The sequence below is a fragment of the Streptomyces sp. KM273126 genome, from assembly GCF_004337435.2.
GTDB classification, from domain to species: Bacteria; Actinomycetota; Actinomycetes; order Streptomycetales; family Streptomycetaceae; genus Streptomyces; species Streptomyces acidicola.
This window is the reverse complement of record NZ_SJXB02000001.1, coordinates 6,892,765-6,950,435: the sequence shown is the minus strand read 5'-3', so window position 1 is coordinate 6,950,435 and position 57,671 is coordinate 6,892,765. Positions and strand designations below refer to the sequence as shown.

Below are 57,671 nucleotides of genomic sequence, written 5' to 3'. Positions count from 1 at the left end.
CCGGTCGTTGATTACGCGACTGACGGTCACCGCCGACTGCGCTGGCGGCTCGGCCAGCAGGAACCGTCTCTCCCGCTCGACACGTGCGTACTTGCCGGGGTGAACCGCCTGACCTTCAACCCCACCTCTTTTGTCCTCATGAGGACAGCCTCTCAGCGGCGAGGGCGCGGAACCTCAAGGTCAACAGTGGTTCGTCGCCGTGAGCGGATGGCGTCGGCTTGTTTGGTCCGCAGGAACGTCAAAGGGTGCGTCTCACTTCTTCCGGCCCGCAGCCTTCCCCGTAGCGGGTCCCGCCGCTCGGTCCGCGTCCACGTCCTGGTCCGCTGTCGGCAACTCGTTGTGCCCTTCCGACCAGTGATTAGCCCAGCCACAGATCCCACAGGCATAGCGCCCATTCACACCCGAGACCTCCGTGCCGCACCTCCGGCATTCCGTCGTCGTGATCTCCTGCGAGTCCAGAAACGCCACCGGCGGCGTGTGCTGTTCATCGGGCGTCATGACCAGCACCCTATCGACCCGGTCGGCCCGGGGGCGCTCCCGGAGATGGGCCCGCATTGGGGGCAGTACCAGGAGCCGTCCGGAGCTTGCCGTGCTTGGCCTCCGCAGTTCGGGCAGTTCACCGTTGGGCCCCTTTCCCATGGTGCGTTGTCGGCAGGGTTCCAGGATGGCCGAGTTTTTGGGCCGGTAGAAGTGCTTGGGCCCCGCACAGGCCGCCGACCAGTTGGCGGCTGAGATGACGTGGGCCTGCTCCAGTCGGACCTTCGTCGCCAAGCTGCCCACTCCGGACACACCGTGAGTCAGCCGGAATCGGCGTCGTAGCCGAAGGCGACGACGCCCCCGGCCAGTTCGGAGGCGATGGCCGCCCAGAGCTCCCCGCAGCGTGGCGCCGGGGGCCGGGAGCTCGCAGGCCCGCTCGGTCACCAGCGCCCCGATCGCCAACGCGACAGCTCAGCATGCGCGCCGACCACTCCGAGGCCGGACGGGAGCGCTACCCAGGCGTGCCCATCACGGACGCCATCTCCCGCTGACATGCGTTGACGAACTCCTTGTGCATCTCCTCCAGGTCGGCCAGCGTGTCGGCGACCGGCACACCGGAGCGCGCTCGGCGGATGGTGACGCGCGTGGCGGTGAAGTCCACCGGTTCGAGGATCAGGTCAAAGAACTCGCCCTGGTCGCGGGCGAAGGTCGCCCCGAGACTTCGCCCACGCTGGCTTGGTCCGCGAGCAGCGCCCGCATCACCGGCAGCGCGTTCAGCCTCGCCCCTCCTGCCGCCCGGCATTCGACGGCTTCCTCAAGGGCGGTCAGGATTCGTGGACCGTCTGCTCTGCTTTCGTCCGCAAGCACGTGCGCGAGCCCGGTCGCGGCAGCCGCCACGCCGCCAGCGAGCAGGAAGATGTGGTCGACGCCGTTCAGGTCCGCATCGGTGCGCGGCCGCCGACACCACGCGGCCGGCAGGCGAGTCGCGACGGGCCGAGTCCGGCTACTCCGGCAGCCGCAGCCGCTTCTCTGGGGGCTGCGCCTGTACCTGGCGTGCGCGCTCCAGGGACTGCCTGTCGGCTTCGCCCTGACCGAAGCGAAGGCCGACGAGCGTGAGACGCTGCTGAACCTGCTCGACGCCGAACCGGAACTCGTTCCCACCCAGCCGGGACAGATCTTGATTGGCTACAAGAATCACTTCGGCCGCGACTTCGAGTACCAACTGGCCGTGTACGGTCCCGTCTGCTGCGGCCGACCCGCAAGGGTGAACCGGAGCGGGCCGGAGCCGAGCTGTTCAAACCGCTGCGGCAGGTTATCGAGTCGGTCAACGAGACCTTCAAGGGCCGACTCGACCTGCAACGGCACCACGGCCGCACACCCGCCGGCGTCGTCGCCCGCATCATGCAGCGCATGCTCACGCTGACCACCGTCATCCGGCACAACGACCAGCGAGGACAGCCCGTCCTGCGCTCACTGACCGCCTACGACCACTACCCCTTGGGCCCGATCATGTGGTTGGACGGTGCCAGGGTGCGCAGGACGTCGAACTCGTTGCCCTCGGGGTCGGCCATGACCACCCAGCTCCGGCCGGAGCCCTGTCCCACGTCCACTTTGGCGGCGCCGAGGCCGAGCAGCCTGGCCACCTCGTCGTCGGTACTGCCGTCGATCGGGCTGACGTCGAGGTGGAGCCGGTTCTTCACGGTCTTGCCCTCGGGTACCCGGATGAACATCAGGGTGGGCGGCATCTGGCGGGCCCGGACCTCCTCGACGCTCGGCTCCCAGGAGCCGATCTCGACCTTGTCCTCGCTCCCGTCGATCACCTTGAAGTCCAGGACCGCGCACCAGAAGGCCGCGAGCCGCTCCGGATCGTGGCAGTCGACAACCAACTCGGTGAACCTACTCGTCATGGCTCCTCCAGACAGTGCGGACGAGGGCTCAGCCTATGAGGCCGCGCCACCCCGTCCGGCAGACCGCGATTGCCCGGGCTCGTTCTGATTCAGAGGTCCGCCGGCGGGCGTAGAGGAGTTCCTCGGCGAGGATGCGCTGGTATCGCTCGACCTTGCCGTTGTGCCGGGGCGTGTAGGGCTTGGTCCGCTGGTGGCGGGAGGCCCGCGAGATCAGGGAGTACACGAAGGCTGCGGCCCGGTAGTTGGCGCCGTTGTCCGTAACTACGCGAACGGTCCAGTGGATGCCTTGGGCGGTGGAGAACGCGCGGGCGCGGTTGAAGAGGGCCACGGTGGTGGCGGCTTTTCTCGTCGGGGATGTGTTCGCGTAGGCCAGGTGGGAGAACCCCTCGACGGCGGAGTGCAGGTAGACGTACCCGTCCTTGGCCGCCACCCGCCGCCGTCGGGGATGCGTCCGACCTTCTTGACGTCCAGGTGGACCATGTGACCCGGGAAGCGGGCCACGATCCGTTTCGACGGGGGCGGTCGGTGGCCCCATTCGGGTCGAGGAAACGGCGGTGGTTGATGCCCAGGGGCGTCAGCCACCGGCCTGCGGTGCGTTCGCTGATCTGCGCGCCCTGGTCCGCGAGTTCGAGCGCGATCCTGCGGGCGGACCACTTGTTGTCCCGCCGCAGTTGCTCGATCCGTTCGACGAACTCGGGCGGGGTCCGGGTCGGTGAGGAGTACGGGACGCTGGAGCGGTCCCGCAGCCCGACCTCGCCGTACGTGCCAGACCGGTTTTTCCACTTGGACTTGGACAGGCAGGCGCGGGAGACGCCGACCTCGGCGGCGACGTGTGCGATCGGGCGGCTGCGGCAGCGTTCGACGAGCCTTCGGCGTTCCTCGATGTTCAAGGGGGCGTTCGCATGCGTCACTGGAGCACCTCGGTGCTTCGGCCGGCCGCGACCACAGTGCGGAGGGGGAACGCGATGGACAGCGCGACAGCGACCAAGAGCGCGCTCGTCCACAGTGGCCCGAGGTTCCCGACCGCGGTGCTGAGGGTGGTCGCGGCGATAAGGGGGCCGACGGCGGCACCGACGTTGAGCGCGGCGGTCGCATACGAGCCGGCCATTGTGGGGGCTCCTGCCGCCGCATAGAGAACCCGCGTGATCAGCGTGCTGCCCAGCGCGAACGACAGCGTGCCTTGGACGAACACGAGGGCAAACAGAGCGATCGGCTGGTCGGCCAGCACGGCCAGGGCGGGCCAGCCGATGAGCAGCAGCGGACCGCCGACTGCGAGGACCAGGCCGGGGCGCTGGTCGGACAGCCGTCCGGCGACGGTGACACCGGCGAAGGAACCGAAGCCGAAGAGCACCAGCGCGACAGAGATCCACAGCTCGCCCAGCCCGGCGGTGCCGGTCACGACGGGGGCGAGGAAGGTGAAGCTTGCGAAGGTCGCCGCGTTCACCAGCGCGCCGAGCACCATGGCGAGGATCAACCGCGGACTTTTGAGCTGTGCGAGTTCCGCTCGCAAGCTCGGCCCGTCGGCCTCCTCTGCCTTCACCGGACGCACTGGGATTCCCGTGAGGATGCCGATGGCGGCGGGCAGGCAGAGAGCGGCGACGGCCCAGAACGTGGCCCGCCAGCCGAGGAGTGCGCCGAGTACTGATCCGCCTGGGACGCCGGCGATCGTCGCCACGGTGGTGCCTGACAGCAGCACGGCGAGCGCCCGTCCCTTCTTGTCGGCAGGGACCAGCCTGGCGGCAGTCGTCAGAGCGACAGCGAGGAACCCGGCGTTCGCCAGCGCGGCAACTACCCGGGTCGCGAACAGGACCGGGAAGCTCGAAGTGGCAGCGCCCGCGGTGTGGGCTGCCAAGAACACGAGGACGAACCCAAGCAGACTCGACCGTCCAGGCCAGTTGCGGGCAAGTACTGCCATGAGCGGGGCCCCAATGATCATGCCGATCGCGAAGGCCGAGGTGAGTACGCCTGCTGTCCCGACGGTGACGTCGAGGTCTGAGGCGATGTCCGGCAGGAGGCCGGCGAGCATGAACTCCGAGGTGCCCATGGCGAAGACCGCCATGGCAAGCAGGTACAGCGGGAAAGGCATCGAGTGGCTCCGAGGTGAGGAGAGGCACGAGAAGGTCATCTCGTCACCGCGGCCAGCCCCAGGGGCACATTCGTCCGACCGCAGAATGCGGCGCGACGACGGGGCTACGAACTCAGGGGTTCAGGGGGCTGACGGCGTGACCGAAAGCCCCCGCCCTGTCTGACTCAGGACTCGACATGGCCCGCACGCTACCCGACCGATGCTCATCGACGCACCTCGGATTCACCGACGTTGGTCTGTGTCACTAACGTCATGTAGCGCAGCATCTAGTTCGATTTTCGACTCATCGATAGCCTGCGTCACCATGACGCGCGCCTGGATCTTGCCTGTGCTGCTTGTGCTCGTCGGCTCAGCCGTCGCGACTGGGCTGATCTTCGGAGGGAACTCCGGCGCAGCCACAGCACTCCTGCTGATGTTCGTGCTGCTCGCAGGGATGAACTCGCCTCTGATCTTCCCGAGGTCGATCAGTGCGCTGGAGGCACAACGTCGCAGCGCGGTCGACGGCCGGCCGGTCATCTTCTGGCGACCGGGCTGCAAGTACTGCCTGCGACTACGCCTCCGGCTGGGCCGTAGCGCCCGCCAGTTGCATTGGGTGGACATCTGGCGTGACCCGGCTGGAGCCGCAGCGGTGAGGGCAGCCAACGATGGCAACGAGACCGTGCCGACAGTCATCGTGGCGGGCCTACCGCACACCAACCCCGGTCCTGAATGGGTGCGCGAACATCTCTCCCCTTCCCCGTGATCAGAAGCGGGGCCCTATCGGACAGGCGCCCGAAGGCCCCAAAGATCGTCAATCGGTTTGAATGCAGCCAGCGGCCAGACGGAGTACATGGCCCGGTTCAACGGGCTTCCGCGTGACCGCCGGGACCCTGGCGATCGTCGCGATCGTGATTCGGCTCATTCAGCCAGTCGGCGGCTGAAGGGTTTGCAACTGCAGGGCAGAAGGCAAGAGCCGAACTGCACACTGCATCTCTTTCAACCTGAGGAAACAGCTTGGCAGTTGGCCTGACAACTTGGTGAAGTCCCTGGTAGATGGTCCCGCCACAGAACTACTTCGTCCACGACGCCGTCCGACCTATGGGCGCCTGACCAGCTCCTGTTGTGGGGGGACGGAAACCGGCGCGCTGGCCGGCCGCGAACTCAGATCATGCGTCGTAGCGCGGTCTCAACGGCATCGATCAGCGGATCGCCTTCGCTCCGTGGGTGCCGTGCGAGGCCGAGTTCGACGTCCGGCAGGGTGGGCAGGGCGTCCGCGTCGTGGCAGGCCATGGCCGGTTCGAGGTTCGTGGGCAGGAGCGCCGCGACGCCGAGTCCGGCCCGTACCGCGGCGAGCACACCGACCAGGCTGTTGCTTTCGAATGCCACTCGCCAGGGCCGATCGGCACGCTCCAGCGTTTCCAGCACCGACGTGCGCCAGGAGCACGTGTTCGAGAACAACACCACCGGCAGCGGATCGGCAGCCACGTCCACACCCTGGCCGATTGCCCAGACCAGCGGGCGGCGTACCGTCCAGCGCGGCGGTCCGGGAACAGCCGGCACCTCATTGAGCACCAGTTGGACGCGGCCCGCGTCGTAGGCCTCCCGCATCGCGGTGTTGGACATGCTGAGCACCTCCAGGGTTGCGCCTGGGTGCAGCCGGGCAAGGTCGGCGAGGGCCTGCGGAAGCTGGGACGCGGCGAGGTCTTCGAGCAACCCGACGCCGCAGCGGCCGGTAAGCGTCCGCCCGGTTTCGGTGAGTGCCTGTGCGGAGAGCGAGAGGATGCGTTCGGCGTACGGCAGGAGTTCCTCGCCCGCCCGGGTCAGCGAAACACCGGACGGTGATCGGTAAAGCAGCAGACGGCCGATGGCCCTCTCGAGCTTGCGTACCTGCTGGCTGAGCGCGGGCTGGGTTTGTCCGAGCGTGGTCGCGGCGCGGCTGATGCTGCCCGCCTGCACGATGGTGACGAAGGACCGTAGCAATGCGGTTTCAAGATCCCTGGCCATAACGGTTCATTATGTCAGCCCCATCAAATGAACCACTACCTATGGCATGACGGGGGATCTAGCGTCATGCGAGTGACCGGATACCGACAGATACTCGCCGTGCCAGGGATGGCATCGCTGTTGGGTATTTCCTTTCTCGCCCGTACCACGATCACGGCTGTCGTGATGGCGCTGACGATGTATGTCGTGCTGGGCCTGGATATGAGCTACGTGGCAGCCGGCAGTGTCGCGGCGGCTCTGACCGCCGGTCTGGCGCTGGGCGGGCCGTTGCTTGGCCGCATGATCGATCGGCGGGGCCTGCGTACGGTGCTGCTGGTGACTGTCGTAGCGCAGATCGTGTTCTGGCTGAGCGTGCCGATGCTGCCGTACAGGGCCCTACTGGGTGCCGCCTTTGCGGCGGGTCTGCTGATGGTGCCGGCCCAACCGGTGACCAGGCAGGCGATCGCTGCGATGACGACGGCGGAACAGCGCCGGGCCGCGTTCGCGCTGGAGTCGGTGCAGGGCGAGCTGTCGTACATGGTGGGCCCGGCGGTCGTGATCCTCTGCGCCGCGAAGGTGGCCCCCGGTGTGATGGCGTGGGGGCTCGGCGCCGCGATCGTCGCTGGCGGAACCGCGATCGCCTTGCTCAACCCGCCGCTGCGTGCCGAGGACGAGGCCGGTGCGGGCGCGGCCGGACGGCCCCCGCGCCAGGAGTGGCTGGGCGTCGGCATGATTGCCGTACTGACGATGGCGTTCGGTACCACGACGCTGCTCAGCGGCGTCGACCTCGCCATCGTCGCCACGCTCGAAGAGGCAGGTCAGGTGTCCTGGGCCGCCGTGGTCCTAGCCGTGTTCGGCCTGGCCTCCGTCGTCGGCGGGCTGATCTACGGCGCGCTGCCCCGGCCACTGCCCGCGTGGCTGCTGCTCGGCTTTCTCGGGCTCGTGACGATTCCCGCAGGGCTTGCCCACGACTGGCCCTGGTTGTGCGTGGCCGTTGTCGGCACCGGGCTTTTCACCGCACCGACCCTTTCCTCGGTGGCCGACGCGGTGAGCCGACTGGCGCCGGCCAGCGTGCGGGGTGAGGCGACAGGTCTACAATCCTCGGCGCAGAGCGCGGGTTTCGCGCTCGGATCCCCGATCGTCGGGGTGACAATCGACGCCTCCGTGCCTGCGGGCGGCTTCACGGCCGCCGGGCTGGCCGGCCTCACCGCCGCGCTGACTGGATGCCTGCTGTCCCGGCGCCGTCCGTTGCCTCGGCCGCCCACTCCGGTTCGTCGCGAGTCCGCGAGAAGAACAGATGTAACTCATGTTCAGGATACTCGGCGGCAACGACGAAATCACAGCCCTGCTCGCCGAAGAGGCCGGAGGAACCTGGCGTGACTATGCCTCAGGTGACACGGTGACCACGGGCCGTCAGAAGCTGACGGAGTCGCAACTCCCAAATGCGCGAGGTCGCCAGTTTCACACCCCGTCCCCGGCCGCCGGTGGGGCAAGCGCCACGATGGCGCATCGTTCGGCCGGCTCGGGGGGGTTCCGCCTGTCCGGGAACGTACGCAGGGTGGCGGCGCATGCCAGCCGGTGAACGATGTCGGTAAGCCGTGTGCGCGAGAAGCGCCTGCACGGTTTGACGGGCGGTAGCTGGAAACGGAGCCCTCACGGGCCACTGCGCCAGTCCCCGACCCTGCTCAGGGGAACTCGCGGGATGTCGCACATCCGTCAAGGCCACCACTGACCAGTGCGCCCGAAGCGTTCAGGAAACTGAACGCCGTAGCGGTGATCCGTGCTCGGATACTCCTCGGCCCCCCTGCCGTTCAGCCCCGCGCGGCCTGTTCAACGCGACATCCGCGTCGGCCGCATGTCGAGGGACACGCATACCGTCGGATAGGTCTACACCTGCGGGTAGGGTCCTTCGGCATGAGCACAACACCGCCTGACATACGCCGGGCTAGCCCCCGCGCCGCCCTCGGAATCGGGGAGGCCTGCACCGCCGCCGCAGTCGGCGCCGGGTTCACCCCTGCCGCCGGCCAGCGCGGCAGCGCGGACCCGGACAACATCGTCGTCGAGCACTCGGTCGGCCCCCGCCACAGCACCAGGAACCAATCCAGGACCGGAGAGCCATTGCCCCGCGTGTGCACCGGCTGTTCCGCGACCATGGGGAATGAGGCCGCCATGCGGGAGGACTCGCTCTCGACCGCCTGCCCGTTCATCCGCGACAGCCGGGCCAAGCACGCCGCAGCCGCTGTCCAGGCGCTACGGGACGCCGCCCGTGTTCTGGAACGGGGCCGCCGGTGAACACCCCCCGCTGGGTCACCCCGCGCCGCCTCGGCGCCGCCGCCGCGTTCTACAGCGTGTTCGTTGCGGGCTGGTACCTGGGTCAGCCCGTCACCCTCGAATGCCACGTCGACCAGGCCGCCCTCGACCGGATCGCCGAGGAGTACGAAACCGAATCATTCCCCACACCCACTCCGACGCCGACGGCGTACCCGTCACGGTACGACTCGATGTCCCCCCTCCCGCTCGACCCGACACCGGACCCGGCCTACGACCCGCGTGGGGGCGCCACCGCCAGGCTGTCCCAGACGTTCCACTCCTACGCCGTCGACTGCACCAACGACACGAGCGAGCGCCCCCGCATTCGAGCGTGGCTCGAGGGCCACTGGCGGTAGAGAGGTGGTGTGGCGTGGTGTGTCAGCCGACGCGGGCGCCGGCCTCGTGCCGTGCGACACTCCCCGGATGCCTGCCTGGATAACCCTGCGCCGCCTCGGCACCGCCACCACTCTGTACGCCGTGTTCCTGGCCGGGTGGTGGCTGGGCCAGCCCGTGCGCTCCGACGGCTGCCTCGAAGACCGGCTCACCGCCGGGGCGGACGGTCGTCCCGCACCGGTCGAACCGGCCGACCCCAACCGGTACCTCGAAAACCTCAACCTCGACTTCGGTCTCCTCGACTGGGCCGACGACATGGACGGCTACCGCGACGGCGAATACGGCCCCAGCGACTACGGGTACGACCTGCAGGGCGGGTCCGAAACGTACGTCACGTCCGGCGCCGTCTACGCTCCTTGCTCCTACAAGAAGCGCGCCCGCCTGCTCGCGTGGATCAACGGCGACTGGGGCTGACTACACCGTTGCCTGCCTGGGGTATCGAGCTGGCGACCTCGCGTATTTGGGAGTCGCGCCTTCGTCAGCTTGCGACGAAGGCGCGAGGTCGCCAGTTTCATGCCCGTACCACAGCCTGCGGCCACAGGCGTCGAGCTCCTGCACACGGGCCAGCAGAGCAGATCCAGGACAGTTGCGGCTGACAACTGCCAGCGCGCCCCGCTGCGAGGCGTGGACGGCTCAACCTCGACAGGCCGCGTCGTGGAGCCGGTGCAGCAGGCAGAAACGGGCACGGCGGTCGGCGTCGCCGGCCATGGCCGTGCCGAGTCGGCCGAACTGATCGCCGTCGCCGACGACATAGTCCGCCAGCACCCAGAACACGATCGCTTGCTGGAAAGCCACCTGTGAGCGGCGCTCCCACTCAGGCCCGTCGACCGTCGGCCGGACCGTCGACGCCGACGGACAGGGCGGGAACGGCCAGCGGATCCTCTGTGAGGCCTGCCTGGGTGACGGCGAGCGTCATGGCGTACTGCTGCATCTCCGGGAGCAGGTGCGGGCCGAGCCCGGCCAGATAGCGGTCGAATGGCGCCTGCGCCAGCAGCGGCGAGCTTCAAGGCCCTGCGGGGGCACGGCCTGGGGCACCGGTTCAATCTCGAGGACGAGGTGCGGGCCAGCCGCCCAGCTTGCGTCGAGCCTTGCGGTGGTCGCCCGCTCGAGGGCGGTGAGGCCAGCGCCCCAGGTGCGCTCGGGACCGAAACTCAGCCCGTCGAGGTACGGTCGCCACGCGTGGGGAGCGGCACCGTGCGGCTGGTCGGGGCGATACAGGGCGAAGGTGGACTGGACCAGACCGTCCTCGGCCAGGCTGAGTTGCGAATTGGCGTTGACGTTCCAGGAGACGCTCGCGGCCCGACCGAGCCGGGACAGCGGGCGCAGCACTTCCTCGCGCGAGCCCTGGAACTGGTTGCCTTCCACGACCACCACGGTGGTGCCACTGCGCGAGACCGCGATGCGCTGCTTCTCGCCGTCCCAGCCGTCGTTGGTGTCCGACAAGGTGCCGGGGCGGGCCTGGGCGGGATCGCCGCCGAAACATCGGATCACGTCATCTTCGTCGGCCGTGCAGATGGCCGTGAAGGTCGCGGCGATGGACAGGCCGAGGTCGGCGAGGAGGCGGTCATGGCGTGCGGCGGAGTTCATGCCGCCCACTATGACCGTCGGCACTGACACGCCGAGGGAGCCCTGGGCGCCTGCTGCCACGAGGCCCCGGCGGTGTACGCGGCGCGGTTGAGCTTCTTTCGAGAAACCAGCTCAGCGACAGCGGCGCATGCAGCAACATCAGCAAGTACGGCGGCGAGCGTGTGGAGGGCTCGGTCGCGGCCACCATCCGTAGTGATGACGGCCTGCAGCGCATGAAAGGGGACCGCGCGGGGCTGGACCTTCGGAGCGGGAAGGTGCCCTGTTTGCAGCGGCGGCGCTGGGCGCCGATCGCGCGTCACCCCGTACGATCACTCACGATAACCACGAGCCCTCGCCAACCCCGGAATACCCGACTTCGGTGCGGGGGACGGTCAGGACTGCGTCGGCCAGATGGCCTGTCGCATCTGCTCCTCGGTCATCGCCTCGGTCCGCTTTGCAGGGCTGGTCTGGAGGCCGAACGCGGTGAGCAGCACCTTGGCGTAGCGGCGCCAGTTGCCGGGGGCGATCTGCTCGGTGTGGTCGGAAAGACGGTCCCAAGCATGTAGAGGAGGTTGTACGCGTCGGAGCTGGTGAAGTCCGCGCGCACGGCCCCGGCCGCCACCGACCGGTCCACGAGTCCGTCCACGCGGCGGCCGAGCTCGTCCGCCCTCTCCCTGATCTCCGGCTGGTCGAGGCTCGCATGCTCGAGGATCACCTCGAGCGCCGGTCCTCGGCCCGCCGTGCGGCCGCCGCCAGCAGGTAGTGCCACAGCGCCCGGCCGGGATCCTCCTGCTGCGCCGCGTCCGCCCCGAGCGCCGGAAGGGAGTGGACCGCTCGCCGTAGGGGCCGGCGGCCTTCCGGCTGCACCGCGCGAAGGGGCGTCCCGCGCCCGCTGAACGGTGTCGTCAGACGATGGTGAGTCAAGTGGGCAGCGCATCACCGCTGTTCAGGAGGCCAAGCCTTGGACCTTGCGGGGACGGTGGTTGAGCTCGTGGGCGATGTCGTCGAGGTCGGCCCGGCTGAACGTGCGGAGGCCCGCGCCTTTGGGATCTTCCACGGCCGCGCCGGGCAGCTCAACCAGCACTACCAGGACGGCATGGAGGACCGGATCGGCGCGCTCGGCCTGGTGCTGAACGCGCTGGTGTTGTTCAACACCCACTGCATGGACACCGCCGTATCCCAGTTCCGCGAGGACGGCTTCGACGTCCGCGACGAGGACGTCGCCCGCCTCTTCCCGTTCGTCCGCCACCACATCAACATGCTCGGCCAGTACTCCTTCCAGCTCCCCGACCTGCCCGGCGCAATGCGGCCCCTGCGCGACAAGAGCGCACCCGAAGACAAGTAAGGCGGCCCGCTGCCTACTGAGCTGGGGCCCGAGTGCTGTGGGTCAATGCGCCAGAGTGCGGGTCAGGGTTCGATACGAAGGCCCTCGATGAGGCCGTTACTGAGGGTGAAGCGGTAGTGCAGGTCCACGACCCCACCCGGGAAGTTGCCCTCCAGGTGGTGGGTGGCGACGTAGCGGTCCGTGTCGATTCTCTGCGCGCCGGTGAGTTCGATCGTGTACGTGTATTCGCTGGCGGAGTGGGTCAGCCAGGTCTCGATCGTCAGGGCTCCCCGGTGGGTCTTGCCGTCGTCGGTCACGGTGGCGTCCGGGTGGAAGGCGCTGAGTGCCGTGGCGGTGTCATGGGCGCGGTGGGAGTTCAGGAAGCGGGTGATCACCTCGGGCAGAGCTTCGGGAGCGATGTTCTGGGGCTGGTCGGTGTGCATGGCGGTTCCTGAGGGTGGAGGGTTCACACGGTGGGGATGGTGCCGCCGTCGATGACGTGTTCGGCGCCGACGATGGCGGAGGCGCGGTCGGAGGCGAGGAAGGCGACGAGTTCGGCGACTTCTTCGGGGCGGTTGGGGCGGCCCAGCGGGATACCGCCGAGCGAGTCCATGAGCTGTTTCAGTGCCGCTTCGTGGGTGGTGCCGGAGGTCTCGGCGATTCGGGCGACGAGGTGGTCGGCAGCGGTGGTCTGGACGAAGCCGGGAGCGACGGTGTTGACGCGGACGCCGTGTGGGGCAACCTCGTTGGCCAGGCCCTTGCTGTAGGTGGTCAGCGCGGCTTTGGCGGCGGCGTAGGCGAGGGTGCCGTTCCACAGCGGCATGCGGCGCTGGATTGAGGAGACGTGGATGATGACGCCACGTCCGGACTTGATCATGGCGGGGAGCAGGCCGCGGTCCAGGCGGACTGCGGCGAGGAGGTTGACGTTGAGTTCTCTGGCCCAGTCGTCCTCGTCGAGGACCGCGTATCCGCCTGAGGGGGCTTCCGAGCCGCCCAGGTTGTCGACAAGGATGTCGACGCCGTCGAGGCGGCGGAGGGCTTCGTCGACCACGGTGGCGGCCCCCTCAGGGGTGGCCAGGTCCGCGGTGATGATGTCCGAGGCTGCTACGTCGTCGGGTCGGCTGCGCGCGGTGACCAGCACGGTGGCGCCGGCCTGGGCCAGGCGTCGGGCGACGGCCGCACCGACGCCTTTCGTGCCGCCGGTGACCAGGGCGCGTCGGCCCTTCAGGGAGTCGTTGGTTTCGCTGATGGGGGTGGCCATGGCGAGTTCCGTTCCCGGGTGCGGGCAGGAGGGGCACCACACCCGCCGTTACTGCTAAAATAGAAGCTAGTAACTTCGACTTTAGCAGCAACTCCCCGGAGGTGGTCAACCTTGGCAAGCCGCATCAGGGCGGAAGACCTCGAATGCCCGCTGTCCACGACCGTGCAGCACGTCGGCGAATGGTGGACGCTGCTAATCCTCCACGACGCTTTCGACGGCTACACCCGCTTCGACCAGTTCCAGGAGAACCTCAGCATCTCCACCAGCATGCTCACCGCACGCCTCAAGACGCTGGTCGCAGACGGCCTGCTGGAGCGCCGCCCCTACCAGACCAACCCCGTCCGCAACGAGTACGTCCTGACCGACCTGGGCCGCTCCCTGCGCCCCGTCATCATTACTCTGGCGGCCTGGGGCAACTCGCGCCTCACCTCTGAGCAGCGCAGCATGATCCTGATCGACTCCGGAAGCGGCGAAGAAGTCGAACCTGTGGTTGTCGATGCCCAGACTGGCCGCCGCCTCGACGACAGCCATGCATACGTGTTCACCGCCGGCCCCGCCGCCAGCCCCGCCATGCGGGCCCGCTACGCCCGCACCAGGGCGACCACAGCTGATGCCGCCCGCACCGCCTGACGCTCATCTCGCCAACAGGCGTTGGAGAACATCCTGCGCGGGTGGAGCCGTTGCCCGGCTGCCGGTTCCGAAGCAGACCGGCAGAACCGGCCCACGGAGAAGTAGTTGAATAAGGGAGGCGCCGCCACATCGGGGCCTCCCTTGCTCATGCAGACACACAAACGCACAGACCAGGCTTTCGGCTCATCCTCAGTTCGCCACACCAAGGACGTGACCCGGCGCCCCGTCAGCCCCGCTTCTCCCTCACCACCCTCACCCCCAGTTCCGGCCGTGGGGACCATCGGTAAAGCCAATACCTTGGAGTGAAAGGCCGAGCGGAGTGTGAAGCCGCTCCTCAACGTCATCACCGCTTGGGGTCCTCGTGGGCCCGCCATTCCCGGCGGACCTATTCGCGTACAGCGTCACGCTCCGCCTCCGTACAGCCCTCCCGAAGCAGCGGCCGTATGCCGACGGTCCGGCTCGTGCCGTGACGCCGGTCGTGCTCCGCCAGACGGGCGGCGAACGCCGTTCGGAAGTCACCGGCCGCCTGCCCGCGCCGGGGGCAGGCGGCCCTGCTCGGATGCCTGCAGCAGAGGCGTTGTCAGTGGTGGCGTGCAGGATGACCGGTATGACAACAGCTGCTGCAGTGATCGTGGATGCCGACTCCTACGCGCAGGCGGTCGAGGACGCGGTGAAGGCGTCGGCCGCCACTACGCGGGCGGAACGTCGGCGCTGGACGACGACGCCTATGACCGGCTGGTGCGCGGCATCGCGGCGTGGGAGGGCGAGCATCCCGACCAGGTGCTGCCGCACTCCCTCACCGGGAAGGTCGCCGGTGGTGCCGTGGAGGGCGATGTCCCGCACACGGTGGCGATGCTGAGCCTGGACAACGTGTTCTCGCCGGAGGATTCACCGCGTGGACCGCGTCGCTGGCCCGGCGGATCGGCCACGAGGTGGAGCGGTTCAGTGTCGAGCCGAAGCTGGATGGCCTGGCGATAGCGGCCCGCTACACCCGCGGCCGCCTGATCCGGTTGATCACGCGCGGCGACGGGACGGCCGGGGAGGACGTCACGCACGCCATCGGCACGATCGAGGTCTGCCGCAGGAGCTGGCGGAGCCGGTCACCGTGGAGGTGCGCGGTGAAGTCCTGATGACCACCGCCCAGTTCGAGCACGCCAACGTACGTACCGCGCACGGAGGGCAGCCGTTCGCCAACCCGCGCAACGTCGCGGCGGGCACCCTGCGGGCAAAGGACCGCGCCTACACCGTGCCGATGACGTTCTTCGGCTACGGCATGCTGCCGCTCCCGGACACCGAGTCCGTCCTGGCCGAGCGGCTGGGCGAACTTGCCCACAGCGACCTCATGGCGCAGGTCGCCGCGTACGGGGTGAACACCACCGCCACGACCGCCGTGGCCGGCATCACTGCCGATACGGCCGAGCAGGTCCTGGCGCGGGTGAAGGAGATCGCCGCGCTGCGGGCCGAATTGCCGTTCGGGATCGACGGGATCGTTATCAAGGCCGACCTGGCCGCCGACCAGCAGGCCGCCGGATCGGGATCGCGCGCGCCGCGCTGGGCGATCGCCTACAAGCTGCCGGTTCTGCCGCAAATTCAGAGCTGATGCGCTCCGTCGAGCTCACCATGATGACCCAGGTCAGGAGGGCATCAGCTCCGCAGGTGGCAGCAACAGTCCTGTTGCACTTCTCGGGCAGTGGGGGCAATCCACGAAATGCTGATGGCGCTCGTTGAAAGCGGTTCTGGCTGCAGTTCCGGATGCTGTTGGTGATCTCTCACTAAGGCTTGTCCCGCAACGCTGAGCCCGGATCCACCGGCTTGATGCCCGTGGATGGCTCACCCAGAAACGAAGAAGTGCCTTGCGGCCTGCGATGATGGGGTTTCTCTAGGACCGCATCAGGCACGATCGGCAAGGCACTTCCGAGATGCAATCTTCCCATGCCGCGGCGGCGGTCTCATTCGCGTTCGATGATCCGAACCTTATGGTGTACGGCGGCCTGGAGCCGGTGGTGCGGCTGGCCGAGCGGTGCGGTCTGCCCGCGCTGGTCGGGGAGACGGACCCTAGTACGGCTGATGGGGTTGGACTATCCGTTGTGTGCTTCGAGCTCGGTCGCCAGCGTCTGTTGGGTGGCCGCCCACGACGCCAGGAGCGCCAAATTGTCAGCGGTCGGCGTGCCCGCGGGTGCGGTGTAGACGTTGAGGTGCAGGCCGGGTTCGGCGGGCAGTTCCAGGGACTCGACGTCCAAGTCGAGCCGGCCCACGATCGGATGGTGCACCCGCTTGCGTCCGGACCGGTGCAGCCGCACGTCCTGAGATGCCCACCGCTGCCGGAATAGCTCACTGCACGTTGACAGTTCGCCGACCAGGGCGATCAGCTCCTCGTCGTGCGGATTGCGGCCGGCTTCCATGCGTAGCTTCGCGGCCGCGTCACCGGCAACTTGGTCGTAGTCGACAAAGAAATCTCTGGCTGCCGCGGAGTTTAGATAGACGAACCGCGCTGTGTTCGCTGGCCGTCGCGGGGCGGCCAGCACCGGTGAAAACAGCGCGCGGGCGAGTTGATTCATGGCGAGCACGTCATAACGGCCGTTACAGATCCAGGCCGGCGCATCGGAGATCGCGTCGAGCACCTGTTGCAGTGTCGAGCGCACCGTCACGGCAGGCCTACGCCGACGTGGGCCGCTGGGCGCCCTGGATTGGCGCGCGAGGTGGAACAGGTGGTCGCGCTCGGCCTCGTCGAGTTGCAAGGCAGAGGCCAACGCGTCGAGCACGCCGTCGGAGGCACCGCCGAGGCTGCCGCGCTCCATGCGCACGTAGTAGTCGACTGACACCCCCGCCAGTAGCGCTACCTCCTCGCGGCGCAGACCTTTGACCCGACGGTTGCCGCCGTATGCGGGCAGGCCCGCCTGCTCGGGTGCGATGCGGGCGCGACGCGAGCTGAGAAACTCCCGGATCTCGGTGCGTAGATCCATCGTGGCCATCCCCTCACCGTATGCCCGTTCCGCAGTCTAAGGGGTACCCGTTGCGGTCGTCGCGATGCCGCCGTCTACCGGGATAATGGTGCCCGTGAGGTAGGACCCGGCCCGGCTGGCGAGGAACACGGCGATACCCGCCATGTCGTCGTCGCGGCCGAGCCGGCGCAGAGGGGCCGCCGCCGCGATCGTGTCGCCGATGGCATCGAGCGTGGACGCCATCATCTGTGACGGGAACACTCCCGGTGCTACCGCGTTCACCGTGACGTGCTGTGGGCCCAGCTCTCTGGCAAGCACTCGGGTGAGTTGATGGAGTGCCGCTTTGCTGCTGGCGTACGAGTAGTTGGGCGACTGGGCGACGTGGATGGCGGCGATACTGCCGATGTTGATGATCCGCGCGGGATCATCGGCGGTGCCCGCCCTGCGAAGTTCGGGAAGCAGCGCCTGCACCAGCCAGAACGGCGACTTGAGGTTGAGGTCGATCACTGCGTCCCATGCCTCGTCCGGGAACGTCGCCAGCGGCTCGCGCCACATCGCTCCCGCGTTGTTGACAAGGATGTCCAGGCGTTCCGAGTCGACCTTGACAAGATCAGCGAGGCGCTGACACTCGTCGCGCCTGGACAGGTCGGCGGGAATTGCTTGAACGTCGCCGAATTCGGACAGTAGATGCTGTGCCTCCGCGCACGCGTCTGCCTTGCGTGAGCTGATGACAACGCGGGCGCCCGCCTGGAGAAGGCCGCGCGCTATCATCATCCCAATGCCCTTGGTGCCGCCAGTGACAAGGGCATACTTCCCACTCAGATCGAAAAGTTCTGTACGAGTGGTGAATTGGGCGTCCGCCATTGATCTCCGTCCCTTCTGCCGTGGAACAATGCGCCGACACGGTCGCGCATTCGGGGCAGCTGAATTGAACTGATGAGGGTAAAGCCGCAGTGCGTGTCCATGAAGTGTTGTCGGCACTTTCGACTCAACCAGGTTGACAGGCGTTTGGGACGTCTGGGAGACCCGGGTGATACAGGTACTGTCAGAACCCCCTTGCCTGGTGCGCTGAGTCCGGATCACCCGGCTTGATGCCGGTGGATGGTTCTTCCAGAAACGAAGAAGTGCCTTGCGACCTGCGATGATGGGGTCTCTCTAGGACCACATCAGGCACGATCGGCAAGGCACTTCCGAGATGCAATCCTCCCATGCCGCGGCGGCGGTCTCATCCGCGTTCGATGATCCGAACCTGATCGCGTACGGCGGCCTGGAGCCGGTGGTGCGGCTGGCCGAGCGGTGCGGTCTGCCCGCGCTGGTCGGGGAGCACGTCCGGCTGCCCGCCTCGAAGGACGGCACCGGCGCCTTCCCTGCGGCGAAGCTGATGTCGCTGGTGGGCGGCATGGCCGCGGGCGCCGACAGCATCGACGACATGGACCGGCTGCAGCATGGTGCGATGGGCCGCCTGTTCTCCGGAGTGCGGGCCCCGTCCACGCTGGGGTCGTTCCTGCGCTCCTTCACCCACGGGCATATGAAGCAACTGGACGCCGTGGCCCGCCGGTTCCTGCCCGAACTGGCCGGTCACACCCCGCTGCTGCCCGGCGCGGACCAGGCAGCATACGTGGACATCGACGACACCATCCGCCGCACCCACGGCTACGCCAAACAGGGCGCTGGCTACGGATACAGCAAGGTCAAGGGTCTGAATGCGCTGCTCGGCGTCGTCTCCACGCCCCTGTCCGCCCCGTGATCGCCGCCACCAGGCTGCGCAAGGGACCCTCGAACTCCGCGCGCGGGGCGGCAGCGTTCGTCGCTGAGACCATTCGCACCGCACGCGCCTGCGGCGCCAGCGGCCTGCTGGTGCTGCGGGCGGACTCCGCGTTCTACGGCGCCGACGTCATCAACGCCTGCCGGGCCCTGGGTGCCCGCTTCTCCATCACCATGCGGATGAACGCCTCCGTCAAGGCCACCATCGCCCGCATCGACGAGGACGCCTGAATACCGATCAAATATCCCCAAGCGATCTGGGACGAGGAGGGCCAGTGCTGGATCTCCGACGCCGAGATAGCCGAGATCCTCTACACCGCTTTCACTCCCAAGCCGAAGAAACAGCAAGTCACCGCCCGACTGATCGTGCGCCGCGTCAAGCGCCTGAGCGCCGGCACCGTCCCCGCCGGGCAGGGCACGCTCTTCGACACCTGGCGCTACCACGCCGCGTTCACCGACGCCCCGCTCGCCGTGAGGGATGCCGAGCGTGATCACCGCCGGCACGCTGTCGTCGAGCAGGTGATCGCCGATGTCAAGAACAGCGGCTTCGCCCACGCGCCGTCCGGTCATTTCCAGGCCAATGCCGCGTGGCTCGCCCTGGCGGCCCTGGCGCACAACCTGACCCGCGCCGCCGACGCCCTGGCCTCCGCGTTCCATGCCAGGGCGACCACCGCCACCATCCGTGACCGCCTGATCAACGTGCCCGCCCGCCTGGCCCGCTCTGCCCGCCGCCTCACCCTGCACCTGCCCGAACGCTGGCCCTGGAGTGCGGACTTCACCCAGCTGTTCAGCATGGTGCATGCATCGCCGGCCCCCTGACGCCCCCCGACCGACCTGCCCGAAAGGGCCCGAGACCTGTGGACAGAGTGGAAGAGCTGGGCAGACCAGCGGCCACCCCATGCCCGAATCCGTAACTCAGCCCCAACACGGCCTGCACGACCCCGAAACCATTAACCGGGAATCAAGCCGGTGGATCCGGGCTGAGGTGGGCGGCTGATGCGTCGAATGGCAGAGCTTCGGCGTAGTCTGCGGGCGTCCGTTTCGTGACCACTTGCGGTGAAGGGAGCGCGAGCGGACGGTTCCTGTTTCATGTCCATTGCGCGTCGGTGGCCTGCGTCTCCGCGCACCGTCGGGCGGAGCCAGCCGACGGTGCCGGGGGATGACCCCTGCGTGGCTGAAAAGACAGGTGCAGATGCGGACGACGCTCGTGCATGGGATGAGCGGCTGGGCTGGGCGTTCGGGCTGATAGCAGATGATCCGGCTGCGAGGAGTGCGGCACGCGCTGGCCGTCGTCCTCGACCTGACCGCGTGCGCGGTGGCGGACCGACAGCGCACCCCGCGCTATGGCGACCTGGCGCAACCTCGCGGTCGGCGCCCTGCGACTGAACGGCGCGAAGAACATCGCCTCCGGCCGTCGCCGCAATGCGCGTGACGCCCGCCGACCCCTCACGCTCCTCGGCCTCGCCTGAGCACGAAGTGGACGTTACTCAACTACGCCGAAGCTCTGAGGGCTGTCGCAGAATAACTTCCGGCTTTGATCTTGGTCAGGCGGGCCGTCTCGCGAGGTCATCGAGTGGAACGGCGCTTCGGCGTTCGTGAGTTATTTTCCGACGGCTCCCTGGGCCGCTCAGGGGTCGACCGGGTCCGGCGCATGCGTTCTCGGCGTTCTCTCAGGCCGAGACCGAGAGGTAACGCCGCCTCAGATGGTCGGGGTGTCGTCAACAATCGGCCTGTGAATCTCAACGACCGGCTTCCACCCCGCGGAGAACTCGATGAAGTCCGCACGGGTGGGGTAGGTGTCGATCGCGCGACGGTCACGCTTGGGGCTGTCGCTCCCCTTGCGCCCCCGGGGAATCTGCTCCTCGAAGATGTCGACCTTCACGTCGGGTACCTCCTTGAGGCCCTGGCGCCAGATCTGCACGATGTCGGCGCCGAACGCCTGCCGGGCCGCAGCGTAAAGGGCCGTGAGGGCCCCCTTGTCCCCACCAGGGATAAAAAGTGCCAGGTCCAGCACGACACCGGCGGACTGGAGGACCTCGATGATCACCGAGCCGTTCTCGTCGGCCAAGTAGATTCCAGCTTCATTCTCGTCGTCAGGAAGGCAGGAGACCTCTTCCTGGAATACGGTTCTCGCCGTTATCGAGCCGCCCTCGAAATACTCACCGGACTTGGTCAGAAAAGCAGGGACATAGCAGTCGGGAAGCTTGAGTTCTGCCGTGTCGGCGGAAACGAAGAGCCTGTCCGTCATGCCGAGCTTCGTCACCTCTTCCAGCGAGAGGCGGCGAGCAGCGATCTTCTCCGTGTTCACGATTTCCCTTTCAGGTTGCACTGTCCCTCCGAATAAGGACGCTACCACGAAACCCTGAGGTCAACTGCCCAGTAATCTTTGGGTAAATGGTCTCCGGTGACCTGCACGGGAGGATACCGAAGCGAGTGCCACTCGGTCGGGAACGCGCATCCGCCAGGTAGTGTCCCTCGTCATGGCGTTGGGGATCAACTGGCGGTTGCATTTTGGTGCGTTGGGTAGCACGGAGGAACTAAAAGAGAGTTTACGGTAGATATCACCCATATCGCCTTCGGGGAGGTGCGGCGAGGTAAGGCGATCCATTCGTCGTGCATCTCGAAGAGCGCAGCGGAAACCAACCGGACGGTCCGACAACGCAACAACGGAGACCCCCACCGGCAACATCTGGATGGAGCGCGAACCGGAAGTCGCGTACTACCGCGCCCTCCTCGGTCAGGACTTCGGCGTAGTCGGCTGACGCCCAGGCTGCTGACGTCTCGTCATATTGGGCGGGCAGCCATACGCCTTCGGCGGGAAACAGAGAGGGGACGGTTCCGACGTGTCCGCAGAGCGACACTGTGGCATGGACGGGAACCGCGGCCGCGGGGGCCGGTGTTCTGCCGCTCGGGACGTGAGCGCCGGGTCGGACCGCCTGAACTGTCAGACCCGAGGTCTATGTTGACCCCCATGACTAATGACTTGATCGGGCGGCTCAAGCCTTTTCGTGAGGAAGCGCTGCGGCGTGGCATACCTCCCGAGGACGTCGAGCGGTGGATCGCCATGGCCCGCCCGTCCGGGACGCTCACCGCACACGGGACCGGACCGTTCGTCGGCCGGTTCGGCGGCCCACTGATGCTGCCCGCCGACGTTCCCGACCCCGCGTACCCTTTGCTCGCCACCCTCGACTGCGCCGCTCTGCCGGAGGAGTTAACGGGTGTTCCGCTCCCTGTCGACGGCCGTCTGCTGCTCTTCGGATTCCCCGAGATGGCGTACTTCAGCGGTAACGACAGCGCCGGGAGCGTTCTGTACGTCCCCGCCGGGATGCCCGTCGAGAAGCGGGGGTCGAAGTTCTTCCCCGAGCATGGCGACGAGGAGGAGGTCGAGGTCGAGGTCGACGAGGAGATACTCGACATCTGCGAGCAGTACCCCCAGGATGAACTGCGTCTGTCGGCCGACATCTCCCTGCCCTACCACTTCATTGGCCCGTCACCGGAACCCGACCTGAAGATCGCTGAGTTCCCCGGCCACCCCCGCGCCTGGGATCTGGCCCAAGCCTGGTCCGACACGTGCGAGGACATCATCGTCGATGGCGCCCTGCGCATCGGTGGGTACGCCTCCCACGAGAGCACCGAGACGGATCCGATCGCAGCCGCCGCTGAGGAGGCGATTCTGCTGCGGCAGCAAGCCGCGCGCTCAGGCGAACCCTTCGACTCCGAAGAACTGCCCGCCCCCGAGAACTGGGTGCTGCTCGCGCAGTGGGACGTCGATCTCCAAGGTCGTGAGGGCGCCACGCTCCACTGGGTGATCCCGCACCAGGATCTCGCCGAGCGGCGCTTCGACCGCGTCCATGTCTCGTTCTTCTGGAACCCCTGAGCGGCCCGCCTCAACATGTCGCTCCCCGGGCGGCAGCCGGCCCGCCCTCCAACAAGCCGAGGACATTTCGGGCGAACAGTCCGCACCGCTCAGCAAACGAAACTCGATGACAAATCGAAGTCACCTGAAAGGCTGTCAGAAATCTATTGCTGAGCTGGCTGGATTCGTTTTTACTCAGCTGGGTATAGATGAAACCCGGCTATGGCCCCCGGAGCGGGAATCACGTGTTCACCCGAGTTACCGGCCAGTTTCTCGCAGATGGCTCGTCGGTGGTTGGGACAGAACCAAGTGCCCGGCCTGATCAGGCCTGCCAACAGGTCTGATCAGGCCTGTTGGCAGGCGGGAACCGCCGAGAGGCCGCCGCGGCATTCAGCCAACGCACTCTGCCAGGTGCCGCCCACTTATCAACGCGCGTTGATTCCTCAGTAACCTCAAAAAAAGCTCAGGGATCCCCCGAGTAACCTGTAATGGCGGTGTGCGGCTCGCTAATCTCCGATTCGAAGGAAGAGCAGGTCACCGGTTGTCATCAGACGAGAGGTGCGCATGCGAAACCGTCCGCGGCTCGCCGACAGACCCCCCACCGCCCCCACCAGGTGCGTGCCGCGACCCCCAGGGTCGCCCATGACCTCCACCCCCGCTTTCGTCCCCGCTCAACTCGTCGGCCGACAGGCCGTGCTCGACACCCTCGATGGGTTCGTGCGACGGCTGGAGGACGGTGTCTCGGACATCGCTGTCGTCACCGGTCCCGTGGGCTCCGGCCGCAGCGCCGTCCTCGAATGGGCCGTCGACCGGGCCCGCGCCTCAGGTCTCGCCGTCGGTGTCGCCCGCTGTTCACCCCGCGAGTCCCAGCTCCCGTACGGCGCCATCACCCAGCTGCTGGGCACGTTGTGCCGGCCCTCCCGGATCGGTGCCCTCGCCTCCGGCATCGGCCCCACCAGCAGACCCACGGACGCCGTGGCCCGCATGTGCGACACGCTCCTGACGCTGTCGGCCGGCAGACCGGTGCTACTGGCCGTGGACGACCTCCATCTCGCGGACGCCCACTCCCTGCGCCGGCTGGTCGACCTGATCCACCGCGCCCGGCAGGGCGCCGTCCTCGCCGTCGTCACCTCCCCCGTACCGGTCCGTCAGGTCCTGGACGCGGCGGGAGCCCAGCCCGCGGCGCCCTGCCCGGTGCACACCCTGCGCCTCGACGCCCTCACCACCGCCGAGGCGTGCCGCGTGGTCGAGGCCCGCGTCAGCCACCCCATGCAGTGGTCCGTACTCACGGCGGCCGGGGTCGCCGGCTGGTCCCCCGCCGTCCTGCACGCCGTCGCCGACCGGATCACCACGCTCGGGCGCCCCCTGGACACCGAGGCCGTACCGCAGCTCATCGCCGCCGCCCGCACCGCCTGGTCCACCCGCGCCCTCACCACCCTGCACGGCCTGCCCAAGAACGCCGTGGCCCTGCTGCGCGCCACGGCCGTCGGCGGGGACCAGTTGGAGCCATCCCGGCTCGCGGCCCTCGCCGGCCTCGACGCCACCGCCTTCGCCGACGCGGTGGACGCCCTGCGGGCCTGCGGGCTGCTCGCCGACACCGACATCCCCCGGCTGCGGCACCCCTGGTTCGCCGATGACGTCCTGGCGGGCATGACCGGGTCCGAGCTCGACCGGCTGCACCGTCGCGCCGCGTCGCCGCACGGCCAGGAGGCCCTGCGCGTCGGCACCGTCGCCGAACTGCTCGGCGACGTCACCTCGCTCGTGCGCTCGTGGACGGCCTCTGGCCTCGCCTCCTTCGCGCGCCCGCGGCACGCGGCCGACCTCACGACCGCGTCGCTGCGGCACTCGCCGTGCGAGCTGGTGACCGAGGCCGAGCGGGCCCGGCGTCTGATCCGCCTGGCCGCCGCCGAGGCCGTCACCGCCCCGCAGGCCGCGGACGGCCGGCTGCGCCAGGTGATGCTGCGCCACCTCAGCCGCGAGACCTGGCCGGACGTGCTCAACGCCGCCGACCTGCTGCTCAGCCGCGGCGACGCCGAGACCGCGCGCTGGGTGATCGCCGACGTGCACCAGCGGGCTCTGACCAAGATCCCCGACGAGGAGTTACGTCCGCTGCGCGCCCTCGGTCGGCTCGCTCACAAGGAGAAGGGCGGCCTACCGCTCGTGGCCCCGCCCCCCATCCACTCCGACCGGCCCGGGCACCCCGCCCAGTCCGCCGTGCTCGCCTGGACCCTCGCCACCCGCGGCGACGACCGGGCCCAGGTCCTCGAACTCGCCCGCACGGCGCTCGACGAGCCCGGATCCGTGCCGTTCATGTGCCGCATAGCCGCGGCCCGGGCCCAGCTGTGCGCGGACGACGTGCCCGCCGGCCTCGATCGCCTGGACGCCGTCGCCGCGGACGCCCGCCGCTCCGACGCCCTCGCGGCGGCCGCCCAGGCCCTGCTCAGCCGTGCCGAGACACAGATACGCCTCGGCCGCGGCGAGGAGGCGCTGCACGAACTGACCGCCGCCACGCGGGCCCTCCCGCCCGCGTCGTGGCACAGCCTCCTCGCCCCCCGGCTCGCCGCCGCCGAGATCCTCGCGCTGATCCGCTGCGGCCGCGTGGACGAGGCCAGGCGCTCCTCGGAACGCGCCCGGAGCCGGCCCGAGGGCCACAGCGTCAGCACGGCGTTCCTGCTGTACGCCCGCGCCGAACTCGCCCTCATCGACCGGGACGCCGCCCGTGCCCTGCTGCTGCTCGAGGAGTGCGGCCGCATGCTGCGGGCCAAGCGCTGGCGCAACCCCATGCTCATACCGTGGCGCAGCGCCGCGGCCGTCGCCCACCATCACCTCGGCGCCCCCGCCACCGCGGACGACCTGCTCGTCAAGGAGCGCGATGTCGCCGAGTGCTGGGGGACGTTGAGCGCCTTCACGGCGTTGCGCGCCCGCACCCACGAGGCACTGGCGCGCAACGGCGTCGAGGTCCCCTGGGCAACCGCCGAAGCCGACCGGTCCGCCCAGCCCTCACAGTCCTCCCGGTCCGCCCAGGACAGCCTTACGGCGACGCCCGACGGAACCGCCCCGGAGCCGGACCCGCTCACGCCGTCCGAGCGCGACGTGGCCGCCCTCGTGCTGGCCGGTCTGGCCAACCGTGAGATCGCCCGCCAACTGGGCCTGGCCACCCGCACGGTCGAGCTGCGGCTGACGCACACCTACCGCAAGCTCGGCGCGAACGGGCGCGCCGCCCTCGTCGCCCATCTGAGAGCCCGGCAGGAGGGGGACTGATCCATGCTGCTGGAGCGCGAGGAGGAACTGGCCGTACTCAACGAGGCGGTCGCCGAGGCCCGGGCGGGCACCGGCGTCCTCGTCGTCGTCGAGGGCGGCACCGGCACCGGCACCACGGCCCTGCTGAACCGGCTGGCCGAGCGGGCTACGGCGACCGGCGCCCTGGTCCTTCGCTCCGGCGGCATCCCCGCCGAACGCAGCGTCCCCTTCGGTGTGCTGCGACGGCTCGTGCTCCCGCTGGTCGCCGAGCGTGACCTGCCCGCTCCCCTGCTCACCGCGGTGCCGCCCATCGCCGCCGACCCGGGCCACTCCGGGCCGGACGACGAGGCGGGCGCCGCCGTGCGCGCCGACACGCTCCACTGGCTGCACATCCTGTTCGCCGGCCTCAGTGCCGAGCGGACCGTGGTGCTCGCCGTCGACGACCTGGGCTGGGTCGACGACGACTCCCTGGAGGCGCTCGCCCATCTCGCCGCGCGCCTCGACGGCCTGCACATGCTGCTGGCCGTGGTCCGCAAGGACGGCCTCGGTACCCGCGACCCGCTCGTCGGCGAGATCTCCGCGGCCGCCACCCACCGCATCCGGGCCCGCGGCCTGTCCCGCCGGGGCGCGGCGGCGCTGGCGGCCCGGCACTTCGGGGACGGCTGCCCCGACGAGTTCCTCCGGACCTGTCACGACATCACCAGGGGCCGGCCCAAGGATCTGAGGGTGCTGTGCGACCGGGCCCGGCTCCGGCGGCTCGGCGCACCTCACTGGCACACGCAGCGCCTGCGCGGGCTGGGCGAGTCGTTGCACCGCGAGCGGCTGCTGTCGCTGCTGCGGCGCGAACCCGTCCTCGACGCCTTCCTCAAGGCCACCGCCGTGCTCGCCGACCACGCCACGGACGACCTCGTCGCCCGGCTCGCGGGTCTGACCCGGCAGCAGTGCGCGTACGCCCGTGAGGTCCTCACGCACGCGTGGCCGCCCGCGGTCGGCCAGGGCAAGGCCGCCCACACGCGCGCGGCCTGCGCCGTCGTCCTCCAGGCCATGGGGGACGAGGAGAGCTCCCGCCGCCATCGGCAGGCGTCCGCCGCTCTCGACGCGTGCGGCGCCGGTCCGGAGGAGGTCGCGGTGCCGCTGCTGCAGGTCGACCGGATCGGCGACCCGTGGGAGATCCACCAGTTGCGTGCCGCGGCCGCGGCCGCCCGCCGCCGGGGCGCGCCGGAGACGGCCGTGCGCTATCTCGGCCGTGCCCTCGTCGACGTACCCGCCACCAGCCATGTCCGCGCCGAGTTGCTCTACGAACTCGGGGTCACCGAGCTGGACCTCAAGTCTCCGGCGGCGGGCCGACACTTCGTGCAGGCCGCTCGGCTCATGCCTCGGCTCCGGCGCCGTGCCGAGGTCGTCTCCAGCACCCCGATGGACATCGTGCGCAGCGATCCCGAGGTCGCCGCCCTCGTCCGGGAGACCGCCGCCGGTCTCGGGACTCCGCGGGAGGGCGACCGGCAGGGCGGGTACCTCGCGATGCGGCTGGAGGCCCGGGCCCGGTACGCCGGGCTGGAGGACCCCGGCCTGGTGACCTCGGCGACGCGCCGGCTGCTCGACCTCGGCGAGCAGCGCTACGGCGCCTCGGCGGCCGAACGCGAACTGCGCACCGTCCTCGTGTTCTCGGCCGCCGTCGGCGGGCAGGCCGACCACCGCACGGTGGCCCGGATGGCCCGGCAGGTCCTGGAGGAGGAGCCGGCGCACAGCGCTCTGACCGGTCTGGCGCTCGAACTGCTGCCTGCGGTGCTCTACTGCACGGACAGCCCGCACTTCGCCGCGTCCTGGCTGGACGCGGCGCGCCTGCACGCCTCGCAGCGAGGCGACCGTACGACGCTGTCCCTGGTCGAGGCGGTGCACGGTCTCGCGCTGCTGGCGCGGGGCGAGGTCGGTGCGGCCCGGGAGTGCGGCGTGCGTGCCCTCGCGCTGACCGAGGGCGGGACGCCCGGGGACAGGGTGCACGTCACTCTTCTCCTGGGGAGCGTCGCGCTCGAAGTGGGCGACGCCGAACTCGCCGGGCGGCTCCTTGAGCCCGCCGAACCGCCTGCCGACCTGCGGATGTTCGCCCTGTTCGGGGCGCTGAACGGGATGCTCGCGGAGAACCGCGGGAATCTGCCTGTGGCGCTCGCTCACTACCTGGACTGCGGACGCGTCCTGGAACGCGCCGGGTGGGTGAATCCGGCGTTCGCGCACTGGCAGGTGCAGGTCGCCCTGAACCACCACCGCGCGGGCCGGACCGCCGAGGCCCTCGCTGTCGCCCGGTCCCATCACGAACGCGCCATGGCCTGGGGCGCGCCGACCACGCTGAGCCGGGCGCGGCGTCTGCTCGGCTTCGTCACCGAGGGCCCGCCGGGCATCGAGTTGCTGCGACAGGCCGTCGACCTCGTCGAAACGGAGGGCAGCCGGCTGGAGTTGGCCCACGCCCTCACCGAATTGGGCAGACGTCTGCAACGGGAATCCGTCCCGGACGGCGACCGGCTCTTCCGACGCGGCCGTCGACTGGCCGCCGAATTGGTCAACGCTCCGGCCGACACCGGGACCGGCACCGCCGCACGCTCGGCGCGGGCGCTCGCGGCCGGGCTCACCCCGGCCGAGACGAGAGTGGCGGAACGCGCGGCACGCGGTCTGAGCAATAGGGAGATCGCGGAGGAACTCGAAACGAGTCTACGGGCCGTGGAAAGACACCTGACGAGCTCCTACCGCAAATTCTGCATTACTGGCCGGGAACAACTGGCCCACGCGATGGGAACAAAAGAGACCCGATAGCCTGCCCAGGACTGCATTGATCCATGCCGCCGACCTGCGCGGAATTTTGTTCTTTGTGTTCACAGCATCCGGGGAACGCAAATCCACCGATTTCCCCTCGCCTTCGCTCCCGCACACTCCGATGGATCGATCCACGTCCCGGCAATCGCGCTGACGTGCACAACTCCTCACTTTTGCGTCGCCTGTGCGTCACGTTCGCTGGTTACCGACGGTACTCAAAAGGCACCCGCATACGGGACCGCAATGCGTACCGAACCACCGCCGGAGGACACCGCAGTCTTAGTGGTGAATAGGGCCTTACGAACCCTGCACGCCTTGACATGTATTTTCAATCGATGGCAATGTCATGGGTGAAGGAACACTCCCCGCTGCGGGACGCACCACTGGTCATGAGCGCTGAGAGAGAGTGGCCCACCCCCCATGAAGAACGCCGGCCTAGACTCCGTAGAGATCCTCCCCGACGCACCGCGGAACTGGTCCCCGGAACCGTATCGCGAGAATTATTTGGCGCTTTTCGAACAGTCCCTCGTTTGCATCGCGAACCTCGATCTGGAATTCCGGATAATGGAGGCCAACCGGTCCTTCGCCCATCAATTCGACTGGAACCCCGGGCAGGGCACGGGAAGGGACTTCTGTGAACTCCTGCACCCCAGCGTGCAGGGCAAGCTGAAGAACGAATTGATCCGTCTGGCGGACGGTCAGAGCCCCCGGTTTGCCGACCACTTGGTCGCGTTGGGCGCGAAGGACGCCGTATTCCGCGGCGAGATGACCGGAATCGCCGTGCGGAGCGGTGTCGGCCGGGTGGACCGCATTCTGGTACTGGTCGACCCGGAGCAGTCCGAGAACGGTCCGCAGATCGCCAGTGCACGGCGCAAACTGTTCAGCCCGATGCACGCCCGCATTCTGGAGGGAGTGGCATCAGGAGAGTCGACGGTCCAACTCGCCACGAAACTCTTCCTCAGCCGCGGCGGAGTGGAGTATCACGTCTCCTCTCTGCTACGGAAGATGAAGGTGACCAACCGGCCGGCGCTGATATCGAAAAGCTATTCCCTCGGTGTCTTCGCCGTCGGTCAGTGGCCACCGCGGGTACGCCCGGAGTTCGTGTCCGACTGACCACGACCTCTTCATCGCTTCGAAGGCCCCGCCGTTTCCGTCGGCGGGGCCCGGGGCTTGTCAGGCCCCGGCCGCACGGGCGGCGTCGAGCTCCGTGAGGATCTCGGCGTACACCTCGTTCAGGTGACCGGTGAGGAAGAAGTGGCCGCCGGAGAAGACCCGCATACGGAAGGCACCCTCGGTATGGTCACGCCAGGCCTCGGCCTCCGCCGGCGTGGTGCGCGGGTCGGCGTCGCCGGTGAGGACCGTCAGCGCACCGCGCATGCGGCGGCCGGGCGGGCAGGTGTAGGTCTCGATGGCGCGGTAGTCGCCCCGGATCGCGGGCAGCGCCATCCGCAGCAGCTCGTCGTTGCCGAACACGGCCGCGTCGGTGCCGTTGAGGAGCCGCAGCTCGGTGACCACGCCCGCGTCGTCCTGCTGGTGCACGTGCTCGTCCCGGTGGGAGGACGGGGCGCGCCGGCCCGAGGCGACGACGGCGCGCGGCGGATTGGCGCCGAGCTCCTCCAGCCGCAGCGCCGTCTCGAAAGCCAGGACGGCGCCCATGCTGTGGCCGAAGAACACCGTGGGCTTCTCGCTGAGCTCGCGGATCTCCTCGCACAGCAGGTCCGCGAGCTTGCCGATGTCCTCGACGCACGGCTCGGTGCGCCGGTCCTGACGTCCCGGGTACTGGAGCGCGACCACGTCGGCCTCCGGGGTGAAGCGCACCGACACCGGGTGGAAGAAGCTGGCCGAACCGCCCGCGTGCGGAAAGCAGACCAGCCGTACGGCGCTGCCGGCGGAGGGGTGGTAGCGGCGGATCCACGCCGTGGTGGCGTCGTCGGCGATACGCGACATGGGCGTCCCTTTCCAGAGCTTTCGTCGGTGCGGCGGCGGCAACCTGCCCGCCGTCGCCGCCCATTGAACGCGGGCCGCCACCCGTAAAACCCTAAACTTCCGGCGCCACGGGGTTCGGTCGCGACCGGTTCGTGCACGGCCGCGGCCGGTTCCCCGGATGAGCTCTGCGCTATGGCCGCTCAGCCGACGGGTCTGCGCTCGGCGGCGAGGACGGCCGCGAGTTCGCCCCGCCCCCGGATGCCGAGCTTGCGGTAGACGCTCGTGAGATGGAACTCCACGGTGCGCTGGGTGAGGAACAGGGCCTCGGCGATCTCCCGGTTGGTGGCTCCCGCGGCGGCACGCTCGGCGACCTGCCGTTCGCTTCCGCTCAGCGCGTCGGTCGGTGACTCGGTGCCGCGCCGCAGCCGTCCGCCGGCCGCACCGAGGGCGGGCACGGCCTGGTCGAGGAGCTGCCGGTCGCCGCACAGCACGGCGATGTCGATGGCGCGGCGCAGCCGTTCGCGCGCGCCCTCGGAGTCACCGCGCTCCAGCAGCCGCCGGCCGAGCAGATACTCGGCGCGGGCGTGCTCCAGACGGCCGGGACTGCCGTCGAGGAGACGGGAGGCCTCGGTCAGTTCGTCAATGCCGGTGTCGCCGGGCGTGAGCACACCGCGCGCGACGGCGAGCATGCCCTGGACCCGGGGCGTGCCCCAGCGCCGCACCGCCGGCGCCACCCGGTCGACGACGTCCCGTCCCTCGCCGTACCGGCCGAGGTCGGCGAGGACCTGCGCGGCGTCGTACCACCAGGGAGCCAGCACGGGGTTGCCGATGCCCGCCTCGGCGAGGCTGTCGCCGCACCGCACGAGATGGCCGAGCGCTCCCTCCAGGTCACCTAGCGCGGCACGGGCGCGGGCCCGGCTCATCATGTAGGTGTGCGACTCCAGTGCGAACTGGTCCAGGCGGGGCCGGCGCACCAGGTCGAGCAGTTCCTCGGCGCGGCGGGCGTCGCCCCGCAGGACCATGACGTCCGCGAGGGTGCACTGCGGGCCCACGGCGCTCTTCACATGCAGATCGCGGTGGACGAGATCGAAGGCGAGCTGTGCGTCCGTCAGCGCTTGCGCGATGTTGCCGCCCCACAGGTGCACCTGGGCGCGGGTGGTGGAGACGATGGCGCTGTTCCATGCCTGGCCGCGTTTTTGGGCGTGTTCGAGCAGGGTCGTGAGCACGAACTCGACGGGCTTGATCTCGTCGGCGAGGTAGAGGGTGAGGCTGGCGCCCAGGGCACCCCAGCCGCCCAGGGAGACGTCCCCGACCCGCAGGACCCGCTGGGCGGCCGGGACCAGTTCGGCGGCGGGGCGGCCCTCCAGGGTGCCGAGCGCGCACAGCATGCCGAGCAGCAGACGCTCCTCGGCGGTTTCGCCGGGCGGCAGGGTGTGCTCGCGGAACCGTTCGCTGACGCGGCGCACGGTGGACTTCTCGTCGAGCCCGGAGACCAGCGCCATCGCCTCCACGAGGCTGCGCAGTGCCTGTTCGTCCGGGGTGTCGCCGAGTTCGGACTCGACCATGACGAGGGTCTCGCCGACCAACTCGAAGGCCCGCAGCGAGTTCTGCGCGCCGAGGGAGGTGATGACGTACTGAAGGACGAGACGGCACCGCAGGCGCGGGTCCGTGGCGAGGGACAGCGCGTGTTCCAGCCGGCTGAGCGCGGTGGGGTGGTCGGAGTGGGCGAGGACGCGGGCGGAGGCCGACAGCAGCTCGATGTCGTCGAGGTCGTACCGCAGGGCGCGGGAGAGGTACTGGCCCGCGGTGACGGGTGCGCCGCGCTGCTCGGCGCCGAGGGCGGCGGACCGCAGGACCGTGACCATCCAGGGCTCGGGCACCTCGGGCAGGTGCATCAGCTGGACGGCGACCTGGTCGCTGGGGCGCCCGGAGTCGTTGAGCAGGCGTGCGGCGCGTTCGCGCAGTGCGAGGCGTTCCTCGGCCGGCGTCGCGTCCAGGACGGCCTGGCGCATGAGGTCGTGGCGGTAGGCGAGGGAGTCGGGGCTCAGCAGTCCGGCGGCGCGCAGGGAGTCGACGGCGCCTGCGGCGGGGCCGGGTGTGGTGCCGGCGAGGGCGGCGACGGGTTCGATGTCGTCGGACTCCAGGACCGCGAGCGCCTTCGCCACGGCGAGCCGTTCGGGGGTGAGCCGGTCGAGGTGGAAGCGGGCCACGGTGCCGTGCCCGAGGCCGTCGCGCAACACGTCGGCGTCGAGTGCGGCGTCCGGGGCGCGGTGCCTCAGCTCACGGACGAGGAGCTGGACCAGGAACGGGTTACCGCCGGTGAGCTCCACGCAGCGTGCCACGACGGAGGCGTCGGGCGTGACGGTGAGGGACGCGGCGAGCAGGTCGCACACGGCGTCGTCGGTGAGCGGCTCGACGTCGACGGTGAGGCAGGAGGCGGCGTCGGCCATCTCGTCCAGCACGTCGGGGCGCGCGGGCTCGACCTCGGTGCGCAGGGTGAAGAGCAGGGCGACCGGCAGTCCCTCGGCCCGTCGCAGCAGGAAGCCGAGCCAGCGCAGCGACGCCTCGTCGCACCACTGGAGGTCGTCGACAGCGAGGACGAGGGGGCGCTCGGCGGCGAGCGAAGCGGTGAGCCAGTACAGGCCGTGCATGACGCCGTACATGTCGGCGGGCTGGCCGTCGAGGTCGCCGTCCGTCGTGAGGGCGGGCAGGGCGAGCGCGGCGCTGCCCGCCAGCGCGGCACTTCCGGCCAGCAACGGGGCGGACGTTGCCTGTTGGGGCACTAGAAGCGGATGCCGCGCCGGGTCGTCGGTGAGGCCGAGCGGTGCGAACAGCCCGCGCACGGCCTCGTAGGCGGCGCCGCCGCTCTCCTGGCATTTGACGGTGAGGACTCGGGCGTCCGCGTCCGGTTCGGTGAGGGCGCGCATCAGCCGGGTCTTGCCGATACCGGCGGGTCCGCGCAGCAGGACGGCGCGTCCTTCCCCCGTACCGTGAAGGTGCTCACGGATCAGGGCGAGTTCGAGGTCTCGACCGACGAGCGTGGGCTCGCCTTCCGCCTTCAGGCCGGAGGTTGAAGCCACCACGTCTCCTGTATTGCCCCGCCGCACACAGCAGTTGGCGGGATGGACGAACCGAACGACCCTTTTCTCGTCCGATCATACGCACGAGCAGGGCTGTTGCTCGCCCGCGCGCGATGCGGTCGCGCACCCCCCAAGTCGCGTTCACAGGTTCGCGGTCGCCAACGCGCGACCGGCCTCTCGCGCCCTGTCGCCGGTCAGGGGGTCGACTCGGAGTCAGCCGGTCCGGTTCAGCGGGCGACCGAGGCGCGGAAGATGAGCGGGATTCACATTTGAGTGTGGCGCACTACACATGAGTGGCATGGCGAGCCGGCGCCCCAAGTCTCGGGAAATCGTCAGTGCCGGGACGGCAGGCTCGGTCCCATGCCGCACACACCGCAGTTGCCCGTGCTCGACACCGACTCGCGCCCCGTGTTCGCCCCCAGCCCGCTGCGGGCGCTGCGGGACGAGGCACCCGTCCGCCGTGTGCGGACACCGGCCGGCGACGAGGCCTGGCTCGTCACCCGGCACGCCGAGACGAAGGCACTTCTCCACGACGAGCGGCTGGGTCGCTTCCATCCCACCCCCGCCACCGCGCCCAAGTACGTCGACAGCCCGCTCGTGGAGATGCTGATCATCGACGACGCCGACATGGCTCGGGAGATGCACCGCCGGTCCCGTGCCCTGCTCGGCCCGCAGTTCGCGGCGCGCCGTATGCAGGAGCTGAGACCGCGGGTGGCCGCCGCCGCGCAGGCGATCGCCGCGGACTTCGCGGACCGTGAGCAACCCGCCGATCTGCACCGGCACTTCGCGCTGCCGTACTCGCTGAGCATCCTGCACGAGCTGATCGGCGTGCCCGCCGAGGAGCGGGAGCGCGCCACGCAGCTCCTCGCCGACATCGGCCGGGTCGGGAAGGACGGCGAGGCCGCACCGGGCCCGGGCCCGCTGTTCGCCCTGTTCGGCGCGCTCGCCGAGGCCAAGCGGACCGCACCGCGCGACGATGTCCTGACCCGGCTCGTCACCGCCGGCGTCCCCACCGAGCAGGCCGCCGCACTCGCCGCGACACTGCTGATGGCTGGCCTGGAGAGCGTGGCGAGCTTCATCACCCTGGGCGTCGCACTGCTCACCCGCCCCCCGGAGCGGCTGCGGACGGCGCTCGACGACCCGGAGGCGATGGCCGGGCTCGTGGAGGAAGTCCTGCGCAACGGCAAGCAGTCCGGCTCCGTCCTGCCCCGCTACGCCGCCGGCGACATCAATGTCGCCGGGGTCACCATCCGGGCCGGCGACCTGGTGCTGCTGGACTTCGCGCTGGCCAACCACGACGAGCGCGTCTTCGAGCACGCCGGGGAGTTCGACCCGGGCCGTGCGCCCAACCCGCATCTGTCGTTCGGACACGGCATCTGGCACTGCCTCGGCGCCTCGCTGGCCCGTATCGAACTGGCGGAGGCGTTCACCGCGCTGTTCAGGCACATGCCGGAGCTGCGGCCGACGGTTCCGCACGAGCAGCTCGTGACCAGTGCCGGGCGGCTCGTCGGCGGGCCCGCCGAACTGCCGGTGCGGTGGTAGCGAAGCGGTCCCGGCGCACAGCCCCGAACCGCGTGCCGGAGCTTCGGATCCCGTGCCAGGACTAGGGATTTGCCCGCCGCGAGCGGCCCATCCTTCGTGTCACATCGGGGTCCGGAAGTCCCGGTGCACCTCCCGGTGAGAGGGGACGGCACGTGACAGCGACAGACTCGAAGGACGACGCCGCACGGCAGGTCGACTTCCCGTTCCGCCGGCCCGGCGAGCCCTTCCCCCCGCCCGGCTACGCCGAGTTGCGCGGGCGGGACGGGCTGGCGTGGTCGATGATGCCGGGCGGCCAGCGCGTCTGGCTGCTGACCCGGTTCGAGGACGTGCGGGAGGCCCTCCTCCACCCGCACCTGAGCTCGGACTCCCGCAACGAGGGGTTCCCCACCCCGGGCCGTACCGGCGGACCACCCGCACAGACCCAGATCCCAGGCTGGTTCGCCACCCTCGACCCGCCCGAGCACGACCGCTACCGCAAGATCCTCATGCAGGACTTCACCGCACGGCGGGTGAAGGAGCTGCGCCCCCGCATCCAGAAGGTCGTCGAGGACTGCGTGGAGTCGCTGGCCGCCAAGGGCAGCCCGGCCGATCTGGTCGCGGACTACGCGGTACCCATCCCGTCGCTGGTGATCTGCGAGCTGCTGGGCGTGCCCAACGCCGACCGGGCCTTCTTCGAGTCCCGTGTCTCGGTCCTGGTCACCCTGTCCGCCACCGACGAGGAGCGGGACCAGGCCACCACGGAACTCCTGCGCTACCTGGGCCGGATGGTCACCATCAAACGGCACCGGCCGGGTGACGACCTGATCAGCACGATGCTCGCCGCCGGGGAGCTGGCCCCGATGGAGGTCGGCGGAGCGGCCCTGCTGCTGCTCATCGCCGGCCAGGAGACCACCGCCAACAACATCGCCCTGGGTGCGGTCCCCCTCATGACGCATCCGGAGTGGATCGGCGACCCGGGCATCGTGGACGAACTGCTGCGGTTCTACTCCGTCGCCGATCTCGTGCCACTGCGGGTGGCCGTGGCGGACGTGGAGATCGGCGGCCAGCTCATCAGGGCCGGCGAGGGCGTGGCACCGCTGGTGGCCGCCGCCAACTACGACGACGGCAGGTTCGCCTGCCCGCACGCCTTCGACCCGAGCCGCTCGGCCCAGGGCCATGTCGCCTTCGGCCACGGACGGCACAAGTGCCTGGGCCAGCACCTCGTACGCGTCGAGATGGAACTCGCCTACCGCGTCCTCTTCGAGCGGCTGCCCGGCATCCGGCTCGACTGCGCCGCCCGGGACCTGCGCCACAAGGACAACGGCGTGCTGTACGGGCTCGCCGAACTCCCGGTGCGCTGGTGACCCTCCGGCCGCCGAGCCGCCGCGCGCGACTCGTGCCTTTCGCGGTCGCGCACCTCGGCACCTCGCACCGAGCCGCTTCGCCGACCGAACCGGACAGAACCCGACAGAACCAGGATTTCGCATGCCAGCAGATCTGACCCGGCTTCCCGCCACCGCACCGGTGTCCGACGTCACCGCCGTCCTGGAACGCGACGGCGGTGTGATCGTGGAGAACCTCGTCGACGAGACGACCCTGAAGGGTCTGTGGGACGACCTCGGTCCCGCCCTCGACGGCGTCGGCTACGGGGACAGCTCGTTCACCGGCCAGCGCACCAAGCGGCTCAGCTCCCTGTTCGCCCGCTCCCGGCACATGGAGCGCATCGCGCTCGACCCGGTGTACCTGGGCGCCGCCCGGGACCTGATCGAGCGCCCCTCGACGAACTGGTTCGGCCGACAGCGCACCGATCTCGCCCCGAACGTCCAGGTCAGCATCACCCAGGTGATCCAGATCTGGCCCGGCGAGACCGCGCAGCCGCCGCACCGCGACGACATCGCGCATCTGCTGCCCAGCCCCGGCCCGACGAACCGGGTCCAGATCATGCTGGCGATGAGCGAGTTCACCGAGGAGAACGGCGCCACGATGGTCTACCCGGGCAGCCACCTGTGGGAGGCGGAGCGCGCGCCGCGCCCGGAGGAGGCGGTGCAGGCCGAGATGAATCCGGGGTCCTGCCTGATCTGGGTGGGCGGTCTGTTCCACGGCGGCGGCGCGAACCTCGCCGACGACGCGCGCACGGGCCTCACGCTCGCGCTGGTGCGCGGCAACCTGCGCCAGGAGGAGAACCAGTATCTGGCCGTACCGCGGGAGATCGTCCGCGAGTACCCCGAGGAGCTTCAGCGACTGCTCGGCTGGGGCCTGTGCCCGCCGTTCCTCGGCTGGTACGAGCAGGAGGATCCGATCCGTCTGCTCGACGACTGAGCACCATCGCCGTACGGCGTCACCACGTCGAGGGCCGCCGCGCGGTGTGCGCGGCGGCCCTCGACGTGTTCAGCGCTCCAGCAGCCAGGTGTGTACGGCGCGCGCGGTGGTGTCGGCGTCACCGTCCAGCAGACTGACGTGGGTGCCGGGCACCTCCACCGCCTCGTGCGGCAGCGGCCAGGTGGGCCGGCCGGCGCCCAGGAGCAGGGCCGGGTCGTGTTCGGCGGCGGCCACGAACAGGGTCCGCGGCGCCTCGGCGGCAGGCGCGGGCCGCCACCCGTCGAACAGGCGGCCGTAGTGGGCGGTCGCGGTGAGCTGGTCGGCGTCGACGGGGACGTCGGGGAAGTCCCGCATGAGCCGGCAGGAGGTGGCGACCATGGCGAGCGCGAGGTTCTCGTCGGGCGTCTCCGGCGAGTCGAGCAGCACCAGGGCACGCGGCGGTGCGCCCGCCTCGGCCAGTACGGCGGCCAGGAGGTGGGCCTGCCAGCCGCCGGAGGAGTACCCGACGAGGGTGAGCGGCTTGTCCCCGATGGCGGCGAGGACGGCCTCCGCCTGCCGGGCGGCGGCGGCCTCGGGGCTGTCGGGCAACGCCTCGCCGGGCGCGTATCCCTGCGCGGGCAGCACCCATACGTCGCGGCTGCCGTGCAGGCCGGCGGCGAACCGTGAGTACTGGTAGGCGGTGACGGGTGCGACCAGCGACGGCAGGCACAGCAGGGCCTCGCCCTCGGTGCCGGTGGCGAGCCGGACGGGCCGGGGGTGGGGGCGGTCGTGCCGGGGCGGGCGTCCGGGTGGGTCGCCTCGCCGGGCGCCGTGTCATGCGACGAGTCGGGCAGGCCGAACCCTGGCCTCATCGCGGCCGCGAGGTGCAGCACGTCCAGTCCCTTGTCGTACTGCTCCCGCTCGAAGGCGTACCGCACCAGCGCGGTCACGGAGTCGGTGGGTACGGCCGACTGCCGCTCCCCGTCGGCCAGTTCACCACTGACGTGGGCGGCGAGGGCGCGCGGTGTGGCGTGCTCGTAGAGGGCGGACGTCGGCAGCTCGACTCCACAGGCACGGCTGACACGGTTGCGGAGGTCGGCCAGAGACAGGGAGGTGAAGCCCAGTTCGAGGAACCGCTGCGTGACGCCGACCTCACCGGTGTCGGTGTGCGCGAGGACCTGGGCCACTTGGGCGACGACGAGCTCCAGGGCGGCGCTCTCGCGCTCGGCCATTGGCAGGGACCGGAGACGGTTGGCCGGTGCGGAAGGAGATGACGGCTCGTGGGGAGCGGGGAGAGGCTCGTCGGACGTGGCGAGCTCACGCGGGGCCCGCGGGATATCGAGGAAGCTCATCGCGCCGTTCTCGCCCGCACGGTCGGGCAGCCAGTAACGCCGGCGCCGGAAGGCGTACGTCGGCAGGTCGACCCGGCGCGCGCCGGTCCCGGTGAACACGGCGCCCCAGTTGACGTCCGTGCCGTGGACGAAGACCTCGGCGAGGGCGGTGAGCAGCGCCGCGACCTCCGCCCGGTCGCGACGCAACACGCTCACGGCGACGGCGGTCCCGGCGGGCGCCTGTGCGCTGAGCACCGGGTCGGGGCCGATCTCCAGGAGCCGGCTGGCCCCTTGACCGGCGGTAACGGTGGTGAGGGCGTCGTGGAAGCGCACGGGCTTGACGATCTGGTCCGCCCAGTAGCGCGCGGTGGTCAAGTCGCCGTCCCGCAGCGCCTGTCCCGTGACGGTGCTGACGGCGGGCACGGTCGGCGTGCGGTAGGCGATGCCGTCGGCCACGGCGGCGAAGTCGTCCAGGACCGGCTTCATCAGGGGTGAGTGGAAGGCGTGGCTGACGCGGAGCCGACTCGTACGGCGCCCGCGCTCCCGGAACTCGGCGAGCACGGCCTCTACGGCGCTTTCTGCACCGGACACCACGAGGGACTGCGGCCCGTTCACGGCGGCGATCGCCACGTCCCCGTCCAGCACCCCGGCGACCTCGTCCTCGGTGGCCTCGATCGCGGCCATCGCGCCGCCCTCGGGAAGGGCCTGCATCAGCCGGGCACGCGCCGCCACCAGCCTTACCGCGTCAGGGAGTTCGAAGACACCGGCAGCATACGCCGCCGCGAACTCGCCCACGGAGTGTCCGACGACGCAGTCCGGCTCTGTCCCCCAGGAGCGCAGCAGTTCCACCAGGGACACCTGCACGGCGAACAGCGCGGCCTGCGCATAACCGGTACGGTCCAGCAGCGCGGCTTCCGCAGAGCCCTCGGACGCGAAGACCGCGGCCCGCACGCCCGTGGTGAAGCCGGCGGTGCCGTCGAACTCCCCGTCGAGGTGCGCGCACACCTCGTCGAAGGTCCCGGCGAACACGGGGAACCGTTCGTACAACTCCCGTCCCATTCCTGGGCGTTGGCTGCCCTGCCCGGTGAACAGCCACGCCGTACCGCCCTCGGTGACGGTGCCGCTGACGATGTCCGGGGTCATCGTCCCGGTGCCGAAGGACGCGAGGGCGGTGGCCAGCGTCGGGGTGTCGGGGCCGAGGGCGACGGCGCGGTGGGTCAGGGCGGCACGGGTGGTGGCCAGCGAGTGGCCGATGTCGTGTGCCGCGTGGTCGTCGGTGAGCCCCGCTGCGAGACGAGCGGCCTGCTGGGTCAGCGACTCCGGGCGGTGGGCGGACAGGATCCAGGGAACGAGCGGGAGCGAGGCGTCGAGCACCGGCTGCTCCGGCCGCGCACGCTGTTCCGGCTGTTCCGGTTCCGACTGCTTCGGCTCGGGGGCTTCTTCGAGGATGACGTGGGCGTTGGTGCCGCTGATCCCGAACGCCGAGACACCCGCCCGCCTCGGCCGCTCACCACGCCGCCACGACCGGGACTCCGTCAACAACCGCACCTGCCCCGCCTCCCAATCCACATGCGAGGAAGGCCGATCCACATGCAACGTCGCGGGCAGAGCCTCCCGCTGCATCGCCAGCACCATCTTGATGACCCCCGCCACACCGGCCGCCGCCTGCGTGTGCCCGAGATTCGACTTCACCGAGCCCAGCCACAACGGCCCGCCGGTGCGCCCCTGGCCATAGGTGGAAAGCAGCGCCTGCGCCTCGATCGGATCCCCGAGCGTCGTGCCCGTGCCATGTGCCTCGACCACGTCGACATCGGCAGCCGAAACACCGGCCGACTTCAACGCCTGTCGGATGACGCGTTGCTGCGACGGACCATTCGGCGCGGTCAAACCGTTCGACGCACCATCCTGATTGACCGCACTCCCCCGCACCACCGCCAACACCGGATGATTGTGGCGACGGGCATCCGAAAGCCGCTCCAACACCAGAATCCCGGCACCCTCACCCCACACCGTCCCATCCGCACCCTCACCAAACGCCTTGCACCGCCCATCCACCGCAAGACCCCGCTGCCGCGAGAACTCCACAAACGCAGCAGGCGTCGACATCACCGTCACCCCACCCGCCAACGCCAAACCACACTCACCCGACCGCAACGCACCCACCGCCAGATGAAGCGCCACCAACGCCGACGAACACGCCGTGTCCACCGTCACCGCCGGCCCCTCCAACCCCAACGCATACGCCACCCGCCCCGACATCACACTCGCAGCGGACCCCGTCCCCACAAACCCCTCAACCCCACCAAAACCACCCCGCGACGCCAACAAATAATCCTGACCATTCGTCCCCACAAACACACCCGACACCGACCCCCGCACCGACACCGGATCCACACCAGCCCGCTCCAACGCCTCCCACGACACCTCCAACAACAACCGCTGCTGCGGATCCATCGCCAACGCCTCACGCGGCGAAATCCCAAACAACCCCGCATCAAAATCCGCCACACCCGACACAAACCCACCGGAATTCACATACGAAGTCCCGGAGTGCTCCGGGTCCGGGTGATAGACACGCTCGATGTCCCAGCCGCGGTCGGCCGGAAACGACGTCACACCGTCACGACCGGCCGCGAGCAACTCCCACAGCTCATCCGGAGACGAGACACCACCCGGAAAACGGCACGCCATCCCCACAATCGCGACGGCGTCGTCGTCGAGGGCATCTCCGGTAGCGGTGCCCGCAGTGGTGTCCCGGGCCTCGATGCCGGTGTCGGCGCCCGGGAGTTGGGCGTGGATGTGGGCCGCGAGGGCGGCGGGTGTCGGGTGGTCGTAGACGAGCGTGGCGGGCAGGCGCAGCCCGGTCGCGGCGCCGAGGCGGTTGCGCAGTTCCACCGAGGTGAGAGAGTCGAAGCCCAGGTCGTTGAAAGGGCGGTCGGCGGCGATCGCGGCGGCGGAGCTGTGCCCGAGGACCTCGGCGACGGTGGCTCGTACATGGGCGAGGACGAGGCGTTCCCGCTCCGCGGACGGGCGGCCGTGCAGGGCGGTGGCGAGTTCCCCGCCGCCTGCCGTGGGCCGCTCGGGGCCGTGTGCGGTGCGGGCCTCCTGCAGTGCGGGCGCGGTGAGTTCGCGCAGGAGTGAGCCCTGGCGGGCGTAGGCGGTGGTCTCGGCGAAGCGGGCCCAGTCGGCGTCGAGGACGGTGACGCAGGTGCGGTCGTCTTCGAGGATGCGCCGGAGCGCGTCGAGGGCGGTGTCGGGGGTGAGCGGCCGGACGCCGAGCCGGGCCAGGTGCGTGGTGACGACCGGGTCGGCGGCCATGCCGTCGCCGGCCCAGGGCCCCCAGGCGACAGACGTGGCCGGCAGGCCGGCGGCACGGCGGTACTGGGCGAGCGCGTCGAGGCGCGCGTTGGCGGCGGCATAGGCGGCCTGGCCTGCGTTGCCGGTGACGCCGGCCGTGGACGAGAACAGCACGAAGGCGTCGAGGGCGCGGTCGGCGGTCAGTTCGTGCAGGTGCTGGGCGGCGTCGGCCTTCGTGGCGAGGACGCGGGCCAGCCGTTCGGGGGTGAGGTCGGCGGCGAGGCCGTCGTCGAGGATGCCGGCCGCGTGGACGACGACGGTGGGCGGGTGGGCGTCCAGGAGGCCGGCGAGGGCGGTGCGGTCCGCGACATCGCAGGCGGCGAGCGTGACGTCGGCTCCACGACCGCTCAGCTCGTCACGCAGGTCTCGGGCGCCGGGGGCCTCGACACCGCGCCGCGAGACCAGGACGACATGCTCGATGCCTTGGTCGACGAGCCAGTGGGCGATGTGCCGGCCGAGGGCACCGGTGCCTCCGGTGACGAGGGCTGTGCCGTGGAAGCGGCTGCTCCGCGGCTGTTCGCCCGGGGTGGCGGACTGGCCGCTCGGGCTGGTGTCGCGGACGAGGCGGGCCGCGAGGACTCCGGTGGGGCGCAGGGCGAGTTGGTCCTCGTCACCGGGGGCGGCCAGCAGCCGCGCGAGACGCTGCGGCTCGTCGGGGTCGGGGTGCGCGGGGAGGTCGAGCAGGCCGCCCCAGCGGTCGGGCTGTTCGAGAGCGAGGGTGCGTCCCAGGCCCCACACGGCGGCTTCGTCGGGCCGGGACGGGGTGTCGCCGGCGCCCACCGACTGTGCGGACCGGGTGGCACACCACAGGCGGGCGGCCGGGGCGCTGTCGGAGAGGGCCTGCCACAGGGCGAGCACGGCACCCGGCGACGGCACCAGGGCCAGGGCATGAGTGGGCTCGTGGCCGGTGGCGCGGATACGGTCCGCGAGGTCGGCACGGGCGTCGGTGGCGACGGGGATCAGGTCGACCTCGGCGCCGGTCCGGCGCAAGGCTGCCGCGATGTCCACAACGGCTTGGTCGGCCGGGTCGGCCGCGGCCACCAGCCAGCGGCCCGAGAGGGCGGCCGGGTCGGCGGCGAGACGGGCGGGCCGCCACCGGACGCGGTAACGGCGGGCCGCCTGCTCCAGGTCCCGGCGGCCTTGCCGACGCCAGGCGGACAGCGCGGGCACGAGGGTGTCCAGCGCTTCGTCGCCGGTCACACCCAGCCGCTCGGCGAGCGTGTCGGCCTCGCCCCGCTCCACGAGATCCCAGAAGCGTGCCTCGACACCGTCGGAGCCGGTCCCCGTGCCCCGCTCCGCGACGGCGTGGTCGGGCAGCCAGTACCGCTCGCGGCGGAACGCGTACGTGGGCAGGTCCAGCCTCCGCGCACCCGTGCCCTCGAACAGCGCGGACCAACGGACATCTGCGCCACGGACGTACATCTCGGCGACGGCCGTCAGGACGGCCCCCGACTCCGGCTGTCCGGTGCGCAGGGTCGCCGCGGCGGCGTGTCCAGCCTCCCGGGCGAGCGCGGTGAGGACGGGGTCGGGGCCGATCTCCAGGAGCCGGACGGCCCTCTGGGGGCCGGCGACGGTGGTGAGCGCGTCATGGAACCGTACAGGTCGGCGGACCTGTTCGATCCAGTACGTCGGTGTGGTCCAGTCCCCGTCGCGCAGGGCCTCGCCGGTGAGGGTGCTGACGGCGGGCAGGGTCGGCGGGCGGTAGGTGACACCGGCCGCCACGGTGGTGAACTCGGCCAGCATCGGGTCCATCAGCGGCGAGTGGAAGGCGTGGCTGACCTGCAGTCGCTTAGTACGGCAACCACGCTCGTGGAACTCGGTGAGCACGGCCTCTACGGCACTCTCCGCGCCCGACACCACCACGGACTGCGGCCCGTTCACGGCGGCGATCGCCACGTCCCCGTCCAGCACCCCGGCGACCTCGTCCTCGGTGGCCTCGATCGCGGCCATCGCGCCGCCCTCGGGAAGGGCCTGCATCAGCCGGGCACGCGCCGCCACCAGCCTTACCGCGTCAGGGAGTTCGAAGACACCGGCAGCATACGCCGCCGCGAACTCGCCGACCGAATGGCCCAGGACGCAGTCCGGTCGCATGCCCCAGGAGCGCAGGAGAGCGATAAGGGCCACTTGCAGGGCGAAGAGGGCGGGTTGGGCGTGACCAGTGCGGGCCAGGGTTTCCGGGGCGCCGGTGAACATGATGTCGCGCAGGGGGACGTGGCCGGGGTCCTCCGCGCCGAGTTCGGCATCCAGGAGCTGGCACACCTCGTCCAGGGCACGGCGGAACTCCGGGAACAGATCATGGAGTTCGCGTCCCATGCCGGGGCGCTGGCTGCCCTGCCCGGTGAACACCCATGCCGTACGTCCCTTGAGGGTGTACCCGGTGACGACCGCCGGGTGCTGCTCGCCGTCGGCGAGGGCACGGACGCCCCCGCTCAGCTCGTCGAGGCCGGGCCCGAGGACGACGGCGCGGTGAGTCAGGACGGCACGGGTGGTGGCCAGCGAGTAGCCGAGGTCGGTCGGGGATGCCGAGGTCGCGGTGAGGTGCGCGGCGAGGTGTTCGGCCTGTGCGCGAAGGCTGTCGGCGTCCCTCCCGGCCAAGAGCCAGGGGATGACGGGGAGCTGGACGGCTGAATGGAGGTCGGATTCGGAACGGGAACGCGGCCCGGAATGCGGTCGGGAATCGGGCTTGTCGGGCTTGTCAGAGCGGTTGTCGGTCCTGTCGGCCGGGGCTTCTTCGAGGATGACGTGGGCGTTGGTCCCACTGATCCCGAACGCCGAGACACCCGCCCGCCTCGGCCGCTCACCACGCCGCCACGACCGGGACTCCGTCAACAACCGCACCTGCCCCGCCTCCCAATCCACATGCGAGGAAGGCCGATCCACATGCAACGTCGCGGGCAGAGCCTCCCGCTGCATCGCCAGCACCATCTTGATGACCCCCGCCACACCGGCCGCCGCCTGCGTGTGCCCGAGATTCGACTTCACCGAGCCCAGCCACAACGGCCCGCCGGTGCGCCCCTGGCCATAGGTGGAAAGCAGCGCCTGCGCCTCGATCGGATCCCCGAGCGTCGTGCCCGTGCCATGTGCCTCGACCACGTCGACATCGGCAGCCGAAACACCGGCCGACTTCAACGCCTGTCGGATGACGCGTTGCTGCGACGGACCATTCGGCGCGGTCAAACCGTTCGACGCACCATCCTGATTGACCGCACTCCCCCGCACCACCGCCAACACCGGATGATTGTGGCGACGGGCATCCGAAAGCCGCTCCAACACCAGAATCCCGGCACCCTCACCCCACACCGTCCCATCCGCACCCTCACCAAACGCCTTGCACCGCCCATCCACCGCAAGACCCCGCTGCCGCGAGAACTCCACAAACGCAGCAGGCGTCGACATCACCGTCACCCCACCCGCCAACGCCAAACCACACTCACCCGACCGCAACGCACCCACCGCCAGATGAAGCGCCACCAACGCCGACGAACACGCCGTGTCCACCGTCACCGCCGGCCCCTCCAACCCCAACGCATACGCCACCCGCCCCGACATCACACTCGCAGCGGACCCCGTCCCCACAAACCCCTCAACCCCACCAAAACCACCCCGCGACGCCAACAAATAATCCTGACCATTCGTCCCCACAAACACACCCGACACCGACCCCCGCACCGACACCGGATCCACACCAGCCCGCTCCAACGCCTCCCACGACACCTCCAACAACAACCGCTGCTGCGGATCCATCGCCAACGCCTCACGCGGCGAAATCCCAAACAACCCCGCATCAAAATCCGCCACACCCGACACAAACCCACCGGAATTCACATAAGTACGGCCGGGCTGCCCGGGAACAGGGTCGTAGAGATCGTCCACGTTCCAGCCACGGTCGGCCGGAAACGACGTCACACCGTCACGACCGGCCGCGAGCAACTCCCACAGCTCATCCGGAGACGAGACACCACCCGGAAAACGGCACGCCATCCCCACAATCGCGACGGGTTCGCGGGAGGCCGCGACGAGTTGACGGTTGCGCTTCTTCAACGTCTCGGTCTCCTCCAGGGACTTGCGCAGGGCCTGGACGACCTTTTCGTACGGTGCGCTCATCGATGCCTCTGTCAGTCTCGTGGGTCGGAGTCAAAGCCGAAGCCGTCGTCGGCCGCGGGGGCGGCTGCGTCGGTCGCAGCAGCCGTGTTGGCCTCGTCGGTCATGTCGCCGAGTGCGAGGTTCACCAGGTCGTCGACGGCGAGGTCGGCGATGGCGGTGTCCTCGTCCGGCGTGTCGTCGGACCAGATCGCGCTCTCGTCCTCGGCGCGCCGTTCCGCGTCCTCGGCCTCCGCCAGCAGGGTGCGCAGGCCGGGCAGGAGGCCGGCGTCGTGCAGTCGGCTGAGCGGGACCGCGGCGAGGACGCGGCGCAGACGGGCCTCGTCGACGTCCGTCAGGTCCTGCGGGGAGGTGTCCGCGGTGTCGTCGGGGAAGAGTTCGGTGTGGAGGTGGCGAGCGAGGACGGCCGGGGTGGGGTGGTCGAAGACGAGTGTGGTCGCCAGACGGAGTCCGGTCGCGGCCATCAGCTGGTTGCGCAGGTCGACGGCCGTGAGGGAGTCGAAGCCGAAGTCCTTGAAGGCACGGTCGGCGTCGATCGCGGCGGGCGTCTCGTGGCCGAGCACCGCGGCGACGCGGGACTGGACGAAGTCGCCCAGGGCACGCTCGCGTTCGCCGGCCGGCAGGGCACGCAGCCGCGCGACGAGTTCGCCGGCTGCGGCGGCCGTCGTGCCGGTGCCGCTGCCGGTGGCGGTGGCGGTCGTCGCGTCGGGCAGGTCGGCGAGCAGGGCGCTGGGGCGCGCGAGGGCGAACGCGGTCGCGAACCGGTCCCAGGAGACGTCCACCACGGCGGTGCAGGGGCGGTCGTCGTCGAGCACCTGGTCGAGTGCGGCGAGCGCGCGCTCGGGCGGCAGGGGGCGCAGTCCGGAGCGGCGGATGCGTTCCTCGGCGGCCCGGTCGGCGGCCATGCCGTCGCCGGCCCAGGGCCCCCACGCAACGGACGTGGCCGGCAGGCCGACGGCACGGCGGTGCTGGGCGAGCGCGTCGAGGTGGGCGTTGGCGGCGGCGTAGGCGGCCTGGCCTGCGTTGCCGAGGACGCCGGCCACGGAGGCGAACAGGACGAACAGTCCGAGGTCCCGGTCGGCGGTCAGTTCGTGCAGCAGGTCGGCCGCACGGGCCTTGGCGGCGAGGGCGTCGGCGAGGTGCCGTGGGGTGAGGTCGGCGAGGACGCCGTTGGCGGGCACGCCGGCCGCGTGCACGATGCCGGTGAGCGGGGTGTCCTCGGGGATCCCGGCGATCAGCGCGCGGACCTCGTCGCGGTCGGTGAGGTCGCAGGCGGCCAGGGTGACGCGGGTGCCGAGCGCGGCGAGTTCGTCGCGCAGTTCGGTGGCGCCGGGGGCGTCGGCGCCGCGCCGGGAGACGAGCAGCAGATGCCGGGCGCTCCGCTCGGCGAACCGTCGGGCGAGGTGCCGGCCGAGGGCTCCGGTGCCGCCGGTGATCAGTACGGTGCCGCGCAGGCCGTCCACTGGGGGCTCTTCGGGATGGGCGGTGCCGGGGCCGTCGTCCCGTACGAAGCGCGCGGCGAAGACACCGCCCGCGCGGACGGCGAGCTGGTCCTCGGACCAGGTGGTGGAGCGGCCGTGGGCGAGGAGCTGGGCGAGCCGGTTCAGGTCCCGGTGCCCGGGCCGGACCGGAAGGTCGGCCAACCCTCCCCAGATGTCGGGGTGTTCGAGGGCGAGACTGCGCCCGAGCCCCCACAGCTGCGCCTGGGCGGGGTGCCGGAGCGGATCCCCGGTGCCGACGGACACCGCGGACCGGGTCGCACACCACAGCGGCGCACCGGTCCCACCGGCCGCGTCGGCCCACGCTTGGGCGAGCAGCAGGGTCAGACCGGTCGCGGCGGGCGGTTGTCCGTCGCCGGTGGCATGGTGTCCCTCACTCGTGGCATGGTCTCCGTCGCTCGCGAGCTGGTGCCCGTCCGCTGCGCCCCGGCGCTGCTGTCCGTCCCCGGTGGGCTGCTGTTCCTCCGCCCACGCGAGGAGTGACAGCGCGCCGTCCGGGGCGAGTTCACGTACCCGGGCGGCGAGTGCGGTGCGGCTGTCGTGGCTGCCGATGGTCAGTACGGTGACCTGGGCGCCGGCGTCCCGCAGGGCCTGCGCGCACTGTTCGGCGAAGCCGTCCTGGTCGGCCGTCACCTGTTCGGGGGCGACGACCAGCCAGTTCCCGGTGAGCGTGGCGGCCGGTACGCCGACCGGCTTCCAGGTGACCGTGTAGCGCCAGGCGGCGAGTTCGGACGCCTCGCTCTGCCGCTTGCGCCAGTCGGACAGCACCGGCAGCAGGGAGCCGAGAGGCGCGTCCGCGCTGACGCCGAGCCGGGCGGCGAGCGCGGCGGGGTCGCCGCCGTCCACGAGGCTCCAGAATCCGGCGTCGGTGCCGTACTGCCGTACGGCGGCCGGCCGCTGTGCCCGGCGGTCGCGCAGCCAGTAGCGGCGGCGCTGGAAGGCGTACGTGGGCAGCTCGACGCGTGCACCTGCCCCGAGGCTGGTGGGGTCGGCGGCTGCCGCGACGGCGGGCCAGTCGGTCCGCATGCCGCGGACGAAGAGGTCGGCCACGGCCGTGAGCAGCGTCTCGGCCTCGGGACGGCCGGCCCGCAGGGCGGCGGCCGCGGTGACGCGCCCGTCGGAGACGGAGCGGGCGAGCGCGGTCAGGACCGGGTCGGGGCCGAGTTCCAGGAGCCGGGTCGCGCCGAAATCGCCCGTGGCGGTGGTGAGGGCGTCGTGGAAGCGCACGGGACGACGCACCTGATCCACCCAGTAGGCGGCGGACGCCCATTGCGTCGTGCCCGACTCGCCCGTGGCGGTGCTCACGGCGGGGGTCGTCGGGCGGCGGTAGCGAATCGTCTCGGCGACGGTGGCGAAGTCGGCGAGCATCGGGTCCATCAGCGGTGAGTGGAAGGCGTGGCTGACCCGCAGCCGGGACACCCTGCGTCCCTGTCCGCGTGCCACGTCCACCGCCTCGACGACCAGTTCCTCGTCGCCGGACACCACCACGGACGAGGGCCCGTTGACGACGGCGACGGCGATCTGGCCGCTGCCGGTCAGCTCCTTCAGCAGCTCTGTCACCTCGGCCTCGGCACCCTCCACGGCGGCCATCGCGCCACCCTCGGGCAGCGCCTGCATCAACCGCGCCCGAGCCGCTACCAGCCGTACCGCGTCAGGGAGTTCGAAGACCCCAGCCGCATAAGCAGCCGCCAACTCGCCCACCGAATGGCCGAGCACGAGGTCGGGTCGGACGCCCCAGGACCTGAGCAGTTCGACGAGCGCCACTTGCAGGGCGAAGAGGGCCGTCTGGGCGTAGCCGGTGGCGTTCAGCGGGTTCGCGTCGTCCTGCTGACCGTCGGGTTCGGCGAGCAGCAGGTCCCGCAGCGGATGCGTGAATCCGGCCTCGGGCCCCCCGAGTTCGGCTTCGAGCAGCTCGCACACGGCGTCCAGAGTCTGCGCGAACACCGGGTAGGCGGCGTGGAGTTCCCGTCCCATTCCGGGCCGTTGGCTGCCCTGCCCGGTGAACATCCACGCAGTTCGGCCCTCGCCGACGGTGCCGGTGACGACCGTGGCGTGGCCGGCCGCGGGGGTGCCGTCGGCCGCCAACGCGTCCAGTCCGGCGCGCAGTTGGTCAAGGTCGGTGCCGAGTACGACGGCACGGTGGTCGAGCACGGCGCGAGTCGTGGCCAGCTCGTGCGCCACGTCGCCGGGGAAGGCCGGCTCGTCCGAGGAGGCGAGGAAGCTCGTCAGCCGGGCCGCCTGGGCCCGGGTCGCCCGGTCGGTACGGCCGGACACCACCCAGGGCACGAGCGGGGAACCGGAGTCAGCTTCGCCCGCGCCCGGGATGGCGCCCGGCTCCCGCCCGCTCGCGCTCTCGCCGTCCGAGGCTTCCTCAAGGATGACGTGGGCGTTCGTACCGCTGATGCCGAACGAGGACACACCGGCCCGGCGCGGATGTCCGGATGCCTCCCAGTCCCGGGGCTCGGTGAGCAGCCGTACCGCACCGGACTCCCAGTCGATGTGCTCGGAGGGCCGGTCGGCGTACAGGGTCCGGGGCAGGTGACGCCGCTGGAGCGCCATGACCATCTTGATGACGCTCGCCGCGGCGGCGCCCGCCTGGGCGTGCCCGATGTTCGACTTGATCGAGCCGAGCCACAGCGGCTCGTCGTCGGCGCGCGCCTGTCCGTACGTCGCGAGCAGGGCGTGTGCCTCGATCGGGTCGCCGAGCCGGGTGCCGGTGCCGTGCGCCTCGACCACGTCGACCTCGGCGGGCGAGACGTGGGCCGCCTTCAGCGCCTGACGGATGACGCGTTGCTGGGACGGACCGTGCGGCGCGGTCAGCCCGTTGGAAGCACCGTCCTGATTGACCGCACTGCCCCGCACCAGCGCCAGCACCGGATGGTTGTTGCGGCGGGCGTCGGACAGCCGCTCCAGGACGAGCATGCCCCCGCCCTCGCTCCAGCCGGTCCCGTCGGCGCTGTCGGCAAAGGACTTGCAGCGGCCGTCACCGGCCAGCCCGCCCTGCCGCGCGAACTCCAGGAACATGCCCGGCGTCGCCATCACGGTGGCGCCACCGGCCAGGGCCATGTCGCACTCGCCGGCCCGCAGCGCCTGGGCGGCCAGATGCAGGGCGACCAGCGCCGAGGAGCAGGCGGTGTCCACGGACACGGCCGGCCCCTCCAGCCCGAGCACATACGACAGACGCCCGGACGCCACACTCGGCGTACTGCCCGTCAGCAGATAGCCGTCCGTCTCCGGGGCGGGGTCGTCGTCCTCCTGTCCGCCGGAGTACCCGTTCGCTGACACACCCGCGTACACGCCTGTCGCCGAACCCTGGAGGGACAGCGGGTCGATTCCCGCGCGCTCCAGAGCCTCCCAGGCCGTCTCCAGAAGCAACCGCTGCTGCGGGTCCATGGCGAGGGCCTCACGCGGCGAGATCCCGAACAGCTCGGCGTCGAACTCCGTCGCATCGTCGATGAATCCGCCGACCGCCGCCACCCCCTCCAGCGTCTTCATGTTCCAGCCGCGGTCGAGGGGGAACGGCGTGATGCCGTCGCCGCCTTCAGCCACCAGCGACCAGAGCGCTTCGGGCGAGTCCACGCCGCCGGGGTAGCGGCAGCCCATGCCGATGACGGCGATGGGCTCGTCGGCGAGTACGGCGCTACGCCGGGTCGTCCCCTCCGTCTCTTCGGTCGGGTTGTCGGCCGGCGCGCCGACGAGTTGCTCCCGCAGGGACACGGCCAGCGCGGCCGGCGTCGGGTGGTCGAAGATCACGGTCACGGGCAGCGTGACGCCGGTGACGGAGCCGAGCCGATTGCGCAGGTCGACGGCGGTCAGCGAATCGAATCCGAGGTCCTTGAAGGCGCGGGACGCGTCGACCGTCCCCGCGGACGCATGACCGAGCACCGCCGCCACCTGCGCCTGCACCAGGTCCAGCAGCTCGCGCTCCTGCTCCTCCACGGACAGCTCCCGCAGCCGTCCGGCCAGGGCACCGCCGGTCGCGGTCAGCCCGGCGGCACGACGTCGACGGTCGGTAGCCGGTACGACGCCTTGCAGGATGCCGGGCAGGCTGTCGCGTACGGCTGACAGGGCGGACGTACGCAGGGCGACGGGGACGGCGTTCGGCTCGTCGGCGACGAGCGCCGCGTCGAGGAGGGCCAGGCCCTCGCCCGTCTCCAGTGCTGGGAAGCCCTGCCGCGCGAGCCGCTCCAGCTCCGGTCCGCCGAGAGTGCCGCCCATGCCGTCGGCGTGCGCCCACATGCCCCAGGCCAGCGACACTGCAGGGAGCCCCTGGGCACGACGGGTGGCCGCGAGGGCGTCGAGGATGTTGTTCGCGGCGGAGTAGGCGGCCTGACCGGCGTTGCCCACCACACCCGCGAACGAGGAGAAAAGAACGAAGGCGGACAGGTCACGGTCGGCCGTCAACTCGTGCAGATGCAGAGCCGATTCGGCCTTCGCCGCCATGACACCGGCCAACCGCTCCGGCGTCAGATCAGTGACCAGACCGTCATCGAGAACGCCCGCCGCATGCACCACACCCGACACGTCGACACCGTCGAGCACGGCAGCCAGTGCCGCACGGTCGGAGACATCGCACGCCCGCACCTCGACTCGGCCACCCAACTCTTCGATTTCTGCCGCGAGTTCAGGAGCACCCGGAGCCTCCGGCCCGCGCCGGGAGACGAGGAGCAGGTCCCGTACGCCGTGCTCGGTGACCAGGTGCCGGGCGACCTCCGCACCCAGACCACCCGTCCCACCCGTGATCAGCACCGTGCCCCCGCCACCCCACGGCGACGGCACCCGCAACACAACCTTGCCGACGTGCTTGGCCTGCCCCAGCAGACGCAACGCCTCCGGGGCGCGCGAGATCCCGTAGGCGGTGACCGGGGCGGGACGCAGGGCGCCGGCCTCGAACAGGTTCAGCAGTGCCGCGAACATCTCGGCGATCCGGTCGGGGCCCGCGTCGATGAGGTCGAAGGCTGTGTAGTCGATGCCGTGCTCGGCCCGCACCTCTTCGGCGTCACGGATGTCGGTCTTGCCCATCTCCACGAAGCGGCCACCGGACCGCACCAGCCGCAGCGAGGCGTCCACGAACTCGCCGGCCAGGGAGTCCAGCACGACATCGACGCCGGGCTGGAACCGCGCCTCGAACTCGGTCGTCCGGGACGAGGCGATCCGCTCATCGGGGACCCCCAGGTCGCGCACGACCGGCCACTTCGGCTCGCTCGCCGTCGCGTACACCTCGGCCCCCAGGTGGCGGGCGAGTTGTACGGCCGCCGTGCCCACTCCGCCGGCGGCGGAGTGGATCAGCACCGACTCCCCCGCCTCAAGTCCGGCCAGGTCCACCAAGGCGTAGTACGCGGTGAGGAACACGATCGGCACGGACGCCGCCTGCTCGAACGACCAGCCGTCCGGCACCCGAGCCAACAACCGGGAGTCGGTCACGGCCGTCGGAGCGAACGCCCCGTCCAACAGGCCCATCACCCGGTCGCCGACCATCAGGTCGGTCACCTCCGGGCCAACCTCCAGGACCACACCGGCACCTTCGTGCCCCACCCGACCGGCGTCGCCCGGGTACATGCCGAGGACGTTCAGTACGTCACGGAAGTTGACGCCGGCGGCCCGTACAGCGACCCGTACCTCGCCGGGGCCGAGGACGCGCGGATCCTCGGGAACCAGCCCGACCCCGTCCAGCCGGCCCTGAGCCACCACGTCCATCCGCCAGCGAGCGCCCATACCCACCGGCGGTACCAGCACCCCGCCCGACGCCATCCGTACCATCCGCGGCGTCCAGATCTGGCCTGCGCGGATCGCGACCTGTTGTTCGTCGATGAGGGCGGCGGCCAAGCGGTAGGACGCCGGGTCGTCATCGACATCGATGAGAGCGAAGCGGCCCGGGTGCTCGTTCAAGGCGGAGCGCACCAGTCCCCAGACGCCCGCGCCGCCGACGTCGGGGGTCTCACCGTCCCGGACGGCGACGGCTCCGTTGGTCACGACCACGAGGCGCGCGCCGGCGTAGCGCTCCTCGGCGAGCCATTCCCGGACGGCCACCAGGACCTCGGTCACCGCGTGGGTACCCGCCCCACGGCGGACCGGGAGCAGGACGGTTCCGGTGGCGCGTACGTCGCCGTCGCCATCACCGTCGCCGTCGCCGTCGCAAGGAACGAGGGCGAGTCCCGCCCCGTGCCAGGGCTCGGCTTCGTCCGGCACTCGCAGGACCGTCACCGGGCCGGCCAGGGCAGCGGTGTCGGCGGAGTCGGCCGTGGGCTCGCCGGGTGCCGGGGCCCACTCCACGCGGTAGAGATGCTCCGCGCTCGTGGCGGCAGCGCCGGCGGCGAACTGGGCGGGCGAAGCCGGGCGCAGCAGCAGTGACTCGACGGCGGCGACGGGCGCGCCGGTGGCGTCGGCGACGTACAGGGCGTAGGTGCCGGAGCCGCGCGGGACGATCCGGACGCGGACGAGGGTCGCGCCGACGGCGTGGCAGGAGACGCCCGTCCAGGCGAACGGCAGCAGGGCACCGTGCTGTTCGTCCGCGCGCAGGGCGAGGGCGTGCAGCACCGAGTCCAGCAGTGCCGGGTGCAGTCCGAAGGCGTGCGCCTCGGTGACGCTTCCTTCGGGCAGCGCGGCCTCGACATACAGTTCCTCGCCCCGGGCCCAGACCTGCCGCAGGCCACGGAAGGCGCTGCCGTAGCGCAGGCCGGTCTCGGCCAGCCTTTCGTACAGCCCGGTCGTGTCGATCTGCTGGGCGTCCGTGGGAGGCCACGTCCGCAACTCCGCGGACTGGGCGGGTGTCTTGCCGGCGCTCACCGTTCCCTCGGCGTGCAGGGTCCAGATGGAGTCGTCCTCGGTGTGGTCCGGGCGGGCGTACAGACGCAGCGGGCGGGCGCCCGTGTCGTCGGGGGCGTCGAGGGAGATCTGGATCTGGACGGCGCCCTGCTCGGGGAGGATCAGCGGGGCCTGGAGGGTGAGTTCGTCGACGCGGTCGCACCTGACGCGGTCGGCTGCCGCCAGGGCGAGTTCGGCCAGCGCCGTGCCCGGTACGACGACGGCCTCGCCCACGACATGGTCCGCGAGCCAGGGTGCGACGGCCGTCGACAGCCTCGCGGTCAGCAGAACCGCGTCCGATCCGGCGACGGGGACGGCCGCGCCGAGCAACGGGTGGTCTGCGGACCTGAGCCCGAGGCCGCGCGCGTCCCCGGCCGAGCCCACGTCGCGCAGCCAGTACCGCTCGCGCTGGAACGCGTACGTCGGCAGCGCTGTCCGTACGGCACCGCTGCCCTCGAAAACGGCCGGCCAGTGGACGGCGGTGCCCCGGACGTACAGCTCGGCGACGGCACGGAGTGCGGTCTCCGCCTCGGGCAGGTTCCTTCGCAGCGCGGAGAGCGCGAACGCCGGTTCCACCATGGCGGACAGCACGGGGTCGGGGCCGACTTCGAGGAACCGTACGGCGCCGAGTTCGTCCACGGCCGTGCGCGCCGCGTCGTGGAAGCGGACGGCCTCTCGCACCTGCCGCACCCAGTAGTCGGGGGTGGTCCAGTCGCCGTCGCCGAGCGGGGCGCCGGTCAGGGTGCTGACAGCGGGCAGCGTCGGCCGGTGGTAGGTGACCTGCTCGGCGACGGCGGTGAACTCGTCGAGCATCGGCTCCATGAGCGCGGAATGGAAGGCGTGCGAGACACGTAGACGGGTCACCCGGCGACCGCGTTCACGGACCGCCGCCATGACCCGCTCGACGCCTTCCTCGGTCCCGGAGACGACCACGGCGGTAGGTCCATTGACCGTGGCGATCGTCACGTCGGTGGTGAGCAGCTCGGCGATCTCCGCCTCGTCGGCCTCCACCGCGGCCATCGCGCCACCCTCGGGCAGCGCCTGCATCAGCCGGGCCCGAGCCGCCACCAGCCGTACGACATCCGGGAGTTCGAAGACACCGGCCGTGTACGCGGCCGCGTATTCGCCGATGGAATGGCCCAGCACCAGATCGGGGCGCAGTCCCCAGGAGTCCAGGAGTGCCGCGAGCGCGGTCTCGACTGCGAACAGGGCTGCTTGTGCGTAGCCGGTGCGGTCGAGGAGGGCGGCGGCTTCTGAGCCCTCGTCCGCGAAGAGGACGGCGCGCAGCGGGAGGGGGAAGCCGTCGGCACCGGACAGCTCGGCCTCCAGCATGGCAGCGACCTCGTCGAAGGCGCGGGCGAACTCCGGGTAGGCGGCGATCAGTTCGCGCCCCATGCCGAGGCGCTGACTGCCCTGGCCGGTGAACATCCAGGCGGTGCGGCCCTCGGCGACGACACCGGTCACGGCGGGCATGGCGAGCCCCGACCGCAGCTCGTCGGCGTCCCGGCCCAGCACGACGGCCCGGTGGTCCAGCGCCGCGCGGGACGTGGCCAGGGACAGTCCGATGTCGAGCGGGGACAGCTCGGGCCGCTCGGCCAGGAAGGTGGCGAGCCTGTCCGACTGCGCGTCCATGGCCTGCCGGCTGCGACCGGACAGCGCCCATGGAATGACCGGCACCAGGGTCGGGGACTCCGGCCGGCGAGGGGACGGCACGATCGGAGCCTCTTCGAGGATGACGTGGGCGTTGGTCCCGCTGATGCCGAAGGACGAGACACCCGCCCGACGGGGACGCTCACCGCGCGGCCAGGCCCGCTCCTCCGTCAGCAGCTCCACCGCGCCCGCCGACCAGTCCACGTGGGACGACGGCTCATCGACGTGCAGGGTGCGGGGCAGGGTCTGCTCGCGCAGGGCCATGACCATCTTGACGACGCTCGCGACACCGGCGGCCGCCTGCGCGTGCCCGATGTTCGACTTGATCGAGCCGAGCCAGAGCGGTTCGTCATCGGCATGGGCCTGCCCGTAGGTCGCCAGGAGGGCTTGCGCCTCGATGGGGTCGCCGAGCCGTGTGCCGGTGCCGTGCGCCTCCACGGCATCGACTTCCGACGCCTCAACTCCCGCGGCGGCCAACGCCTGCCGGATCACCCGCTGCTGCGACGGACCGTTCGGCGCGGTGAGCCCGTTCGAGGCGCCGTCCTGATTCACCGCACTGCCGCGCACGACCGCCAGCACCGGATGGTTGTTGCGCCGGGCATCGGACAGCCGCTCCAGGACGAGAATGCCGCCGCCCTCGGCCCAGCCCGTCCCATCGGCGCCGTCGGCGAACGACTTGCACCGCCCGTCACCCGCCAGCCCGCCCTGCCGGGCGAACTCCAGGAAGATGCCCGGCGTCGCCATGACCGTGGCGCCACCGGCCAGAGCGAGATCACACTCACCCGACCGCAACGCCTGGCAGGCCAGATGCAGGGCCACCAGAGCGGATGAGCAGGCCGTGTCCACCGACACCGCCGGACCCTCCAGCCCGAACACATACGACAGACGCCCCGACGCCACACTGGGCGTACTGCCGGTCAGCAGATACCCACCGGTCTCACCCTGCGGGCTCTGCATGTTCCCGCCGTACCCACTCCCGGAGACACCGGCATAGACGCCGGTCGGGGTACCTCGCAACGACGACGGATCGATCCCCGCGTCCTCCAACGCCTCCCACGCAGTCTCCAGCAGAAGTCGCTGCTGCGGATCCATCGCCAGCGCCTCACGCGGCGAGATCCCGAACAACTCGGCGTCGAAGAGAGCCGCATCGCCGAGGAAACCGCCGACGGCGGCCAGACCCTCCAACAGGGCAGGGTCCCAGCCACGATCCGTCGGCAGCGACGACAGCCCGTCCCTGCCCTCCGCGACCAGATCCCACAGCCCCCCAGCGGAATCCGCCCCACCCGGGAAACGGCAGCCCATGCCCACGATCGCAACCGGCTCGTCGACAGCCGTGCGCGGGCCGCCGGCGCCCGTCACGGTGTCGTCCGTGGTGTCCGCCGCGCCCAGCAGCTCGGTCTTGAGGAAGCCGGCGAGGGCGGAGGGCGTCGGGTGGTCGAAGACCAGCGTGGCGGGGAAGGTGATGCCGGTCGCGGAACCGAGGCGGTTGCGCAGGTCGACGGCGGTCAGGGAGTCGAACCCGAGGTCCTTGAAGGCGCGGGAAGTGTCGATCGACCCCGCGGACGCATGCCCGAGCACCGC

At 70.5% G+C, this 57,671-nt stretch carries 29 protein-coding genes and 6 pseudogenes (1 of these 35 running past the window's edge); 17 read left to right on the top strand and 18 right to left on the bottom strand.

Annotated features, from left to right (window positions below; genetic code table 11):
* Positions 1-988: 988 nt before the first annotated feature.
* From E0500_RS29290 to E0500_RS29270, 5 genes and pseudogenes are all read right to left on the bottom strand, one after another.
* On the bottom strand, positions 989-1,138 hold the full coding sequence (locus E0500_RS29290; RefSeq protein ID WP_165935085.1) for a hypothetical protein: 150 nt from the start codon (positions 1,136-1,138) through the stop codon (positions 989-991).
* Positions 1,139-1,480: 342 nt separating this feature from the next.
* A complete protein-coding gene (locus E0500_RS29285) occupies positions 1,481-1,699 on the bottom strand; it encodes a hypothetical protein (protein WP_131566269.1) in 219 nt (72 codons plus the stop codon).
* A gap of 268 nt (positions 1,700-1,967) precedes the next feature.
* Positions 1,968-2,384, bottom strand: a complete 417-nt coding sequence (locus E0500_RS29280; protein ID WP_131566267.1) for a VOC family protein — start codon at positions 2,382-2,384, stop codon at positions 1,968-1,970.
* Between the two features lie 61 nt (positions 2,385-2,445).
* Positions 2,446-3,295: pseudogene (locus E0500_RS29275) on the bottom strand (helix-turn-helix domain-containing protein); the annotation flags it as partial.
* Entirely contained in the window at positions 3,292-4,470 is a 1,179-nt protein-coding gene (locus E0500_RS29270; protein WP_131566264.1) for a Cmx/CmrA family chloramphenicol efflux MFS transporter, read from the bottom strand. The pseudogene E0500_RS29275 and the gene E0500_RS29270, both read right to left, overlap by 4 nt.
* Before the next feature lie 304 nt (positions 4,471-4,774).
* On the opposite strand from E0500_RS29270, the gene E0500_RS29265 reads away from it, so the two are divergent.
* Positions 4,775-5,212, top strand: a complete 438-nt coding sequence (locus tag E0500_RS29265; RefSeq protein ID WP_131566260.1) for a glutaredoxin domain-containing protein — start codon at positions 4,775-4,777, stop codon at positions 5,210-5,212.
* 398 nt (positions 5,213-5,610) lie between these two features.
* On the opposite strand, the gene E0500_RS29260 is transcribed toward E0500_RS29265, so the two are convergent.
* On the bottom strand, positions 5,611-6,453 hold the full coding sequence (locus E0500_RS29260; RefSeq protein ID WP_131566257.1) for a LysR family transcriptional regulator: 843 nt from the start codon (positions 6,451-6,453) through the stop codon (positions 5,611-5,613).
* A gap of 108 nt (positions 6,454-6,561) precedes the next feature.
* On the opposite strand from E0500_RS29260, the gene E0500_RS29255 reads away from it, so the two are divergent.
* The 4 genes from E0500_RS29255 (at position 6,562) to E0500_RS29240 (ending at position 9,549) form a co-directional block, all read left to right on the top strand.
* Positions 6,562-7,812, top strand: coding sequence for an MFS transporter (locus tag E0500_RS29255; protein ID WP_131566254.1), 1,251 nt, complete (start codon positions 6,562-6,564; stop codon positions 7,810-7,812).
* Between the two features lie 534 nt (positions 7,813-8,346).
* Positions 8,347-8,724, top strand: coding sequence for a hypothetical protein (locus E0500_RS29250; protein ID WP_220140632.1), 378 nt, complete (start codon positions 8,347-8,349; stop codon positions 8,722-8,724).
* Complete coding sequence (locus E0500_RS29245; RefSeq protein ID WP_131566250.1) at positions 8,721-9,098, top strand: hypothetical protein; 378 nt, start codon at positions 8,721-8,723, stop codon at positions 9,096-9,098. Before E0500_RS29250 ends, E0500_RS29245 begins: the two co-directional genes overlap by 4 nt.
* A gap of 67 nt (positions 9,099-9,165) precedes the next feature.
* Positions 9,166-9,549 carry a hypothetical protein gene (locus E0500_RS29240; protein ID WP_131566247.1) on the top strand — a complete coding sequence of 128 codons (384 nt, stop codon included), beginning with the start codon at positions 9,166-9,168 and terminating at the stop codon, positions 9,547-9,549.
* Between the two features lie 219 nt (positions 9,550-9,768).
* On the opposite strand, the gene E0500_RS29235 is transcribed toward E0500_RS29240, so the two are convergent.
* Both E0500_RS29235 and E0500_RS29230 read right to left on the bottom strand, forming a co-directional pair.
* Entirely contained in the window at positions 9,769-9,930 is a 162-nt protein-coding gene (locus tag E0500_RS29235; protein WP_165935084.1) for a hypothetical protein, read from the bottom strand.
* Between the two features lie 117 nt (positions 9,931-10,047).
* Positions 10,048-10,722 (bottom strand): DUF6461 domain-containing protein, encoded by a 675-nt coding sequence (locus E0500_RS29230; protein WP_131566245.1) that lies wholly within the window; start codon positions 10,720-10,722, stop codon positions 10,048-10,050.
* A gap of 1,018 nt (positions 10,723-11,740) precedes the next feature.
* On the opposite strand from E0500_RS29230, the pseudogene E0500_RS29225 reads away from it, so the two are divergent.
* Positions 11,741-12,046, top strand: a pseudogene (locus E0500_RS29225) (Tn3 family transposase); the annotation flags it as partial.
* Positions 12,047-12,108: 62 nt separating this feature from the next.
* On the opposite strand, the gene E0500_RS29220 reads toward E0500_RS29225, so the two are convergent.
* Both E0500_RS29220 and E0500_RS29215 read right to left on the bottom strand, forming a co-directional pair.
* Positions 12,109-12,468 carry a nuclear transport factor 2 family protein gene (locus tag E0500_RS29220; protein ID WP_131566242.1) on the bottom strand — a complete coding sequence of 120 codons (360 nt, stop codon included), beginning with the start codon at positions 12,466-12,468 and terminating at the stop codon, positions 12,109-12,111.
* Between the two features lie 23 nt (positions 12,469-12,491).
* Positions 12,492-13,286 (bottom strand): SDR family oxidoreductase, encoded by a 795-nt coding sequence (locus E0500_RS29215; RefSeq protein WP_181587186.1) that lies wholly within the window; start codon positions 13,284-13,286, stop codon positions 12,492-12,494.
* 111 nt (positions 13,287-13,397) lie between these two features.
* Between E0500_RS29215 and E0500_RS29210 the strand changes: the two genes are divergently transcribed.
* Positions 13,398-13,916, top strand: a complete 519-nt coding sequence (locus E0500_RS29210) for a helix-turn-helix domain-containing protein (protein WP_181587185.1) — start codon at positions 13,398-13,400, stop codon at positions 13,914-13,916.
* 607 nt (positions 13,917-14,523) lie between these two features.
* Positions 14,524-15,507, top strand: a pseudogene (locus E0500_RS29205) (NAD-dependent DNA ligase LigA); the annotation flags it as partial.
* 487 nt (positions 15,508-15,994) lie between these two features.
* Here E0500_RS29205 and E0500_RS29200 read toward each other — a convergent pair.
* Entirely contained in the window at positions 15,995-16,888 is an 894-nt protein-coding gene (locus tag E0500_RS29200) for a helix-turn-helix transcriptional regulator (RefSeq protein ID WP_131566239.1), read from the bottom strand.
* A gap of 27 nt (positions 16,889-16,915) precedes the next feature.
* Positions 16,916-17,722, bottom strand: coding sequence for an SDR family oxidoreductase (locus E0500_RS29195; RefSeq protein ID WP_131566236.1), 807 nt, complete (start codon positions 17,720-17,722; stop codon positions 16,916-16,918).
* Between the two features lie 331 nt (positions 17,723-18,053).
* Between E0500_RS29195 and E0500_RS29190 the strand changes: the two are divergent.
* Both E0500_RS29190 and E0500_RS44300 read left to right on the top strand, forming a co-directional pair.
* A pseudogene (locus E0500_RS29190) lies at positions 18,054-19,441 on the top strand (IS1380 family transposase).
* A gap of 524 nt (positions 19,442-19,965) precedes the next feature.
* Positions 19,966-20,091, top strand: coding sequence for a hypothetical protein (locus tag E0500_RS44300; protein WP_258572997.1), 126 nt, complete (start codon positions 19,966-19,968; stop codon positions 20,089-20,091).
* Between the two features lie 230 nt (positions 20,092-20,321).
* On the opposite strand, the gene E0500_RS29185 is transcribed toward E0500_RS44300, so the two are convergent.
* On the bottom strand, positions 20,322-20,930 hold the full coding sequence (locus tag E0500_RS29185; protein ID WP_131566230.1) for a hypothetical protein: 609 nt from the start codon (positions 20,928-20,930) through the stop codon (positions 20,322-20,324).
* A 663-nt stretch (positions 20,931-21,593) separates the two neighbouring features.
* Here E0500_RS29185 and E0500_RS29180 point away from each other — a divergent pair.
* From E0500_RS29180 to E0500_RS29165, 4 genes are all read left to right on the top strand, one after another.
* On the top strand, positions 21,594-22,499 hold the full coding sequence (locus tag E0500_RS29180; protein ID WP_165935083.1) for a DUF1963 domain-containing protein: 906 nt from the start codon (positions 21,594-21,596) through the stop codon (positions 22,497-22,499).
* Positions 22,500-23,120: 621 nt separating this feature from the next.
* Positions 23,121-25,739: an AAA family ATPase gene (locus E0500_RS29175; RefSeq protein ID WP_181587184.1), complete on the top strand. Its 2,619-nt coding sequence runs from the start codon at positions 23,121-23,123 to the stop codon at positions 25,737-25,739.
* Positions 25,740-25,742: 3 nt separating this feature from the next.
* Positions 25,743-28,523, top strand: a complete 2,781-nt coding sequence (locus E0500_RS29170; RefSeq protein ID WP_131569552.1) for an AAA family ATPase — start codon at positions 25,743-25,745, stop codon at positions 28,521-28,523.
* A gap of 420 nt (positions 28,524-28,943) precedes the next feature.
* On the top strand, positions 28,944-29,636 hold the full coding sequence (locus E0500_RS29165) for a LuxR C-terminal-related transcriptional regulator (protein WP_131569550.1): 693 nt from the start codon (positions 28,944-28,946) through the stop codon (positions 29,634-29,636).
* Between the two features lie 60 nt (positions 29,637-29,696).
* Here the strand turns inward: E0500_RS29165 and E0500_RS29160 are convergent, their stop codons facing one another.
* Both E0500_RS29160 and E0500_RS29155 read right to left on the bottom strand, forming a co-directional pair.
* Complete coding sequence (locus E0500_RS29160) at positions 29,697-30,470, bottom strand: thioesterase II family protein (protein WP_131569548.1); 774 nt, start codon at positions 30,468-30,470, stop codon at positions 29,697-29,699.
* Between the two features lie 179 nt (positions 30,471-30,649).
* On the bottom strand, positions 30,650-33,529 hold the full coding sequence (locus E0500_RS29155) for an AAA family ATPase (RefSeq protein ID WP_131569546.1): 2,880 nt from the start codon (positions 33,527-33,529) through the stop codon (positions 30,650-30,652).
* Positions 33,530-33,889: 360 nt separating this feature from the next.
* Here E0500_RS29155 and E0500_RS29150 point away from each other — a divergent pair, with 360 nt between their 5' ends.
* The 3 genes from E0500_RS29150 (at position 33,890) to E0500_RS29140 (ending at position 37,369) form a co-directional block, all read left to right on the top strand.
* Complete coding sequence (locus E0500_RS29150) at positions 33,890-35,071, top strand: cytochrome P450 (RefSeq protein WP_131569545.1); 1,182 nt, start codon at positions 33,890-33,892, stop codon at positions 35,069-35,071.
* 152 nt (positions 35,072-35,223) lie between these two features.
* A complete protein-coding gene (locus tag E0500_RS29145; protein WP_309505178.1) occupies positions 35,224-36,414 on the top strand; it encodes a cytochrome P450 in 1,191 nt (396 codons plus the stop codon).
* A gap of 121 nt (positions 36,415-36,535) precedes the next feature.
* Entirely contained in the window at positions 36,536-37,369 is an 834-nt protein-coding gene (locus tag E0500_RS29140; protein ID WP_131569543.1) for a phytanoyl-CoA dioxygenase family protein, read from the top strand.
* Positions 37,370-37,438: 69 nt separating this feature from the next.
* On the opposite strand, the gene E0500_RS44295 is transcribed toward E0500_RS29140, so the two are convergent.
* The 3 genes and pseudogenes from E0500_RS44295 to E0500_RS43290 form a co-directional block, all read right to left on the bottom strand.
* Positions 37,439-38,065, bottom strand: a complete 627-nt coding sequence (locus E0500_RS44295) for an alpha/beta fold hydrolase (protein ID WP_258573562.1) — start codon at positions 38,063-38,065, stop codon at positions 37,439-37,441.
* Between the two features lie 344 nt (positions 38,066-38,409).
* Positions 38,410-46,140 (bottom strand): annotated as a pseudogene (locus tag E0500_RS29135) (type I polyketide synthase); the annotation flags it as partial.
* 11 nt (positions 46,141-46,151) lie between these two features.
* Positions 46,152-57,671: pseudogene (locus tag E0500_RS43290) on the bottom strand (type I polyketide synthase); its annotated part runs 6,084 nt beyond the window's last position; the annotation flags it as partial.

Coding starts and splice junctions, on each gene's coding strand:
- E0500_RS29165 (WP_131569550.1), top strand. CDS start 28,944: ATGAAGAACGCCGGCCTAGACTCCGTAGAGATCCTCCCCGACGCACCG.
- E0500_RS29270 (WP_131566264.1), bottom strand. CDS start 4,470: ATGCCTTTCCCGCTGTACCTGCTTGCCATGGCGGTCTTCGCCATGGGC.
- E0500_RS29220 (WP_131566242.1), bottom strand. CDS start 12,468: ATGCACACCGACCAGCCCCAGAACATCGCTCCCGAAGCTCTGCCCGAG.
- E0500_RS29240 (WP_131566247.1), top strand. CDS start 9,166: ATGCCTGCCTGGATAACCCTGCGCCGCCTCGGCACCGCCACCACTCTG.
- E0500_RS29160 (WP_131569548.1), bottom strand. CDS start 30,470: ATGTCGCGTATCGCCGACGACGCCACCACGGCGTGGATCCGCCGCTAC.
- E0500_RS29280 (WP_131566267.1), bottom strand. CDS start 2,384: ATGACGAGTAGGTTCACCGAGTTGGTTGTCGACTGCCACGATCCGGAG.
- E0500_RS29140 (WP_131569543.1), top strand. CDS start 36,536: ATGCCAGCAGATCTGACCCGGCTTCCCGCCACCGCACCGGTGTCCGAC.
- E0500_RS29175 (WP_181587184.1), top strand. CDS start 23,121: ATGACCTCCACCCCCGCTTTCGTCCCCGCTCAACTCGTCGGCCGACAG.
- E0500_RS29215 (WP_181587186.1), bottom strand. CDS start 13,286: ATGGCCACCCCCATCAGCGAAACCAACGACTCCCTGAAGGGCCGACGC.
- E0500_RS29265 (WP_131566260.1), top strand. CDS start 4,775: ATGACGCGCGCCTGGATCTTGCCTGTGCTGCTTGTGCTCGTCGGCTCA.
- E0500_RS44300 (WP_258572997.1), top strand. CDS start 19,966: ATGGCGACCTGGCGCAACCTCGCGGTCGGCGCCCTGCGACTGAACGGC.
- E0500_RS29250 (WP_220140632.1), top strand. CDS start 8,347: ATGAGCACAACACCGCCTGACATACGCCGGGCTAGCCCCCGCGCCGCC.
- E0500_RS29200 (WP_131566239.1), bottom strand. CDS start 16,888: ATGGCCACGATGGATCTACGCACCGAGATCCGGGAGTTTCTCAGCTCG.
- E0500_RS29150 (WP_131569545.1), top strand. CDS start 33,890: ATGCCGCACACACCGCAGTTGCCCGTGCTCGACACCGACTCGCGCCCC.
- E0500_RS29255 (WP_131566254.1), top strand. CDS start 6,562: ATGGCATCGCTGTTGGGTATTTCCTTTCTCGCCCGTACCACGATCACG.
- E0500_RS29260 (WP_131566257.1), bottom strand. CDS start 6,453: ATGGCCAGGGATCTTGAAACCGCATTGCTACGGTCCTTCGTCACCATC.
- E0500_RS29195 (WP_131566236.1), bottom strand. CDS start 17,722: ATGGCGGACGCCCAATTCACCACTCGTACAGAACTTTTCGATCTGAGT.
- E0500_RS29180 (WP_165935083.1), top strand. CDS start 21,594: ATGACTAATGACTTGATCGGGCGGCTCAAGCCTTTTCGTGAGGAAGCG.
- E0500_RS29170 (WP_131569552.1), top strand. CDS start 25,743: ATGCTGCTGGAGCGCGAGGAGGAACTGGCCGTACTCAACGAGGCGGTC.
- E0500_RS29230 (WP_131566245.1), bottom strand. CDS start 10,722: ATGAACTCCGCCGCACGCCATGACCGCCTCCTCGCCGACCTCGGCCTG.